Source organism: Pseudoglutamicibacter cumminsii, assembly GCF_003143995.1.
Lineage (GTDB): Bacteria > Actinomycetota > Actinomycetes > Actinomycetales > Micrococcaceae > Pseudoglutamicibacter > Pseudoglutamicibacter cumminsii_B.
In genome coordinates this window covers 1-57,480 of sequence record NZ_QFWG01000012.1, presented here as the reverse complement: position 1 = coordinate 57,480, position 57,480 = coordinate 1, and the positions used below count along the sequence as shown (strand labels likewise).

The window sequence follows — 57,480 nt, the reverse complement described above, 5'->3', positions numbered from 1 at the left end:
GGTCTGCCGTGGTGAAGCGCCCCCGCTTCGGGGCGGGTACGTCCTCAACGTCCAGCGAGAGGAGGTAGTCCAGCGCCCGCTCGTACTCGTCGGAGGTAAGGGCCTTGCCGCCCTGGGCCTTACCGGTCTTTTTAGCCGCACCGAGGTCGATCGACATGCCTGCGAGTGGGTTGGCGACGATCACCTCATCCCGGATGAGCTGTTGCAAGACCCACTTGCTCAACACGTTCCGCGCATTTCGTCCAGACTCCGCTCCCCGCTCCCGCGCGATGTCCTTGAGCACCGTTTCCAGTCGGCGGAACCTCGTCGCGTCGTGGATTGAGTATCCCCTGAACTCCTCTCTGAGGATGTTTAGCAGATGCTCATACTTGGCTTTCGAACGATCCCTGAGCGCGCTTGCCTGCACAGCGGGCATGCTGACCTGCTCGATGTACTGACTCATCTGTGAGGTGGGTTTCCAGGTTCCAGCTGAGCCTGCGGCCCTGAGCGCTTCTTCTGCTGCGGCTATAGCTTTTGTCCTCCACTCACCCACGGTCGGGGCGGTGACTTTGAGCCTGATGGTCTTCCCGTCCATGAGACGCAGTGAGAAGCGTCCGTGGTAACTGCCGTTCGACTGTCGTTCCGGCTTGATCTGCCCTGCCGTATGCTCGCCCGGTTTGAGCGCTACCCGTCCCATAAATGGCCCTTTCCGTCATAGGTTCAAGTCAAGGTTAGCAGAGCATATCAACCCCGGAGTTGCGTCGAGTTGACAGACGCGATAGGATTGGCGCACAAACTTATACAACAAGCGCCAAGGCTGAAGCGGGCCTCAGTTAAAGAATTCCAAGGCTGAGAAACTGCCGGTACAGAGAGCAAGCGACCGGACTCTGAGGATTTCGCCAAGCAGAAGCAGACGAACCAATATGGCGGGCGGGGGCCGTTAGACCGACATGGCGAGGTTCACCCAAGGGGTGAACTATGCCTACTCAGAAGGCGCTCGAAAACACAACTACTCTCTCTGTCGCAGCCAACGAAGCTGCAGTGATGCTGGGCGTGAGCCCGCGAACCCTCGCTAACTGGAGAACTCAAGGGATTGGCCCCGCTTTTGTTCGGGTTGGCCAGGTCCACAGCCGAACTCTCTACCGGCTCGATGACCTCCACGCGTGGCTCGACGCGAACCGCGTTGAAACCGCCGATTCAAAGGCGGTGGCGCGATGAAAACCCGGTTTTTCCCCGCTCAAGAGTTTTGTGCGATTTTCGCTCTAAATGACAACTTAACGCGTGCGCCGCAGGGGCTTGTCAACTGCGGCGCACTTCAAAAAACCGCGAGAACTCGCGGCATTCTGGGCCGTCAGGCCCCCCTCAGCCAGGTCATGAAACCGCGTGATTTCGGTGCGTCATTTAGTGCGTCATTTGTGTATCAGTTAGACGGTTTTCGTCTAAATGATCCCCTTCACGGGGGTGATCTGCGATGACGGCTCGCGTTAACAATCCCCTGCTGATTGCTTACACTCAGCAACTCAAGGCTGACTATTGGAGCTGGGCAACCGATCCGGGTTCGGCCGCGCTCCTCGATAGCAACGCTCAAGAGCTAGGCGCTCACCTAGTGCAGCGCCTAGAGGATATCGGGTGCAAAATCGAATCATCCTACGCGATCATCCACGACCAAGATATGAGAGAGGTCTGGGATGGGGCGTCGCGCGATTATGTACTGGAGCTCAAGCCAAGGCATGTTCATGGACTGGTGAAATTCGTTGACCGTAAGGGCTCAGCCAGCCTGGAGCAAATCGCAATGGCGCTCGGGGTGGAACCGCAGTACGTGGAAAAGGGGAAGTCTGGTCGATATGCCTTCGACAACATGTTGGCCTATCTCATCCACGCGAAATACCCTGCCAAGCATCAATACCAAGCCGAAGAAGTTGCCACGCTCTGCGGCCGCGATTATGTAGAGATCTTCGCAGAAAAGCAGGTCGCATGGCGTAAAGGCGCGGCGCAGGTAAAGAAGCTGGTAGCCAAGATGGAAGTGGAGTACCTCCGCGATCAGATTCTGACTGGCGAAATCTCTCACGAACAAGTAGTGCTCACCGACGAACTTTTCGAAGTGTACTCACGACATAAACGCTTGCTCGATGACGCTTTTGCCGCTTACGGTCAGCGGCGCGCATATAGAGCCGCTGCGAAGCTACGGAACGGAGATTTTCAAACCACCATTCTCTTTATTTATGGCCATGCGGGCACGGGCAAAACTGCCGTGGCGAATAAATTCATCGCTCAGGCGATTACGATGGCTCGCCACGGTGGGGAACGCTGGAGCGTATACCGCGCGGCGACAGCCAACCCGCTCGATAACTGGCAGGGTCAGGAGGTCATTCTCCTTGATGATTTGCGCGGCTCAGCGATGGAAGCCAACGATTGGCTTCTTTTGCTCGACCCGGTGAATGTATCGCCTGCGCGCGCTCGCTATGCCAACAAGGAGGAAGTGGCACCACGACTGATTATCCTGACCGCCACCATCCCACCCGAAGAGTACTTTTACTACACGCGGGCCAAAGGCTCGGTGGACGAAGCGCTCGATCAATTCATCCGCAGGCTATCCGCTCAGGTGCAGGTCCACCATGTCGATGGCGAGCGCCAGTACGAAGTTTCGACTATGGGTCGTCTCGATGACGCCCGCTCGATCACGTTGGGCACGGGTGAGTACCGGAAGACTCTCGATCTTTCTTTTGGTCAGCTCGAGACGGTGACGCATAGCGCAGAGGGCGCAGTTGGCGCGCTCATGGGCCACCTCGCAGATGCCTCAAAAGATGTAAATTTTTCCGACTCCCCTGACTGGGCATCGATGTGCTCGCTCACAGAGACAGAGCGCGATCAGCATCTCGCGTTAGAGGCAGAAAAGCAGAAAGAGCAGGCTGCTCTCCCTGCGCCACCAAGTGCAGAAGAGCTCGAGGCTGAAAGAGCGCGCCGTCAGGAGCGGGAGCAGGCTCGCGCGGCGGAGGCAGAGCGCCAGCGACTGGCAGAAGAGCAACGTCAGCAGGAAGAGGAAAAGGCTCGCGCTGATCGAGAAGCCGCACGTTTTATGCGTAGTGCAGAGCTAGCTCGCGAAGGCCAACTAGACCGGATCTCGATGTTAGAGGTCGTCAGTGTTTCCCCATCAGATGAAATCGTCGATGGGGGTACGGGTCGCGTCGTTACGGTTCCCCGCGCCGGGGGTTTCGTGGCGGTGCTACCGAATGAAGAAAAGAAGAAGTCCACGGTGAAATCACCGTGGAGCTTGTAACAAGAATGAAGGTGAAGACAATGACTAAAACCGCAGCCGAACTTCGGCAAGAACTGGACCGCAAGAACTCCGAAGCTCGTGACCTCCGGCGCAAGCTTAGGAAGGCGGAGAAGCAAGAAATGTTGTCCGCAAAAATCGCCCTCGGGGAGGCACTTTCTGCTCTTGTTTTTGCGGACACGACGGAGGCGCTGCAGGCTCTCGTTCAGACTCTGAACGAACCTGCAATCGCTGATGAAATGCGTCGAATTCTCGGTGTGAATAACACCGAGAGCGACGCCTCGGAGGAGTCGGATGCTGAGGCCCAGTGGGCCTCAGCTGAAGGCTACGACGGACCGGGCAGTAATAACGATGTACATCCATCGTTCTGACCGGTTGTGGGGCTGTGGAAAGAACCGAGCAAGCGCAGGTTCGACCTCAGCCCCCGGCCCTCCGCAGGAGCCCCGTGACACTGGAGCGAAGCGGAAGTGTCTTTACGGGGTTAAAGACACTATGTCTTGCCGGGTAGCGAAGCGAGGGAACCGGGAAGACAGAGGGTCGTTCGCCGGGGCGATGGGGTGGGCAGCGAAGCAGGGTCCCAGCTCATTGTCCCGGCGATGCAGTGGGGCTGCGAGAAGGGGCAGCGAACGCAGTGAGCAGGGGCCCCGGTTGCATCCCTACTGCGCCAACGAACGAGAGAACAAAGTGGACGAGTGAGGAGGAGATGATGAGCAGCCAAGTGGGACGAACAGGGTTCCATGTAACGCACACAAAGGCGGTCGGAGAGCGCGGCGCGATCCTCGATGAAATGATGCGCGAGCTGAGCGAAGAATCTATCGCTCGATGGGCCGCGCGTAACCCAAATATTGTCGTGGAAGATGAGCACCTAAACATCGCCCTAGTGAATGACGGTCAGGGTGATTTAGTTCCGTGTGAAGACCCGAAAGAGGTCATCGCCTACGGAGAGCAACGGCTCGAAAAACTATCCACGCCAGTAAAGGAACCGAAACATGATCCAGCGACAGGAAAGGAGGTCGGTGGTACCTGGACGAGCTCTATGTTTGCTCTCCACCTGCCGAAGAATTTGTGTCGTGAAGTCAAAGATTTTTACCCTGTTCTCGATGACGAGGGCAATGAAGTTGGGCGACGCTCGCGCTGGGTTGCACGCGACCACGATGAGGCGATGCGTTATTTCGAGGACGCAGTGGAGTACCTGGCGAAGGCGGTGATTCCTGGCGGGTGGGATGCGATCCTCGGAGCCGATGTTCAGTTCTCAGAATCTACTCCGCACATCCAGCTACTCGCTGATCCGTTTGCACCTGATCCGAAGCGCCCGGGACAGCTACGTACTGAGTTCTCCCGAGCCTATGGTTCGCATCGTGATGTACGTGATGACAAGGGTCGACAGATGAGCGGCCAGGCCAAGTTCCGCAGGTATCACGACGGTCTCAAAGAGTGGATGATCGAGCGCGGCTGGGAAATTGAGCGTGAGGTCGATCCACTCAGACACGAGACCGGGCACTCGAAGTCTGTGTATGCCGAGATGCAGGACGCGAAACGCGCGCTTCAGCAGCGTCACCGTGACTTCGACAATGACATCTCAAAGCATCGAGGTGAGCTAGCCGAGATGCGCGAAGAAATCGCTGCTGAGCGTGAGAGTCTCGACGATGACATGGTGCGCGTCAATCTCGCTCGCAAGCAGGTCAAAAGAGAACGGGAAACAGCACGGGAGGAAGGTCGCCGTGAGGGCTACGCTGAGGGGCTTCAGGAGGGTCGCGCTCAGGGCATCGCTGAGGCTGAACGCCTCCAGAGGGTGGCGCGAGAACAGCTGGTTCTCGCAGAGGAGCTCTACAACAAGGCCTTGACTGCACCCTCGATCTCCGACGAGCAAGCGAGAGGCTTCGCAACGTTGGGCGCGGGGTATCTTGCGAAGCATCTCGGCCCACACGTGGACGACGCAACTCAGAAAAAGGTCGAGCGCGTGAAGGCTGGTGTCGAGCGGATGTTTGCGCGCTCCTCTGAGATGCTGGCCGAGCAAGTTCGCGAAGTCGAGCGTGTTCACGGGAACCGGCTCGTGAGAGACCGCGCGCGTGTCATGGAGGCGAGCGAGGCTCTGCAGCGTGAGGACGATGGGATGAGCCTGTAAGAAGAATAACTGGCCCTTTTTCTGGCCCCTGGGGCCATTTTGGGCAAAACAAAACCCGGTATCTCAGCGATTTTTCGTTGAGATACCGGGTTTTTCTCGTTGCGGGGATAGGATTTGAACCTATGACCTCCGGGTTATGAGCCCGGCGAGCTACCGAACTGCTCCACCCCGCGGCGTGCTTTCCACTATAGGACAGCCCAACAACAGGAAGCAAATCGAAGGTGAACAATTCAAGCGTGCGTTTCGTCACTCTGCCGATACCAAAACATGCCCGCTAGCAAACTAAGCAAACCGCGTTAACTGGCTGTGGGTGGGAACTCAACCCGAGTTCCCACCCACACGCATCAGATCAACGATGCTGCCGCATCGGACGCTGAACCGCCGGCTTACTCATCAGCTGGCTGCTGATCTGCCTGCTCGTCATCGGCGGCGCCATCAGCTGCATCGTTCGCAGTGCCGTTCAACTCCTCATCAGCCGCAGTCGCGTCCTCCAACGCCTTCTGCAACTCCTGCTGAGCCTTACCGTACGCCGCGAAGTCCTGCTTACCGAGCGCTTCCTCGCCATCCTTGATGGCCTGGTTCGCACGGTTCAAAGCATCCGTAAGTCGCGCGTTCGCGTCCAGCGGAGCGGAATCGCCGCCCTTGCCGTCCTTCGAGCCGCCACCCTTGATAGGACCAGACTCACCGGTCTGAGCGCCAGAGTCGCCGCCGAAGACCTGATCAAGAGCCTCCGACAACGAATCCGCGTAGCCCACCGAGTTTCCATACGAAACCAGGACCTTACGCAGCGACGGATACGACGTCTCACCCGTCGACTGAACATACACAGGCTGGACGTAGAGAATACCGCCACCCACAGGCAGGGAGAGCAAGTTACCCTTGATGACCTTCGTGGAACCGCCCGCGCCCGAAAGCAAGTTCAGATCCTTCGAAATCAACGGGTTCGAGTTGAAGTTCTGCTGAGCCTGACCAGGGCCAGGAACAGTCGTCTGCGTAGGCAACTTCAACAACGTGATCTTGCCGTAATCCTCACTGATCTTGCCCGGCTCGGAGCCGGCATCACCGTTCGCCGCGATGAAGCCATACATCACGTTACGTTGGTTCCGCGAACCCGCCGACTGCTCCGGAATGAAGCTCGACGTCAACGAGAACGACTCCTTATCCTCACCCGGCAGACGAAGCGACATGTAGTACGGCGGCTGCTTAGGCGGGTTCTCCGCGCCAGCGGTCGGATCGTTCGGGACCTGCCAGGCGTCGTTACCCTCGTAGAAGTCATCAGCCTTCTCGACGTGGTACTTACCGAGCAGCTCACGCTGAACCTTGAACATGTCCTCCGGATAACGCACGTGCTCCATGAGCTTCGGCGACATCTCGCTCATCGGCTTGATCGCGTTCGGGAACACACCAGACCACGCCTTCAACAGAGGCTCGTCCGGCTCCCATGCATACAAATCAACCGAACCGTCATACGCATCGACAGTCGCCTTGACCGAGTTACGGATGTAGTTCACGTTGTCAGCAAACTGATCCGCGCCAGCACCTTGGGCGCGAGTGAGCGTGTCACGAACCGCATCGCCCAGCTGCTGCGAGGTCGAGTACGGGTAGTTATTCGTGGTCGTGTACGCATCCACAATCCACTTCACGCGGCCATCAATGATCGCCGGGTACGCCGCCGTATCAACCGTGAGGAACGGAGCAACCTTCTTCACGCGATCCTGCGGGTGACGGTCATACAGAATCTGCGATTCCGCGTTCACATCGCCCGAAAGCAGAATGTCCATCGAACCGAACTTGATCGCATACGACAACTTGTTCAAGAACGAACCAACGTTCGGACCACCATCACCCGAGAACGTATTACGGCGCTCGCCCTTGCCGTCCGAACCTGCCGGACGGTCCAGCTCACGCGGCTCCCATCCCTCAGGGCCGCCCACAATCGAATACTGGGGCGAAGACTTGCCGAAGTAAATACGCGGCTCGTACGTGGAATCGTCACCCAAGACACCCTGCGACGGGATGTTCTCCAACATGAACTGCGGGTCACCCGTCTGGGAAACCTTGTTACCGTACGCCGCAACAACGCCATAACCATGCGTATACGTGATGTGCTGGTTGACCCACGAGTTCGTCACCGTCTGCGAATTCACAGCCAACTCGCGCGCCGCGATCACAGTGTCCTGAGACTTACCGTCCAACGTGTAACGGTCCACCGCCAACGTGTCCGGGAACGTGTAGTAGCCACGCTGCTGCTGCAGCTGCGCAAACGTCGGCGAAACAATAGTCGGATCCAATAAACGAATGTTCGTGGTCGTCGCCGCATCACGCGTCAACGCGTTCTTCTCAGGCTGAGTCTTCGCGTCGTAATTCTGAAGCTTCACATCTTCCAAGCCATAGGCCGCACGCGTCGCATCAATGTTGCGCTGAATGTAAGGACGCTCCATCGACTTCTGCGAAGGCTTGACCTTGAACTGCTCCAGCGCGGCAGGGAAAGCGAAACCAGCCACAAGCGCCACGACAGCCAACATCGCGGTAGCGATCAACGGCAGACGCCACTTGCCACGCACACCCGCGACCACAAACAACACAGCAGCGATCAACGCGGCACCAGCAAGGATGAACTTGGTAGGAATCACCGCATGAACATCCGAATACAAAGCACCCGGGACACGGCCCAACTGGTTCAAAACCGTGCTGTAAGACTCAAGCCAAAAACGCAGACCAAACGCCAACAGAACCAGCGCGCCAGAAATACCCAGCTGCAAGCCCGCCGAACGGGTCACCGAAACCTTGCCCGAATCAGAGAACGCAACCCCACCCGTGAGATAGTGCGCCACCACACCAGCGATACCGCTCACCAGCGTCACCGAAATCAGGAACGCAACCACCATCTCAAAGAACGGCAACGACATCACAAAGAACGAGATGTCCAAACCGAACTCTGGATCCTTCGTACCGAAAGGCTTCCTATGCAACCACAACTGCACAACCTGCCAGCCCGAAGTCAGCGTGACACCCGAGAAAATACCCAACAGGACAGGCACCACAATCAGACCCAGGCGACGGAACATCGGAGTCTCCTCCAACATCCGCATCGTCTGCCCGGCAGCCGAGCTTGGACGCTTAGGACGCTTACGCCACGCATTATTCAGCTGAAGCCAAACAGCCCCGCCCATAACCACCGCACCGATCGCGAACAAAGCGACCTGCGTCAGAGTCTTCGTCCAGAAAACGCTACCGAAACCGAGCTGATCAAACCACAGCACGTCGGTGTAAAAATGCGCGAAAAGAATAAACAACCCTACGAGCGCCGCAACAATAATCAGCGCGGGTAGCAACGCAGGGATCTTAGGGCTCTCACTCCGATTCTGTGAACCGGAACTATTCTTGTCACCCCCGCCAGAATCGCGGGACGGGAAAGGGAACGCGGGGCCTGAGGTCACGACAATCCTTCAATCGAATACGAACAGCACATCAGATGCCCAAGCCATGCTCGGGATCAGACACATATGTTCCTATTCTGCCAAACGGCTCACACCATACACACACCGGACGTTGAGGCTGTGCCCACACGACGTGGCCCGGCTCTACCGAGGAGACATACGAGCTAGGCTCCACGCCGCGACATCTAGATGCCGCGCTGTTCGTTTAAATACCGCACAGTGGTGCGTCAGGTTCCTTGTCTTGCTCGAGCGCTTCGAGGATCTTCACCGCATCATCCAGGGTCTTCATCGAATACGCCTTGATTCCATCCGGAACCCGACCCTTGAGTTGCGCGCAGTTCTGCTCCGGAGTCAGGAACACCTCAGCGCCAGCCTTCCGCGCGCCAACGATCTTCTGGGCAACACCAGCGATCGGGCCGACCTTGCCGTCCACATCGATCGTGCCCGTGCCAGCCACCTGCGTATCCCCCGCCAACGAACCCGGGGTGAGCTTATCGATCAAACCCAACGCCATCATCGTGCCCGCAGACGCGCCACCGATGTTCTCAATCGCATACGAAACCTTGAACGGGAACCGCGGATGCTCAGCGATATAAACACCCAAAGACGGCTTACCCGAAGCAGGCGAAACCCTCGTGGCGGCCGTGACTTTCATCTGCTTGCCATCGCGTACGATGCCCAGCTCAACCGAGCCGCCGTCATCTCCCGCCTTGGAGGCCTGGACCGCTTTCTGGACCTCAGTCACGCTCGAAACGCGCTGACCATCCACGGTGACCACCGCATCGTTGGCTTGCAGCACTCCATTGTTAAAGGACTCCGCGAAATCAACGATGCGCGTCTCCATCGAAAAATCGATCCCTAGGTGCTTGACCGCGGCCACTTCAGCGGTCACCTGGGAACTCGTCATCTGAAGATTGCTCTCACGGCTACGTTGCTCAACCGTGACACCCAGCGGGTAATAAAACTCCTGCGGCTGCATGTCCGCAACCGGATCCACCCAGGCGAGCAGCGCCTCAAGGCCCGTAGGCTGACGGCCCGGCCCACCAATAACTGACACGGTCGTCAACGCGAGCGAAGAATCCGTCTCATACGTCTTGCGGCCCTCGACCGAAATGATGTCCTTGCCATCGAGCGCGCCCACCGTGTCTACTGCCGGCCCCGGCTTCTCAATCATGTACGCGGTAGGCAACGAAAACGGAAGCACCAACAAAACCATCGCCGCCATACCCGACAACCACTGGACGCCCGCGCCATACCGTTGCCGGCCGTCGCGGCGCTGCCGCCGCTGCCGACGTTGCCGACGCGTCGTGGCTTGCGGTTCCCCTTGGTCGCCGCTCAACGACCGTCCCTCCGGGCCCTCCGCGTGCGGGACTTCAGACATGCCAGTGCTCATACAGAAAAGACTACACAGCCCGCCTTCATGCCTGCCGTTCGCCGGAACCAAACGGGCTCTGTGCCAGAAGCGAAACGACCCCACGCTCCCCCGCCCGGCCAGGTACCGTAAGAGTATGGCTGACGATCCACGCTCACACGACGACGACCGCGACAACCACGACAACGCCGAGAACAACGGCGCTGACAATGGTGCAGGAAACGGCGCCGGCAACGGTGGCGCTGACAACGGTAACGGCCCGAGCGACCCGCTAAGTCAGATGTTCAACCAGCTTTTCGGTGGCGCTGGCCCGCAGGGTTTCTCAATGCATATGGGCCCAGGCATGGGTGCTGGCATGGGTTCCGGCGACGACGATGACGATCACCGTCAGCAACCGGACTTCAACGCGATCTTTGGCCAGCTGCAGCACTTGTTTGGGGCGCTGGCTCAGGGCGGCTCTGGGGGCCCCGTGAACTGGAGCATCGCGACCGAGTCGGCTCAGCAGGTTCTGGGCAGCGATGACCCGAAGGTCACCGGAGAGGAACGCCACGACGTCGAAGAAGCCGCACACTTGGCTGACCTGTGGCTCAACGAAGTCACCTCATTCGAGTCGCCTGCCGAGCAGCCGCAGGTTCTGAGCCGTGGCGAATGGATCAAGAAGACGCTCCCGGGCTGGCAGCGCCTCACCGAACCTGTGGCTCACCGTGCTTCTGAAGCCGTGAGCCAGTCACTCAACGACCAGATGCCGGAGGAAGCTCGCGCACTGCTGGGGCAGGCGGGTTCATTCCTGACGTCGATGGGTTCCACGATGTTCGGTGCGCAGCTCGGCCAAGCTGTAGGCACGATGGCGTCGGAGGCTATCGGTGGAACCGACGTTGGCCTTCCGATGGCGGGCCGCGGTTTCACTTTGGTTCCCGCGAACGCGAAGGCTTTCGGCGAGGGCCTGGCGCAGCCATATCTTGAAGTCCTGCTGTATCTTGCGTTGCGTGAAGCGGCGACCGTGCGCCTGTTCAACTCGGTTGAGTGGCTCGAAGACCACGTGGTGGGGCTCGTGAAGGACTTCGCTGAGGGCATCAGCATGAACACTTCGGCGATCCACGAGCAGCTGGACGGGATCGATCCGTTCGATCCGTCCTCGTTCCAGGAGGTTTTGAGCTCCGGGATGTTGGAGCCAACCAAGACTCCTCAGCAAGAAGCGGCGCTCGCGCGGCTCGAGACCACGCTCGCTCTGATTGAAGGCTGGGTTGATGCTGTGGTGACGAAGGCTGCTCAGCGTTTGCCGTCAGCGCCGGCATTGCGTGAAATGATCCGCCGACGCCGCGCAACCGGTGGCCCTAAGGAACTCGCTTTCGCGGGGCTGGTTGGTTTGGAGTTGCGCCCGCGTCGCGCCCGTGATGCATCCGCTGTGTGGGAGTTCATCACGCAGGAGCGCGGCGACCAGGCTCGCGACGAAGCGTGGGCTGACCTCGCGAACCTCCCGACAGCCGAAGATCTCGATGACCCAACCGGCTACTTCGAGCGCCGCGCGCTACTCGACGCGTCCGACGAAGACTTCGAAGCCGCGATGAACGCGTGGCTTGACGGCGGCGGGTCTAGCAGCGGCGGCAGCGATACCGACGGCGACGGACCGAGCGGCGACGAGCCAAACAGCAACGGACCGAGCGGCGACGCATCCGATAAGTAGGGCTTAAACCTGTTCCCCGCCGGGTTCATCTCCGGCGGGTTCATCCCCGTTGGGATCCACCCCGCCGGCTTCGTCCCCGCCAAGCCGGCGGGCCCACACAACACCGTCAAGAAACGCTTTAGCCTCCGCTGCACGCGGAATCTTGCTCTCGAGCGCCTTGAACCGTTTGCCGTGCCCATCTTTGGGCACAATCAGGTGCGCCATTTCGTGCCCAATGACGTAATCGATGACCCACTGCGGCATCTGCTCAAGCAGATGTGAAATTCGCACCGCGCCGGTAGACAACGTCGCCGATCCCCACCGCATCCGTTGATTCGTAACCCAGCGAATCGAGCTCGGGACGCCCCGGCCATCGAACACCTCGTGAGAGATCTCTTCAGCGCGCCGCATCAGCGCCTCATCCGAGCGAGCCGCCGAAGGCTTGCTTCCAAGCCGCTTGCGCATCTTGCGCGCCCACGATTCAACTTGCTTATCACTCAGCGTTGCCGGAACCGCAAGGCACATAACGCCGCCTTCCCACCGCGCACTCACGGTTTTCCAGCGCCGCGACGAGCGGCGCACCAGAACAGGCTGGTCGTCTACGGTGATGCGTTGCTCGCTTTTCACAATGCAACTCCAATGGTCGACGGGGGTTCTCATCCCATTGTTGTCGATGCGCCGCACACGTGCGCTGTGGACATCCGAAATTGTGGATAACAAAGCAGTGACCGCGCTGAAAATGCCACGATAACCACACGACACCTCACTGCAAGAACCCCACATAAGCGGAGGACACATGACCGCGCTACCAGTCGCTGAAACACACGAAGAACAACACGTACTCGCCCCCGGAGCCCGAGTATTCGCATACCCCGACGGCCGCGTCACTTTTGGCGACGGCTGCCACGCAACCCACATCACCGGTGTGCGGCCCGAAGACCTCGCATGGCTCAAACAGCTCCTCACAACGCTCCCCGAGCGTCCCTATGCGCAACTATCTTCGCCAGATGCAGCGACAGCGCAACGGCGCCGCGGAATCCTCACCGACATCGAACACCTCATCCAAACCGATACGAGTGAGCTACCTGTACCAGGGCTGCTCGGTGAACGGATCGCCAACGACGCCCGCTACCACCGCGCCCCGCACCTACCTGACGCGGAGCGGACAGAAAAACCCGGCGCCTATTCGCGTCACCACCGCAGCGTATGGATCGACGGGCTGGACCGGTGCGGAATGAACATCGCGTTCGGGCTCGCCGCCGCTGGGATCGGCCGGATCCTCAGTGGAGACACCCAACGCGTACAGCCCTGGGACCTAGGAACCACACCCCTACGGATCACCGAACTAGGGCTCAACCGCACCACCGCGTTGCAACGGCACATCGAACGCATCCACCCCCACACCGCCGTGATCGGAGCGCTCGAACTCAGTCATGTGACACACTGCCTCGACGCCGTGATTTACGTACGCAACGACGGCCTCAGCCCGGACGAGCTCAGCCAGTTATCGGCCTTCGATGTACCGGTGCTCCCCGTCATCCTCGCCCACGACCACGCACGCATCGGTCCATTCATCCAAAGCCCCGGCATCGACGAACGCTCGCCGCTGACCTGCGGCGAATGCGTCACCACCACGTGGCCACTGCGAGAAGATCGCACCGAACTCAGCAGTCCGCACCTCAGCGCACCAGAAACCGCTCAAGCGTGCGTTGCGGCGGCCATCGCCGTCCAACACGCGCTCCACATCATCGACCGGCGTACACCGCCACCCAGCGCCGACCACAGCATCAGTATCGACACCGAAACCTCAGCCGTGACCTACCAGCCAGCGACGTGCCATTGCGAGGATCAACGGAGCAGTCAGCGGAACTGAGACAAAACCGACAGAATGTCCTCACCGTGACGGCGCATCTTCGCAGCCCCAATACCCGGCACCTTCAACAAATCCTCCGGCCCCGCAGGCATCGACTCGGCGAGCGCAAGCAACGTCGCATCCGTCAACACCACGAACGCCGGCATGCCGATCTCCCGCGCCGTCTCCGTGCGCCACTCACGCAGGGACTCATACAGGCTCTGATCGATCTCTGGGGCGCAGTCATCACACCGACGGAGCTTGCGTTCCGTCGCGGTGGTCAGCAAACCATCGCACTCCCGGCACCGCATGACGCTCACCGGCCTGCGCGGAGCCTGCCGCGACACCGCTTCGGAAGCCGCGGCACCGTGCGAGGACGGAGCGATCCCATCCAAAAATCGTGTACGCCGGCGGCGCCCGCGCCCACCAGCCGTACGGGATAGCGCCCACGAAACAATCAGCCGACGCTGAGCGCGCGTAACGCCCACATACATCAAGCGGCGTTCCTCATCCACGCCGGCCTGGTCCTCGGCGAACGAAATCGGCATGAGCCCTTCAGTCATCCCCGCAAGGAACACCGTGTCCCATTCAAGACCCTTCGAAGAGTGCAAAGAAGCGAGGGTAACGCCCTCAAGCTGCGGAACATGCGCGGTCTGAGCGCGCTCCATCAACTCATCCGCGAACTGCTTCATAGTGATCCGCTCGCCCTCGCCCAACGCGGCGTCCATACCGTCCGCCAACGAAACCAGAGCCGACAACGACTCCCACCGGTCACGCACCGCACCCGTAGCCTGCGGGGCTTTCGCCGTCCATCCCAGCGAGCTCAGAACATCCCGCACCAGCCCCGGCGCCGGATCCTTCGGGGACTGACGCGCCGCCGTACGGATCTGTGCCATCGCCTGCAAGACCTCAGAACGCTTGAAGAAACGCTCCGCACCCCGCAACTGGAAACTAATCCCGCGGGCATTCAGCGCACGTTCGAACGCTTCAGACTGCCCGTTCGTGCGGAACAAAACCGCGATGTCCTTCAGAGCGACCCCATCGGCCTCATGCAACTGGCTGATGCGCTCCGCAATGAACTCAGCTTCCGCATCGTCATCCGCGGCCTCATGGAACTCAGGCTTAGGGCCGGCATCCCGCTGAGCAATCAACTCCAACGGCTCCGGCCACACCGCCCCACGCTGCCCCAAGCCACGCTCAACCCTCCGGTTCGCAAGCAAACGGTTCGCAACCGAAACCACCTGCGGAGTCGAACGATAATCCCGCACCAAACGGACCTCGCGAGCCTCCGGGTACTTCTGCCGGAACTCCAACAAAAACCGCGGCGTAGCGCCCGTAAAAGAATAAATAGTCTGCGAAGGGTCCCCAACAACACACACATCAGCGCGGGAACCCAACCACGCATCCAAAAGCCGCTGCTGAAGCGGCGAAACATCCTGATACTCATCCACCGTGAAATGGCGGTACTGGCTCCGGACCTGCGCCGCGATCCGCTCGTCATCTTCAAGAATGCCCACCGTCAACAGCAGAACATCCTCGAAGTCGATCATCCCGCGGTCAGTCTTGCCCTCCTCATACAGCGCATACAAGCGAGCCAAAGCCTGATGATCGAGGCTCGCAACCGGCGGGCGATTCAAGGCCGGCGACGCATACGCTTCCGGCGTCAACATCGAAACCTTCGCCCACTCAATTTCACCCGCGATGTCCCGCACGGCGGCGCGATCCGCCGAAATCCGCAGACGCCGAGCCGCCTCCATCACCAGCGGAGCCTTATGATCCACCAACGCCGGAGGCTGCCCACCCACAGCCTGCGGCCAGAAATACTGCAACTGCCGCAACGCAGCCGCGTGGAACGTATGCGCCTGCACCCCGTGGGCACCCAAAGCACGCAAACGCGCACGCATCTCCGCCGCAGCACGCGCCGTGAACGTCACCGCCATGACCTGATTCGGAACATACGCACCCGACGCCACCCCATACGCAATCCGGTGCGTAATAGCGCGAGTCTTACCCGTCCCCGCGCCAGCGATCACCGCCATCGGCCCATGGACATTCGAAGCAACCTCGTGTTGCTCCGCATCCAGGCCAGCCAAAATCTCCTCAGGGCTCGGATTACGCACGCCCAACAGCCTCCCTCACAGGCAACGCTCCACCAAACCAATCAGCCAGCAACGCATACGAAATCGAGGACGGACCCGGCAAACGCACCGAGCCATCAGCCACCGCGGCACGCAACTCATCTCGGCTCAACCAGCGCGCCTCATCAATCTCATCGGGCTGAGTCACCACGGCAGTCGAAGCGGCTTTCGCCGTGAAACCCACCATCAGCGAACGAGGAAACGGCCACGGCTGGGAACCCATATACGTGATGTCCGTGAGATCCAGGCCGACCTCTTCACGCATCTCACGCCGCACGGCGCCCTCAAACGACTCCCCCGGTTCAACGAAACCCGCGAAAATCGAGTAACGGCCAGGCTCCCACGCCGCGTTATGCCCCACCAGAACGCGGTCTGCCTCATCCGTGATCCGCACAATTACGGCAGGATCAAGCCTCAGGAACTCCTCATGGCCTTCGTTGCACACTCGCACCCAACCAGCATCGATCGGACGCATCCACTGCCCGCACCGCGCACAAAAAACATTCGCAGCGTTCCAAGCCGTGATCGCCACAGAGGTAGCCGCCAACGCAGCATCTTGCGCCGACATACCCGCCGCAACCTGACGGACATCAGCCCACGCCACACCGTCACGCAGCGCGGCTTCGACGCCGGCCGAAGCCGGCACCGCAACCCACGTTTCGCCATCGACACGACCAAGCCACACGGCATCCGGCCACGCAACAACCGCATCGTCAGCAGGGAGATCACCCACCGTCAGCGGTGCGAGTTCATGCCCTTCGACCAGCACCGAACTGCGGTCAACCACCACAACCCGGGTTGCAGAGTCACTCAAAGCAGATTCAAGCCACGCTTGATCGCGACGGTCCATACCACCGCGATCCCACCCGAAGCCCGAGAACGGAACCGACGCAAAAGACATACAACTACCGTAACCGGTGCACGCCGCGCATCCAGCAAAAACCAGTTGCACCCTCAGGGTGTCTTCAGACAAGCAAACCGAGCCATAACCACGTAACGTTATGAGGGTGAAACGCAGTACCTTCGACCTCGCCGCTATCGCAACAGCCGCCGTCCCCGGGCTTTCCGCCGTGCAGGCCGGGCGCCTCCCGGAAGACTCGGCTGACTTCGACTCCGCGCTCATCGTGGACTCCAAAGGCAAACGGTGGCGCGTCACCAGCCCCCGCCACGTCGACGCGAGCATGAAACTCGAGACCGAACAGAGCGCACTCAACACGCTCACCGCGGCGGCACGCGCAACGTTGCCGTTCTCCGTGCCCACGATCGCGGGAACTGTGGTTCAAGGGCAGCTACGCACTTTCGTGTACCACCACTTGGTTGGGCACGTGCTCGATTTGCAGGAACTCGAAACTGAGCAGGGGCGGGAGCTCGCACGGGAGATCGGGCGGGCGATCGCCGCGATTCACGCGCTCAAGCATGACCTGGTTGAGGCTTCTGGGCTTCCTGTTTTTGAGGCGGAGGATGTTCGCCGCGGCATGTTGTCGCAGCTCGACCACGTCGCGGAGTCGGGTAAGGTCCCGCCGGAGCTTTTGCGCCGGTGGGAAGAGATGATGGAGAACGTTGCGTGGTGGAAGTTCAACACCACTGTGGTTCACGGCGATCTGCACGAGGAACGTTTGTTCATCAATGATGGCCGGCTGCAGGGTGTCACTGGTTGGTCGGCATTGCGGGTTGGTGACCCTGCGGCTGATTTGGCGTGGGTTTTGGGTATTGAGAACCCTGACACTGTGGACGCGATTTTCGATGCGTACGCTGAGGCCCGCGGCCAGCTCGGTGACGATGATTTGCGTAACCGCGCGATGTTGGCTGCTGAGTTTGCGTTGGCGTCGTGGCTTTCTGGTGCGTTGACTCACGCTGATCAGGCTCAGATTGATCAGGCGGAGGCTTCGTTGCAGCAGCTGAACGAGAACATTTTGGCTGTTCAGAGTTACGAGGAGGAGCAGCGGCGTGCCGCTGAGGAAGCCGAGCGTCTGCGTCTTGAGGAGGAGCAACGGCAACGCGAAGAAGAGCAACGGCAGCGCGAAGAGGAAGCCGCACGCGAAGCTGAGGAAGCGGCTGATTCCGAAGACACCGCTGAGTCTGAAGTCGCTGAGTCTGACACCACTGAACCGGATGCCGTCGCTGGTTCAGAGGCCGCGATTGAGGATCTCGATACGACTGCTATCCCCGTCGTTGACTCAGATGAGGACGCAACGGACCCCAAGGAATCTAAAGACACCAAGGATTCCAAGGAACAGTCGTAGTTCCTCCTCCGAGTTCATAGTTCCGGGTTCATAGTTCCGAGTTCACTCCCCCTGGTTCACTACCCCCCTGGTTGACGACATCGTTCAGAGCGGTTTCGAGTTCGGTTTCGGTTGCGAGCTGGTCTTCGTCGGGCCAGATCGTGGTTCCGTGGCCTACGTAGTAGAACGCGGTTTTGATTTTCTCGATTGGTGTTCCGGTGAGGCGTGACCATGCGAGCCTGTAGACAGCGAGCTGTCGGGCTTTCGCGGGTAGTTCTTTACTCGAAGGGACGCGGCCTGTCTTCCAGTCGACGAGTAGCCAGCCGTCTCCGTCTTTGTAGACGGCGTCGATGAATCCGCGGACGCTGACTCCGGCGATCGCTGTTTCGATCGGAGCTTCCACCTGGTATGGGGTGCGGTCTGCCCATTCGGAAGCGAGGAACCCTTCTTTGAGGGCGTCCAGGGTCGCGGAGTCGTCGGCGTCTTCGTAGACGTCGTGGTCAGCTATGAGTTGGTCGTCTAGGCCGAATCCGGATGCCTTGTTGAAGTGTTCTTCGACCCATTCGTGGAACTCGGTCCCCTGTTGGGCCGCGATCCCTGGACGGTGTGGGACGGGCCGGATCAAGTTGCGGACCGCGTCTACTTGGTCTTGTCCCGCTTCAACGAGTAGCGATGCCCGGACGTGGCTTGGTTTCCACGTTTCTTGTTGGTTGGCGGCGGCACGTTCGAGAAGCAACAGGTGCGCTTCGTGAGCCCATTCGCGGCCAGCATCTGTGTGCATATGTTCAGCGAGGGTCTCGCCAATCACACCTTCGGCTTCGAGTCTCGCTGCGGCGGCACGCACTTGGTCGGCAGCCGCTTCAACCGCGGCACGACGCCCGGCCGCCGGCGCGGGGACCACACGCTGAACCTGGCTGGATGCTTCGTGTGGTTCCTCAAGATTCCGCAGATCCTGTTCTGCGGATCCCTGTTCCCCATCGGGCAGGCTGCCGGCGGGAGGTTCGGGTTGGATGTAGCGGATCGTGGGGCCTTCGAGCGGGTCGTAGGGCCACGCGGCTTCGACTACCGTGCTGGATTCTGGGTTCGCTTCAGCGTTTTCCTCTTCTTGGGTGAGGGTTCTAGAAACCACGATGTTGGAGACCGTTGGTTCGCCGACCGCCATCTCGGTGAGTTCTGTCAGGAACTGCGATGGTTCGACGGGCTTCTTATTGGTGCTTTTGAACCGGCTGGTGCTGCACAGAACCAGATCCCGGGCGCGCGTCACACCAACGTAGGCGAGGCGACGTTCTTCGTTGACCGTGTGGTCAATGAGGGCGGCCTTATATTCCGGGAAGCCTTCTTTTTTCTTCCGTCTGGTGGAGGCGATCTCGTTAAGGTCGGTGAGGTCTTGTTGGTTATCCACCCACTGCGATGGGTCTTCTAGCGCAGTGAATTGCGGTAGACCTTCACGGTCGCCTCGCAGTGGCCACGGGAATTCTCCGGCATTTTTCACCCAGTTGGTGAGGCGACCTGTCGGGAAGTCGCCTTCACGCATCCCGGGTAGGGCGACGATGTCCCATTCGAGGCCCTTAGATCCGTGGACGGTCAGGATTTGCACGGTTCCATCGGTTGCGGGTTCGGGTGCTTGCTCGAAGCCGCCTCCGTGTTCGATTGCGATGTTGAGCCATTCGAGGAATGCGGTGAGGTCTGGTGTTTCTTGGGCCTCGTCGAATGTCACGACGATGTCCATGAACGCGTCGACGTGCCGGCGTGCGCTCGCTTCCTGAGCGTACGGACGGGCGAGCAGTTCGATGTCGAGGCCTAGAGCTCGTTCAATTTCGGTCACCAGCGTAGGAAGGTCCTCGTTAGCCATGGACCGCAGATAGGTCAGTTCATCTTTGAGACGGGTGAGGCGCTGGTGGGAGGCTTCGCTGAGTGAGCGGCCAGATTTGGATACCCACCCGGGTTTCGGGAGGTTGTGGAGCGCTTCGATGAGGCTTGCACTTTCAACGATCTCGCCGGTATCGGATGCGTATCCGCGGTCGCTGTCGAGCGTCCCGTCTTCGGATTCGAAGTCGGCTGGGACCTGATTCTGGATCGCGTAGGCACGTCGTTTCGCGCGGTACTCGGCGTAGTCGTTGAGTGCCATGAGGTCGGCGGGGCCGATCCTCCAGCGCGCACCGGCTAGTAGCCGCATGAGGGCGTCTGACCGGCCGGGGTCGTTGATCGCGGTGAGGGTTGCGATGATGTCTTGGATTTCGGGGGTTTCTGTTAGCCCTTTGAGCCCAACGACTTCGACGGGAATCCCGAGTTCGCGCAACGCTTCTGCGTAGGTTTCTTGGTTGGAGCGGACGCGTGTGAGCACTGCGACGCTCGGCCATTCGCCCTTATTCGCGTAATAGTTGTTGCGTTCTTGCTGGATGGTGTGGGCGAGCGCTTCTGCTTCGTCACGTTCCAGGAGGTAGGAAGCGAGGCGAACTTCTGCTTGTTCTGCGTGTTCGTGCGCACGCAGCGGTGAGACGTCGAGGGTCCCCTGCTGCGGCAGGGTGATCTCGTTTGCGGGTTGCCGGGCGCTGGAATGTTTCCCGCGCAGAGGGCTCGAGATGTGGTTCGCGGCGTCGAGGATGCTGTGTCCGTTGCGCCACGCGATGGTGAGCTCCATCTGCGGTGCAGGTATGCGGGATCCGTCATCATCGATTTTGCTGAACCGGTGTTTGAAGGATTCGAGCTGTCCTGCTGAGGCTCCGCGGAATGAGTAAATAGCTTGGTTGGGGTCGCCGACCGCGGTGATGCAGTGGTTGCCGTTGCCGAAGAGTCGGTGGAACAGCCCCATTTGTGCGTGGGAGGTGTCCTGGAATTCGTCGAGGAGCACCACGGGGAAACGTTCTTTGTACGCTGCCGCGATGTCCGGAAAACCTGCCAGCGTTACGGCGTGTTTGATGAGGTCACCGAAGTCGAGCAGCGACTGTTCACGCTTGAGGGTTTGGTAGCGCCCAGCGAGGTCGGCGATGACTGCTTTGACGCGCAGGAGGTCGATGAGTGGGCTCGGCCGTTTTGTTTTCCCTGTGGGGCCGAAGGGTAGTTCCTCGATGCGGTCGGCGTGTTCCATTAGCCAGTCGATGGTTTCGGCTGGTTCGACGAGGTGTTCGGCAGCCTGACTTGAATATTCCAGAGCAGCTTGAACGAGGGTTGCCTTGGCTCCGGTTACTTGGCTCAGGTCGCCGTCGTAGCTGTTAGCGACGCGGTTCATGAGCATCCACTGCTGTGCCTCGTCAATGAGTTTCGCGTCCGGTTCGATCCCGATACGCATCCCGTGATCGCGCACGAGTGATTGCGCGAACGAGTGATAGGTCGAGATTTCTGGGCTCAGTCCGCTTTGGAGGCTTTCGATCTCTTCGCCAGTGGAGCGGCGGAGGTCTTCGAGGCGGCCTCGTACGCGTTCGGCCAGCTCACCGGCGGCTTTGCGAGTGAAAGTGAGCCCTAGGATCCCTTCGGGCTGGACTTTCTGGTTCGCGACAAGCCACAGGACGCGGTCGGTCATGGTTGCTGTTTTGCCTGACCCCGCGCCCGCTACTACGAGCAGTGGCGACATGTCCGCGGCGATGACCTCGGCTTGTTCGCTGGTTGGTTCGAAGGCTCCGAGGATTTCGGCAAGTTGGCTTGGCGTGTATTTTTCGGCGCTCATGGGTGTGTGACCTGCCTTCCAGAGGAGCAGAGTGGGCATGTTCCTGGGTTTGCGCAAGGGAAACCACCGGGCAGGTGCCGGGCAAGGAAGTCTGCGGCGGACATGATGGCTGCGGCTTCGCGGACCCTCTGTTCCGCGTCCTGCACGTGGTTGGTTTCTACGATGCTTTCTTGGCGCCGTAGCGAGTACTTGTCGCCGCTTCCCAGTCCAACGATGAGTCCCGCGGCTGGGGAGTTTCGGTGCTCCTCAGGGATCTGTTCGATGTCGTTGAGCGCTCCGTGGATGACTGCGAGCTGGTAGGTGCGTAGCTGGTCGTTGGTTTTGACAGCTTCGTGGGTTGGCGGATATTTCCCGGTTTTGAGGTCGGTTATGACAGGCCGTCCGTCTTCGGTCATGTCGATGCGGTCGATGGAGCCGCTGATCGAGATTGGATTCCGCTCGCCTTCAGCAGGCGGCAGAGGGACCTTGAATCCGTGTTCTTCTTTCGCGGATGGCCGTGGTTGGTCGGCGACGTACGAGCTGAATTTATGAAGCATCTGCTCTGCTCGTTCGTGTTCACGTTGGCTTTCCCACTCTGATTCGAAGGAGAGCTTTTCCCACTCACTGCTGAGTGCGTGCTTCATGGAGTCGAAGTCGGCTTCTGGGAAGCGTTCTGCGATGGCGTGGATGAGCGTACCGAGTGAGCGCGCGAAATCGGTGGGCTTGACTCCCCCGGAGGCACGCATGAACCAGGTTTGTGGGCGTTCGATGGCGTCTTCCACTTTGGATCCGGAGACTTTGATCTCGTACCCGGGGGCGGTGACGGGGTTTTCCGAGCTGAGTGGTGCTAGCCCCCACCATTCTTCTGGTGCCGCGCCGCGGACGGGTTCTTCGCTGGTGCTGAGGAAACCCAGCACAGTTGCGGCGTCGTCGATGAGCTGTGCGTTGTCCCCTGCTTCTGCGGTGCGGCGCAGCATAGCGACGAGGGAGGCCAGGGTTGCTGGTCGTGGAACCTCGATAGGTTTAAGGCGGTCCGCGTGTGGGCCCCGCATCGCATCGATGAAGGTAGAAGGTGTGATGTCTTGGTCCATGACGGCCGTGACGTAGAGCTGTTCGCGGGCACGAGAGACAGCCGATGCGAGCTGGCGTAGCTCGTCGGCACGTACTGCTTTGAGCTTGTCGGCCACGGTGTTGCTGTGGAGTGTTGCCGGCCCGTATTCCAGCACGGCCGCGAGGTCCTGTGACCGCAACAGTTGTCCGCGAAGCCCAGTGGAAGGCCAAACGCCTTCTTGGAGGCCGGCGATGATGACCGTGTTGTATTCGGTTCCAGCAGCAGCGGCGGGGGTGAGTACTTTGACTCGTCCGCTGGATGCGCCTCGCTGGGCCAGGGAGTCCATGGGGATGTCGTGGTCTTCGAGGCTTTCGATGAACCGTATTACGGAACCTTTCGGGTTCTGTTCCGCGAATCTTTCGGCGGCTTGGAAGAGCGCCATGACGGCGTCGAGGTCTCGGTGTGCCCGGCTTGAACGCAGGCTCGTGCCGGAGAGCGCGGTGTCGCGCCAGGCTTCGGCCATGCGGGCGTTCTCCCATAGCGACCACAGTACGGTTGCTGGCGTTGTTGGGCCCTCAAGGTGTTCCCGGGTTGCGGTGATCATCCCTTTGAGTCGCAACGCTGCATAACCTGCGGAGCCCCAGCGCTGATACTCCTCTTCGGTGTAGTCGGCATCCAACAGGTTTCCGAGTAGCTCGTCGCTCGTCGGCGGTTTGAGGCCAGTGCCGTCTTCCTTGTTGTACAGGTGGGCGTTCACGAGCCGGTCATGGCCGAGCAGGTCTTGGCGGATCCGGCGGATGTCGATGCTCGTCACGGCACCGTAGCGACCCAGCAGGAGCCGTTCCACGGTCGCTGCGCGCGCCGCGTTGACCTTGTTTGCTTCACGGCTTGCATTCCGAGGCCCAACTTCAGCTCGGAGTAATGCCATGCGAACCATTTCAAGGAGCGGCGCTACCGCGGGTTCTTCTTTGAGCGGCCGTGACGCTGGTGGCAGTTCGGTCGCGATGCCGTTGAGTTCGAGCGCACGCGCTAGCCGGGAAACGTGTTCCTGGTTGCGGGCGATGACCGCGATCTCTTCGTGTGGAACGGCTCTGAGCAGGTGGGCGTCGATCACGTGGCGCGCGACCAAACGGTGTTCGTCGGCAACGCTCGAGACTAGTGAAATATCGGCCGTTGCGTCGAAGCTTGCTTCGTGCGATTGCCGTAGGGCGTCGGCGCCGATCGCGGGTAGCCGGTTCACGATGGCACGGTAGACGCTGTGGATGCCGCGGCTCATCCTCGTAGGGGTTTCAAGCACCGTCACGGCATGATCGCCAGTGTGTTGCTTTGCAGCCGCCATGAGTTCGTCGACGAGGTCTGCCCGGGCACCGCGAAAACCTTGAACGACGGTATCGGGGCATGCCAGTGCGATCACGTCTCGCGCACCGGCGTTCGATGGTGTTTGCATCAACAAGTTGATGAGGCGGTGTTGTGATGGGGTCGCTTCTTGGGCATCATCCACAATCACAAGCTCGAGGCCAGCTAAGAACTTCTCGGCGAACTCGGTGTCTGATTCCAGGACTGCGATCGCCTGCATCGTGAGCTCAGCTGGTGCGAACGCTTCTGCGTGCTGCAGGCTCGCGACGTCACGGAACTCTTGGAGGAATTGCGCCGCGGCCTCCCATTCTGGGATATCCAGTTCACGTCCAGCGCCAAGGATTTCTTCCGTGCTTGCACTGAATTCGTCTGCGCGGTCCATGAACTCGCGCAGTTCGCCACGGAAGCCTCGAGTTCGAGGAGCATCCCCTAACGATTCCGGCCAGGCGGGCCCTCCACCATTTTTCTGGTGGCCATCCAGCAGTTCTTCGATGAGTGTGTCTTGCTCGGCGCCGCTCAAGAGTCTCGGTGCCGTTGCTACACCCGGAAGAGCCCCTGCTTCCCAGGCTCGTGAAAGCAGGTCATACGCGAACCCGGAGAAGGTTCGGATCACGGGTGCGGAGAACGTGATGTTGCTCCGTAGCGCTAGCTGATCGCGCAACCTGTTAGCTGCGGCGCGGTTAGGGACCAGGATGATGCCGGCGGTCGCATCCATGCCTTCACGGAGCCTGTGAACCATGAGGCTCAAAGCGAGCTCGGTCTTCCCTGTTCCCGGCTCCCCTAGGACTACGCGGGGCCCACAGCCCGGTTTCTTTACATGCTCCGGGATCTCTACCCATTCCGGAACGTCACGTGGGTCTTGTTCTAGCATCCCGGTTCCTCCGCCACATCACTTGCAACCAAAGCTTCAATCTGAGCGGTCTGAGCCCGCAGTTCGCTCCATTCGCGATCATCCGGAACCCAAAACGCAGCTTTGTTCACCCCGCGTGCACCGTATGGGGTGCCCTCAGTATCCCAGTGTTTCTGAGCCCGCTCTAGTAGTTCAGGGATCAGGCCACCGTCAGTCCGCACGTGTCGCCACCACGGGATGCCTTCGGGCGCGTTGCGCATCGCTGCCGCCGCGCGCCGGGCGTTCGAAAGCCCGAGCCATGCCGCTACTGTTCCATACGCGACCACCTTGCCAGCAGGGCACGCTTCCAGGACCCGGAACACTGCCTCATCCACTACCTCCGGATCGCGACGGCCGGCGGCAGACAACAGAACGCGATAGTCATTCGCGCCGCGCTCATACGAACTGCCTTCATGCGCCTCGCTCATCGCGACCTCCTATCCGCGCTCCGCCTGTATTTACACTGCATCATAGGGGTCTGACAGTTTGAAAATCACCCCTGAAAATCACCCTGGAACTAAGCCCTGAGCCCCTCCCCTGACCCCCGACCAAGACAGCACTCCAGGTAGGTTAGATACATGACCTCACACACCGGCGAGAACGCACCGTACCCATGGCATGAACTTCCGCGGGCGGCATTCGACCTTGAAACGACGTCCGCGAATCCCCGCGAGGCCCGCATCGTGTCCGCGAACATCAGCATTATCAACGGCAAGGCTGAGCTTATGCAGTCGCATAACTGGCTTGTGAACCCGGGCGTGTCTATCCCGCCGGAGACCACGGAGATCCACGGCATCAGCGACGCCGATGTCCAGGCCAACGGCCGCGACCCTCAAGAAGCCACACGTGAGATCTCGGAACTGTTGTCGCAGCTGTTCCAGACCATGCCGGTGATCGCGTTCAACGCTCCCTATGACTTCACGGTTCTCCACGCGGAGGCCCAGCGCCACGGGGTCGAAACCATCAACGCGAGCCCGGTCATCGACCCGCTGGTCCTGGACCGCAAACTGGACCGCTTCCGCCGCGGCAAGCGAACCCTGACCGTCATGAGCGAGTTCTATAACGTCCCGTTGCATAACGCTCACTCGGCCGATGCGGATGCACTCGCCGCCGTGGGTGTGGCCGATGAGATTGCCCGCCGCTACCCTGCCGAAGTTCAGATCGATCCGTTGCTTTTGCATTCGCAGCAGGTTCAATGGCACCAGGAGTGGGCCGCGAACTTCCAGGATTTCTTGCGGCGCAAGAACCCGACGGCCCGCGTTGACGGGAGCTGGCCGCTCACGTTCACGTCGCGGGATTAGTCGGGGCTAGAGGCTGGGTTAGAGGCCGGCCGCTCCTGCGTCCAGTAGCGCTTGCGCGGCACGCCGGCCCAGTTCTTCCGCCTGGGTCAGGGTTCCCACGCCCTGGATTTCGATGCGGCCCGCGGCTCGTTGCCGGAGCGTGCGTGCTCCGTTGGTTACGAGGGCGTTGACGGCCACGCGGACTGCGGTACCTGCACCTGCGGTACCTGCCCCTGTGGCACCGCCAGCCGGCACTTCAGTTCCGGTTGCGAGGCACCCGACGGGTGCCTTCACGTTCCCGTCCAAGCACTCAGCGACGGCGGCTTCGCACGCAAGCAGCACATCGTCGGTTGTGAGTTGGTTGTCATGTTCTCGCTCTCGCGCGCTTTCAATACTCCAACCGGCCGGAGCGGCCTGGAGCGGCGCAGGCATGAGCACGCCAACATCAATAGCCTCAGCGACCAAGCCACCCAGGCCAGCCTCGACAGCATCGTGCAGGCTCATGACAGCCCACTGCACACCTTGCTCACCGCCCGCACGCTTCAAGGCATCCAGCTCGCTTTCGCCTGCATCGGGCACACACAATGCAACCCGCGCATCGGGCCGCGCAATCTGTAGTTGCGCCTGCCGCAAACGCGTGGCGGTGAGGATGCGAACCCCGGTTTCAAGGCCGTCGATGGTCGTAGCGGCTGAGCGCGTGAACTCACCATCAGCTCCCGCACCACCGCCGGTTCCGAGCGAAATGAGCGCGTCTCGGGCGTCGCCGTGACGCTGACGCTCGGTGTCCAGATCCTCGTTTTTCTTCATGGGCTCATGATCCCACGCCGCGAGCACACAAGCCTTGCTGGGCGCTTTCTAATGCAGTTAATACATTCCTCCGGTACATTGGTTGCGACTCATGCAGTACCTGCCCCGGGGCGGAAGGATGTTTCTATGGTGTCTCAGCCTGCGCGCCGAATGCCTCGAGACGAACGCCGTGCACAGTTGATGAGCGTTGCACAACGTACATTCTCTAAGCACGGCTATTTTGCGGCTTCGATGGATCTGATCGCGGAGAACGCGGGGGTTTCCAAACCGGTTTTGTATCAGCACTTCCCGAGCAAGCTGGATCTGTACAGTGCGTTGCTTGAGAATGAGCTCGCTAGCCTCGTGGTCACGGTGCGTGAGGCGTTGAACTCGTCTGATGACCCGTTCACGATGGTTCGCTCAACCGTTGAGGCGTACTTCAATTTCGTGGCGCGCGAGGGTTCTGCGCATGAGCTCGTGTTTGAGTCTGATTTGTCTCATGACACCACGATTTCGCGGCGTTTGAGGAAGTTCCGCGACACGATCGGCCATGAGATTGGTGAGAAGCTCGCGATTTACACGTCGTTGGATTCGTTTGAGGCAACCTATGTGGGCCTCACTGTGACGGCGGCGGCGGAACGTGCCGCAGGTTTGTGGCAGCTCAAGCCTGAGGAGATGACGCGCGAGCGTGCGTGCGAGTTGGTGTGGCGCTTAGCTTGGCGCGGAATTGATGGCTATTTGGAGGACTCCGCGGGCACCGATGCCGTAACGTAGTCAGCAAGTACGCAACCCACTTCAGATGGGGTGGGTTTTACGGCGCTCACGGCCACTTTGGTGTGGCTGTGGGTTTGAGGCGAAAGGTTCTTCTGATGGAAATCCGTATTGGTGTGAAGCATGTGGCTCGCGAGGTTGGCCTGGAAACTGATGCCAGCTATGACGATGTGGTTGCTCAGGTTGAAGAGGCCGTCAAGAACGGTTCGCTGTTGCAGCTGACCGGCGTTAAGGGCCGCAAGATCGCTGTTCCGGGCGACTCGATTGCATATGTTGATTTCGATGGTCGCCGCCCAGGCCCTGTTGGTTTCGCTCACCAGGCCAAGTAGGCGCTAGCAGTTTTAGCTCAGTAGTTTTCGTTTCAGTGGGGTGGAAGGCCGTTGCGGCCTTCCACCCCACTGGCGTTCCCGGCGGCAGCATGTTCCGCATCGTGGCAGCGGCAACCGTTTCGCCGTCGTCATCCCTGTTGTCCCCGCGCTATGCCATAGACTGGAGGGGTACCTGGGACGCCCGGTCGCGTTTGTGTTGTTCAGTACGTTGCTGCGTTGTCAGTATTTTTCTCCACGTTTTCGTGCGATCGGCTATCCCCCGGCCCGCCTCGACCTGCTGTTGAGTGTGGATTGTTTCGCGGGTTCTGCGTGTGGAGCGGAATCGCGTTGGTTCACCGGCAGCCATTGTGTGCGGCCGCTACTGAGGTTGTAGCGCCGCGGTGTGGTTGTAGCTCCGCGATGTTGAGGCTTACGAGAGAGAATTGAATGACTGAAACCACTCAGCAGACTTTTGCTGATTTTGATGTGGATGCTCGCATTGTTGAGGCTCTGGCTTCCAAGGGTATTGAGCATCCGTTCCCTATTCAGGCGATGACGTTGCCTGTTGCTTTGGCTGGCCATGACATTATTGGCCAGGCGCAGACCGGTACGGGTAAGACCCTCGGTTTTGGTATTCCTGCCCTGCAGCGTGTTGTTGCTCCGGGTGAGGATGGTTATGAGGATTTGCCGCATCCGGGTGCCCCGCAGGCTTTGATTGTTGCGCCTACGCGTGAGCTGGCGGTTCAGGTTGCGGATGATCTGACGTTGGCTGCGTCGAAGCGTTCGGTGCGTATCGCCACGATTTATGGTGGCCGCGCGTATGAGCCGCAGATTGAGCAGTTGGCTAAGGGTGTCGACGTGGTGGTTGGCACCCCCGGCCGTTTGATTGACTTGAATCGTCAGCGTCACTTGAATTTGTCTGCGGTGCGGATTGTTGTTTTGGATGAGGCTGACGAGATGCTGGATCTGGGGTTCCTCCCGGATGTTGAGCGTCTGATTGCGGCTGTTCCTGAGGTCCGCCAGACCATGTTGTTCTCTGCGACGATGCCTGGCCCTGTTATTTCGATGGCGCGCCGCTACATGTCGAAGCCGACGCATATCCGCGCGTCGAGCCCGGATGATTCTGAGAACATCACGAAGAAGGACATCCGCCAGTTGGTGTACCGTGCGCACCAGTTGGATAAGGACGAGGTTGTTGCTCGCGTGCTGCAGGCTGAGGGCCGTGGCCGCACGATTATTTTCACGCGGACTAAGCGTCAAGCTGCTCGGATGGCTGAGGAGCTCATGGACCGCGGGTTTGCGGCGGGCGCTCTGCACGGTGATTTGGGGCAGGGTGCTCGTGAGCAGGCGCTGCGTGCGTTCCGTAATAACAAGGTCGATGTGCTGGTTGCGACGGACGTTGCTGCTCGCGGTATCGATGTTGAGGACGTCACGCACGTGATCAACCTGCACTGCCCGGATGATGAGAAGACGTATCTGCACCGCGTGGGCCGTACGGGCCGCGCTGGCCAGAAGGGTACGGCGATCACGTTCGTGGACTGGGAGGATGTTCCTCGCTGGGGTCTCATCAATAAGGCTTTGGGCCTCGATTATGAGGAGCCTCGCGAAACCTATTCGTCCTCGCCTCACTTGTTCGAGGACTTGAACATTCCGAAGGGCACGAAGGGCCGTTTGCCTCGCGATAAGCGCGTTTTGGCTGGCCTGGATGCCGAACGCGTTGAGGACCTCGGTGGCCCTGATTCGCGTAAGTCTCGCGGCGGCCGTTCCGGTGGCCGTGGTGGACGTGGCGGACGTGGCCGTGGTGAGCGAGGCGGCGAGCGCGGTGGCCGTGGCGAGCGTTCCGGTTCTGGACGCGGTGGCCGTCAGCGTCGTCGTACGCGTTCTGGTGACGGCTCGGATGCTTCGCGGCAGGGCTCACAGCAGGGCAAGGGCGCGCAGGCTGATAAGGGTCAGCGTGGTTCAGCGTCCGATGCGGGCTCAGCTGAGTCTGGATCGCAACGTTCGCGTGGCGAGGGCCGTTCGCGCCGCCGTTCGGGTGGCCGCCAGCGTCGCCGGACTCGTTCGGGCGAGGGCGCTGAGTAAGGTTAGGTAGCTCCCCTAGCCGCGCCTACTAACTCAGCGGCTCCTGCTAACTCAGCGTAGCCATTCTGCCGGTAGCCCGGCCGTGTAGGCGCTGCGGTTGTGGGATGCGGCTTGCGCGAGGATTTTTTGTAGCTGTTCCGGCTCGGTGAGGTTTTCACCGAGCCGGTTCGGTTTTCCGGTGCCGTGATAGTCAGAGGAGCCGGTGATGATGAGGTCGCGTTCGCGGGCCACGTCGTGGAGCCATGCGCGGCCAGTTTCGTTGTTGTCGCGGTGATAGATTTCAACGCCAGCAAGCCCGGCGTCGACGCAGTCTTCGAGATCGGCGTGGCGGATCACGCGGCCGCGTGCGGGTGCGGCGGGGTGTGCCATGACCGGTGCTCCCCCGGCGGCGCGGATCATCTCGACCGCAGCAACGGGGCTTGGCGCGGGCTGGTCAACGTAGTAGCGGCTCTTGCTCGAGAGCATGTCAGCGAATGCGGCGCTACGGTCCGGGACGATGTTGGCGGCCACGAGCGCATCGGCGATGTGCGGGCGGCCGATCGTCGCGCCGTCGGATGTTTGCGCGAGGACGTCTTCCCATGTGATCGGGAAGTCTACTCCGAGCCGTTCAACGATCATCTGGGCTCGCACCACGCGGGAATCACGCTGATCAGCCATCGCGGCCACAAGTGCGGCATCCTCAGGGTCCGGCATGTAAGCGAGCATGTGCACCGTGACTCCGGTATCCGGGACTCGGCAGCTGATCTCGATGCCGCCAACCCAGCCCATACCCAGCTCGAGCGCGGCTGAGCGGGCCGCGTCCCAGCCGTCAACCGCATCGTGATCCGTGAGAGCCACGATGTCCAGGCCAGCCTGGTGGGCCTGTTTGATGACGTATTGTGGGGATTCGGTGCCGTCGGAAACCCACGAATGAGTGTGAAGATCGATGCGCATGAACCACAGCTTACGACAGGACACGCACATTTCAGGATGAAACTGTCAGACCCTAATGACACGATAGAGGGGTGACTAACCAGACATCTGATTCGCAGTTCCCTGCCCAGCCTTCCGCCGCAGCCTCTGCGGGCGCGGGTTCTGAGCAGCCTATTGAGGAAAGGGTTAACAACCGTTCCATGCGTCCTAATTCTGAAGCTTTCCGCGAGTTCATGGCGTCGAGCTGGGCAGAGGCGGATCACTCGGTGACCCGCGCGGCCTCGGCTGATTACGCCGCTAAGCGCCGTGCCGCGTTGTCCGCATTGTTCCCGGGTGAGCGCCTGGTTCTTCCGGCGGGCCCACTCAAGGTACGTTCGAATGACACCGATTACCGTTTTCGCCCGCACTCGGGTTTCGCCCACATGACCGGGCTGGGCACGGACCAGGAACCGGATGCGGTCTTGGTCATGGAGCCTGTTGAAGAAGGCAAGGGCGACGACGGCTCGCAACACGTCTCGACCCTGTACTTCCGCCCTATGGCCGGCCGCGATTCCAAGGAGTTCTACTCCAACGCCCGCACGGGTGAGTTCTGGATCGGTGCCCGCCACACGCTCGAAACCATGGCGACCCAGACGGGTCTGCCGACCGAACACATGGATCTCAAGCTCGAGGACGCGATCACTGAGAACGCTGGTCTCCCGGCGCTCGGCGGTGTGAGCGTGCGCGTGGTCCGTAACGTGGACCAGGTTGTGGATGCGCTCATCGACACGTCCCGGATCAACACGGGCTTCACCGACCTCGACGCCGAGGATAAGAAGGACGCCAAGCTCACCGAAGCGCTGTCTGAGCTGCGCCTCATCAAGGATGAGTGGGAAGTCGAACAGATGCGTGAGGCGGTTGCGGCGACCGCGTCTGGCTTTGAGAACATCATCGCGAACCTCTCCCGCGCGGTAGATCACAAGCGCGGCGAGCGCGTCGTTGAGACCTCGTTCTTTGCGCGTGCACGCGAAGAAGGCAACGACCTCGGCTATGACACGATCGCGGCTTCCGGCAACAACGCGACCATCCTGCACTGGATCCGTAACGACGGCCAGGTGAACTCTGGTGAGCTTTTGCTGGTCGACGCGGGTGTTGAGGTTGATTCGCTCTACACGGCTGATGTGACCCGCACTGTGCCGGTGGATGGCACGTTCACGCCGATCCAGCGGAAAATCTATGAAGCGGTTCTGGATGCCGCTGATCAGGCGTTCGCGATCGTCAAGCCGGGCATCACTTTCCGCATGATCCACGACAAGGCTGCCGCTGTTTTGGCTGAGCACCTCGATGAGTGGGGCTTGTTGCCGGTCAGCGCTGAGGAGGCGGTCAAGCCGTCGGGTCAGCAGCATCGCCGCTGGATGCCGCACGGTGTGAGCCACCACCTCGGCTTGGATGTTCACGACTGCGCGCAGGCACGCCAGGAGCTCTACCAGGATGGCATCGTTCAGGAAGGCATGATCTTTACGATCGAACCGGGACTGTACTTCAAGGCTGAAGACCTCGCGGTCCCTGAGGAGTACCGCGGCATCGGTGTGCGTATCGAGGACGACATCCTCGTCACCGCAGACGGCGCCGAGTCCCTCACCAAGGACATCCCACGCACCGTCGACGAAGTTGAGGCCTGGCTCAAGCGCGGCTAGGCAGCGCGGCCTGCGGCGACAGCCGCGAAGCACTGCTGAGCCACAAGAAAGCCGGGCGCAGACCAAGAAATACAGGTCTGCGCCCGGCTTTCTGTTTACCGGCTACTTGGCTTCCGGCTTATCCGTTCCCGAATTGTCGGCCTCGGGTTCTTCGGCTTCGGGTTGCTCCGGTTCCTGTGTAGTTTGCTCGCGCTTGTGAGCCTCAAGGTCCTCACGACGGACACCAAAGCGCGGGCGACCATCCTCAAGATCCGCATAGAACGGATCACGCGAAGCCGTCGGCCCCGCCTCGGACGGCTTCTCCGCCTCGGACGATGCCCCGGCGCTTACGCCACCGTACTGGCCAGCATTCCCGGTAGGCTCCCGTCAGCGTTAGCTCGACCAAAGTCACCCTGGCCGTAACCACCACCCTGATAGCCACCACCCTGGCCGTAACCACCACCCTGGTAACCGCCACCTTGATAACCACCGCCGTGGTAACCGCCGCCCTGGCTGTAGTTTCCAGCTTCGTTGACTGGCAACGAAACCGGACGATCCTGCAACTTACGTAGCAACGCCTGGGCCTGGCCAGCGACCTGCGGGTTCACGATCACGTCCCAGCTCGCCGGCAAAACCTGGCGGGTGGACGCGAAGTCTCGTTTGCCGCGGCGCAACGCGTACTGGATGATTCCGAAAATCATCCACATTACGGCACCGATCAGCAGAGCCGCCAGCACGACCGTCGCGATGTTGACCCCTTGCGGCGAGAACAGCATCATGATGAGTCCGAAGAACAAACCCATCATCGCGCCCTGCATCGCCCCCTGAAGAGCGACCTTAGGGTAGGTCAGCTTGCCGGACACCCGCTCAACCAGTTTGAGGTCGTTTCCGATAATGGAGACGTTTTTGACTGGGAAGTCGTTATCCGCGAGGAAATCGACCACCTTCTGGGCGTCCTGGTAGTCGCTGTAGCGCCCCAAGACCGGCCCCCGAGGAATGGTCATGAACATGTTGCCTAGGCCGTCCGGTGTAGCTGTCATACCCCCAATTTACTCCGCTAGCCCGTGCTTGGCTTTAGTTATCCTGGGAAGTATGCCAACAGCTGAGTTTTCTGACCGTTCGCGCCTTTCCGAGCGTGTGCACCGCGCGCTCTCGTCCGTCCAGGACCCAGAGTTGCGCCGCCCGCTCGCGGACCTCGGGATGCTCAGCGATGTCACCGTAACCGATGACGGCCGCGTGAGCGTCACGGTCAAGCTCACCGTTGAAGGTTGCCCTATGAAGTCGCGCATCGCTGGCGACGTGGAGGCCGCTGCCCGCACGGTTGATGGGGTGTCCGATGTGGATGTCACTTTGGACGTCATGTCGCCTCAGGAGCGGGCCGAACTGGTGGGCTCACTCAAGCGCACGGGCTCGCCTCTCACGAAGCCGGACACGCTCACCCGCATCATCGCGGTTGCGTCCGGCAAGGGCGGGGTCGGGAAGTCGGCCGTCACGGTGAATCTGGCGACGGCGTTGGCTGCTGAGGGCTACAAGGTCGGCGTGATTGACGCGGATGTTTTGGGCTTCTCCGTCCCGGGGCTCATGGGTGTCACAGACAAGCCGACCCGTGTCGACGACCTCATCTTGCCGCCGGTCGCACACGGTGTGAAGGTCATGTCGATCGGCATGTTCTTAGACAGCAATCAGCCTGTCATGTGGCGCGGCCCGATGCTACACCGGGCGCTCGAGCAGTTCGTGAACGAGGTTCATTTCGGCGACCTCGATTTCCTGCTCCTCGATCTGCCTCCAGGCACGGGCGACGTCGCGATCTCTGTGGGTCAATTGCTGCCCCACGCTGGTGTACTCGTGGTCACGACCCCTCAGGCTGCCGCTGCGGAGGTTGCCGAGCGTGCCGGCGCGATGGCGCATCAGGTTGGTCAGAAGGTGCTCGGCGTGGTCGAAAACATGTCTTTCATGCGGATGCCGGACGGCAGCGTGTCCCACATTTTCGGTTCCGGTGGCGGCGAGCTGGTCGCCCAGCATCTAAGCGAGCAGGTGGGCTATCCGGTTGAGGTTCGCGCGCAGATCCCGCTCGAGGAGAAGCTGCGGATCGGCTCGGATGAAGGCACCCCGGTCGTGTTGAGCTCGGAGCCTTCAGAAGCGGCCGATGCGCTGCGGGCCCTGGCACGCGAACTCGCGTCAGCTCCGCGTGGGCTTGCAGGCAAGCCGCTCGGCGTCACGCCGAGGTAAACCACACTGAGGTAACCACCCTGCGGTAAACACCGGCGGTCGGCCCCCGCGTCAACAGGGCTACTCAGGTCGCTTCGTCATCGAACGGCGCCGGTTCATCGGCCGGTAGCAGGTCTTGCGCCGCTACGTTCGGGAGGGCTTGCGGTTTCCACTGCGAAGCCGCAGGCTGTGCGGGAGCTGCTGGCGCGTCGTCGTCTTCAAAGAGAGCATCGCGGATGATCTTGCGGGGATCGTATTGCCGCGGATCAAGTTTGCGCCAGTCGACGTCCTTGACTTCATCGCCCATTTCCTCTTGGAAACGTTCCTTAGCGGTGCTCGCATAATTGCGGACACCCTTGATGAAGTCGGCGAGTTTTCGGGTGTACTCGGGCAGCTTATCCGGCCCGAGGATCACAACGGCAAGAATCCCCAAAATCAGGAACTCTGCACCATTAATTCCAAAAAACTCCACGCCCGAAGTTTACCTGTTCACGCGATGCTTACGAATCTGACACGAATCCGTTGGCCACTCAACGGGGCTCCATGAGGCGAGCGAATCCGCGGCTCAGCCGTTCAAGACCACCAGCGCGCGAGGCGTCGAGGTCGCGGATCTTGTCAGTCGCTTGCGCCCGGACTTGATGCACGAGCAGCTTCTCGTGAATGTATGGCAGATCCGCCGCAATCACGAAACGTGCGCTGTCGGTGCTCAGCTCTGATTTCCACCGTGGCCCCATGCCGTCCCTCAGCTCAAGGATCGCGGGGTTACTCGCGTCTGCGTCTTCCGATTCGATGCGGCTCTGCGTGGATCCGCTACTCGCTTCACGGGATTCAACGATCACGACTGTTCCCGCAGGCGACTGGTACGTCTGCCGCAGTTCATATGTGGTTCCGATGTGCCGGCCCGATGCGCTTTGCCACGTGAATCCGATGGTGCGCAGGTCGGTACACAGCCAGCCCGCGCGTCGAAGGTTCGAGACTTCATCCGAACTGAGCGGCTCGCCGTCTTCAGTGAAGTGGGACGCGGATGTCGAAACCGGTTGAGGTTCCCGGACTCCCCCGGCAATCCACGCCGCTACGACCATGCCCACCATGACGGAGAACGTCACCAAGGCACCAATGAGCGGAACCCAGCGAGTTGCACGTGGGCGTACCGCGCCATCCTGAAAACTGGAGCTGTGTGGAGGGGCTTCCTGGGAGGTATCGCGTTCATTTTCGCTCATATACCTCTATGCCACCTCCTTGTTTGGAACCGGATTTAAGACTGGCGCGCCTACAACTGGCCTCAGAAAATGCGGCCGTGCAGGAGCAGGATTCGCTCCCCATTTTGCCGTGTTCACCTGAGGGAAACCTGATAACAGACTCAAGGGAAACTGCCTAATGATGGCGGTGGGCTTCACGTGCTGGCACGCGTTGAAGTCCAGCCCGAGCTACGGCATAAGATGTCTTAGAAACCCTTGCCGCTAGACCCTTGCCGCTAGACGGCGCTCCCGATTCGATCCCGAAGGAACATCAGTGTCAGTTTCAAAGCACAGCAGCTGGTCTTACACAGAGGCCCTCCCCCGCGAGGATGCTGTGCTGACTGCCGCGCGTAGCCGTGGACAAGAGCTCGGCGTCGAGCCGGTGACTCCGGCCGTTGCGCAACTGATCACCGTGCTCACCGCGAACGCGCGCGTCGAAGCCGCGGTCGAGGTCGGCACGGGTGTGGGTGTGAGCTCGCTGTCGATTCTGCGCGGCATGGCACCGGACGGGGTCCTGACCACGATCGAAAAGGATTACGACCACTTGGACGCCGCCCGCTACGCGTTCAAAGACGAGAAACTCCCGAGCCGCCGCGTCCGGACCATCAACGGCCGTAGCCAGGAAGTCCTTCCTCGCCTCGCGGACGCCTCCTATAACTTGGTTTTGCTCGATGGCGACCCGAACCGGGTAGCGAAAGAATCAGTTGAAGCGCTCCGCCTTCTGGTTCCTGGCGGCCTCTTGGTCGTCAACGACGCGCTCGATTCAGACCGCGTCCCTGCTCCCGCTGTACGCAAGCCGTCGACGATCGCGGCACGTAAAGCTCAACGTTGGCTTCGTGACCACGAGGACGTGTTCTCCGTAACGATCCCATCCGGAACCGGGGTCATGTTGGCAGTCAAGAAACGCTAGCCGCCACGACCTACCGATGCCTCGATCTACCGATGCAAGGTACCGAAGCAACGACTTACCGAAGCGAGAATTAACGAGTGAGAGCGCCCACCACCACGGCGGTGGGCGCGCTCACTCGTTACAGAAAAGATTTGCTCTGTTCGAAAGATTTACTGTTCGAAAATTTTACTCGGTTACGCCGACGAGAGCATCACGCATGGCAACGGCTTCGTCGTCATTGATTTCCAGGACCAGGCGTCCGCCGCCTTCAATCGGAACCCGCATAATGAGGCTCCGGCCCTCTTTAACAACTTCCAGCGGACCGTCGCCGGTACGTGGTTTCATCGCAGCCATACTCGTGCGCTCCTCATGTTCCAATGGGGTACCGCTGACCCCAGTAAGTACGAGCCCCTTCAGGGTTAACAGTATTATCCCAGATAACCTGCGTCACAACCAATCGGAGGATGCTCTGACCTGCCCGTTTCTAGCTTTTGATGCCGGTCGCATCCGCTAGGGATTACTTGCTCGATGCGGCTCTCGAGGCCCCGGAACGCAACTGCTCGTTCTCGGCTTCCAGGGCTTCGATCCGCAAGGCCAACGCGTCGAGCACTTCATCCGTGACATCGCACCGATACCCGCGGAAAGCAACAGGCAAACGCAACGCATCAACGTCGCCGCCACGCGGATTCTCCGGCAACACAACAGGCGGTAGCACCGGATCAGGTTCCGGCAACCCCAGCATCGGAGGCGTGTCATCCAGCGGAGTAGCGTGCCCGGATGACCGCGGGTACACGGCCACAGCGATCGCGGCTGCGGCAATCACCGCAATAAACACCACTAACAAAGGCATCGGATAACCCTCACCTGCAGCTCAAGCTGCCTCGACATCAGGCCTGGCTGCGTACTCGGGCTCAAAGCGCCGAGCTAGCTTTCGCCAGGTTAGTTTTCTCTAGGATATGTCGTTCAGGCTTGCGCGTCTTCACGCGCGCCACCCGGGCGGCGCGCGTGAACCGCCGCGAACTCAACGGCCTCAGCGATGTCGTCAGTGACTAGCGGACGCTGAACATCCGATTCGCCGATGGTTCCGCGCTCAAGCAGAACCTGTTCCATCCATTCAAGGAGCGGGCCCCAAAAATCCTTGCCGATCAGCGCGATCGGATAGCTACGGATCTTCTGCGTCTGGCACAGTGTCATGATCTCGAAAAGCTCGTCGAGCGTACCCACGCCACCAGGCATCACGACGCAGCCGTCGGTGTACTTCACGAACGTCACCTTGCGGCTAAAGAAGTAATGGAAAGGGACGGGGGTGTCTACCCACGCGTTGAAGCCGGTCTCGAACGGCAAGTTGATGCCCAGCCCTACGGAACGTCCGCCGGCTTCCGCGGCACCACGGTTCGCGCCTTCCATGGTTCCTGGCCCGCCGCCCGTCACCACGGCGTATCCAGCCTCAGCGAGTCTGCGGCCGACTTCACGAGCGGCCTCATATTCTTGCGTGCCTTCACCAAGGCGCGCTGAACCGAACACGGCAATCGCCCCGCCGAGTTCATTCAACGTGTCATAAGCCGTGACGAATTCGGACTGCATGCGCAGAACGCGCCACGCCTCACGGCCACGGTCAATCGGAGCAGACCGCTTGAGCATGTCGCGGTCAAAATGATCCGCCTGCCGACGGCCCGGGAGAGGAACCTCGGAGTGCGAAGGATCAAACGGTAGACGGTTAGAGCTGGTCATAGTCCAACCCTAACCAGGCCGAAGACCTCCAGGGCACTCAAACGACATCCCAGCGAGCGAGAAGTTGATGAACTGTGGGTAAATAAGCGTCCGTGCGGTGCCCCCCGGATCCGCCGCATCTCGACGAACGTCCACCGCTCACAGGAAAATCCATACACAATCACTTAAAATCCACACCAAGTTGATACAAGTCACACAAAAACTGCTATTTTGATTTCATGACATCAACAGTTGAGACGGACACCACACCCGTTGTTTCCCTCAAAGGGGTCAACAAACACTACGGCCCACTTCACGTCCTGCGCGACATCAATCTAGATGTCCACCGCGGTGAAGTGGTTGTCGTCCTCGGCCCTTCGGGCTCCGGTAAGTCCACGATGTGCCGGACTATCAACCGCCTCGAAACCATCGACAACGGTGAGATCCTCATCAACGGCAAGAAGCTTCCTCAGGAAGGCAAAGCACTCGCTAAACTGCGTGCCGACGTCGGGATGGTGTTCCAGTCCTTCAACCTCTTCGCCAACAAAACCATTCAGGACAACGTGACCCTTGGCCCCATCAAGGTTCGCGGCGTCAAACCTGCGGATGCGAAGAAGGAAGCCCTCGAACTGCTCAACCGAGTAGGTGTGGGCAACCAGGCCAGCAAGATGCCATCGCAGCTATCCGGCGGCCAGCAGCAGCGCGTCGCAATCGCCCGCGCACTGGCTATGAAACCTGAAGTCATGCTCTTCGACGAACCCACCTCGGCACTCGACCCCGAGATGATCACCGAAGTGCTCGACATCATGGTCCAGCTCGCCAAGTCCGGCATGACGATGATCGTCGTGACCCACGAAATGGGTTTCGCCCGCAAAGCCGCCGACCGCATCGTGTTCATGGCAGACGGCGAAATCGTCGAAGAAGCAACCCCAGAAGAGTTCTTCACCAACCCGCAGACCGACCGGGCAAAAGACTTCCTCTCCAAGCTCATCACTCACTAATTCCCCACCCCGGGGCCTAGAAAGGAAACACCCATGGCTTTCTCACTCACCCGCCGCGGTAAGCGCGCAAGCGCTGTATTCGCGACGCTCGCAGCAGCATCCCTCGCCCTCACCGCATGTGGCGGCGGCGAAGGCGAAGCAGAGCATGTAGAACTCGACACCAAGAAGGACGTCAAGATCGAAGGCTCGAAGACCTTCGACAAGATCTCCAAGGACGGCAAGGTCACCATCGGCGTCAAGGAAGACCAGCCAGGCCTCGGTTACCTCGACGCCGCAAGCGGCGAACGCTCGGGCTTCGACATCGAAATTGCCCGCTGGATGGCCGCTGAGCTCGGCATCGAATCCGACAAGATCGAATACAAGGTCGTTGACTCCGCGAACCGCGAGCAGGCGCTCTCCAACGGTGACGTCGATCTCTACGTCGGCACCTACTCGATCACTGACAAGCGCAAGCAGCAGGTCGGCTTCGTCGGCCCATACTTCGTGACCGGCCAGGGCCTGCTCGTCAAGAAGGACGACGACAGCATCGCATCCGAGAAGGACCTCGCAGGCAAGACCGTGTGCTCGGCAACCGGCTCCACCCCGTTGCAGAACATCGAAGAGAACTTCAAGGACACCAAGGCTGTAGGTATGGACAAGTACTCCGCATGTGTCTCGGCCCTCATGGACGGCACCGTTGACGCCGTAACCACCGACCAGGCGATCCTGCTCGGTTACGCATCCAACGACCCAGACAACCTCAAGGTTGTGGGCGAGCCATTCACCGAGGAACTCTACGGCGTTGGCATCCCTAAGGGTGAAACCTCCCTGTGCACCGCACTCAGCGACGCCATGACGAGCGAGGACGGCAAGAAGACGTGGACCAAGATCTACGACGCGACCCTCGGCAAGTCCGGCACCAAGGTTGACCAGCCTGAGCCAGCTAAGTGCGACTAGTCCTAAGAGACTAATCAAGTGCGACTAGTCTTGTGCGGCTAATCCCACAGGACACGCACACAACGTGACATAGAGAAAGGCGGCTCGGGCGCTGAGAACTCGAGCCGCCTTTCCTATGACAACAGCCTTCCCCTCAACGCAGATCCCACTGGCAGACAAGGAGCGCACATGGACGCGCTAGCCGAGTTCTGGCGAGTACTCACCGACAACAGCGACATATACATCCGCGGCTTCAAGATGACCCTCTTGCTCTTCGCGGTCTCGGGCATCGGATCCCTCATCCTCGGCACGATCGTCGGCGCGATGCGGGTCTCTCCCGTCCCCGTGATGCGGGCGGTCGGTACGTTCTACGTCAACGCGGTCCGTAACACCCCGCTGACGCTGATCCTCATGTTCTTCGCTCTCGGGTATCCGAAGCTCGCTTCAAGCAGCAGCTCGGTCCTACCCAAGCTGGACTTCGTTCAGCTCGCGATGGTCGGCCTGACCCTCTACACCGCGACCTACGTCGCGGAAGCTCTGCGTTCGGGCATCAACACCGTACCGCTGGGGCAAGCGGAAGCAGCGCGCGCCGTCGGGCTCACGTTCGGTCAGTCGATGACGCAGATCATCCTGCCGCAGGCTTTCCGCGCAACCGTGCCACCTATGTTCTCGGTGTTCATCGCGCTGCTCAAGAACACGACGGTCGCCGCAGCATTCGGTGTGGTTGAGGCTGGAACGATCCGCCAGTACCTCTCGGAACGCTCAGAACCTCAGCTACAGGGCCTCATCTGGGTTGCCGTCATCTTCGTGGCACTCGTGATGCTCCTTTCGATGATGCAGCGGTACTTCGAACGTAAGTGGAAGGTGGCATAACCATGGCGGCTTCAGTTCTCTACGACCAGCCTGGCCCGCGCGCCAAAGTCCGCAACCGTATCCTCGCGGTCATCACCATCGTTGTTGTTGCGGCGATCGTGTGGTTCATCATCAGCCAGTTCGCGGCCGCCGGCCAGTTCGCTCCACAGAAGTGGGCGTTCCTGCAGTCCCCTCGCATCATGCAGGGATTCATGCAGGGTGCCATCAACACGCTCACCGCGTTCGGGCTCGCGGCCGTGCTTTCGCTTGCCCTCGGGTTTATCCTCGCGGTCGGGCGGCTTTCGGACCACGCGTGGGTTCGTGCGATCTTCTCGTTCCTCGTTGAGACGTTCCGTGCAATCCCGCTGCTGATCCTGATGATGTTGCTGTACTACGGACTCCCTACGATCGACATCAAGCTGACGCCGTTCACGGCTGTCGTGATCGCTCTGACCGCCTACAACGGTTCGGTTCTGGCGGAAGCGATCCGAGCCGGTGTTGTCTCGTTGCCGAAGGGCCAAGCGGAAGCCGCGTACGCCGTCGGTATGCGTAAGTACCAGGTCATGACCCTGATCTTGCTACCGCAGGCCGTGAAGTCGATGCTGCCGGTCATCATCTCCCAGCTCGTTGTGGCGCTCAAGGACACCGCGCTTGGTTTCGTTATTACGTACCAGGAGCTGCTGTACCAGGTGAAGCTCGTCGGCAACCAGATCTCGTACGGTTACCCGTTGATCCCGGCCGCGATCGTCGGCGCTGTCATGTACATCGGCTTGTGCCTCATCCTTTCCGGTGTTGCACGCTACGCCGAATACCGCATCAACAAGCAGCCAGGTACTAAGAAGGCTCGTGCGAAGATGGAAAGCGTCCAAGTCACATAACTGCGCTGACTCATGCCTATGCGCCACCTAGCTTGGTCATAACAGACCAGCTGGGTGGCGCATCGGCTGTTTAAAGCCGGTTAGTTCGTGTGTGCTCTGTGACATACTTTGTCCGTGGCTACTGATAATCAAGCATTTTCTCCGGTCCAGCGGTATCTGTTGACGGTGACGCTGATTCCGATGTTTATGACGCTTCTGAGCGTCTCGATTGTCAACGTCATCCTCCCGTCGATCAAGACGACCCTGGGCGCCGACGATTCGCAGCTTCAGTGGGTTGTGTCCGGCTATGCGTTGGCTTTCGGTGTCCTGCTGGTTGCGGCGGGTCGCGCAGGCGATGTGTATGGCCGCGGCCGGTTGTTCGTGGCCGGCTTGGCGGTGTTCGGTCTCGGCTCGCTTCTGGCGGGTCTCGCGCCAAACACCGCGGTCCTCAATATTGCCCGCGTGCTCACGGGTTTAGGTTCGGGCGCTTTGGGCCCGCAGATTATCGGCCTGATCCAGCAGTTCTTTAGCGGACCTAAGCGTGGCCGTGCGTTCGGTCTATTCGGTGCCGTGGTGGGTGTCTCGGTTGCGATCGGCCCGGTCCTGGGTGGCCTGCTCATCCAGGTCTTCGGCGCTGACTGGGGTTGGCGCGCCTCGATCCTCATCAACGTTCCGATCGCGGCTTTCGCGATCCTCATGTCTAAGAAATGGTTCCCTGCGGGTGCGTGGGAGCCGGTGCCGGCATCGGATCAGCCTGCAGGTGTTCAGCCGGATGGTGTTGAGGTCTCGCGGGGCCGCGCCAAGGCCGACGTCGACCCCGTCGGCATCATCCTGTTCGGATTGTCCGTGCTGCTTGTGATGTTGCCGTTTATGGAAGCGCGCGCGTCGGCTTGGTTCTGGGCGGCGCTTCCGCTTGGGCTCATCGTGTTGGTCGTGTGGGTCTTTTGGGAGCGCTCTTACGAACGTCGCGGCCGCTCCCCGATGGTTGATATGAACCTGTTCAAGACCCGCTCCTTCGCGAACGGAACCGCGCTGATCTCTGTGCATTTCACGGGTATGCCCGCTATCTGGTTGATCGTGGCTGTCTATATGCAGAACGGGCAAGGCAAGTCCGCTCTAGCAGCGGGCGCGATCGGGTTGCCTGCCGCGATCCTGTCCGCGGCGACGTCCGCGATCGCTGGCCGCCACATCGTGCGTTTGGGGCGCATCCTGGTGGTCACTGCTCAGTTTGTGGTGCTTGCGGGGCTCCTGGGGAGCATCCTGGTGATCTGGATGATCGAGGCCTGGGATATCTCCGTGTGGTGGCTCATGATCCCGCTCGCGTTCGCTGGCGGTGCTCAGGGTGCTGTAATTAGCCCTAACCAGACGCTGACCCTGGCCGATGTGCCGGTTCAGTACGCGGGGTCCGCAGGCGGCGTCATGCAGACGGGGCAGCGTGTCGGTACCGCGATTGGTCTTGCGTTGGTCACGGGCATCGTGTTTGCGAGCGCCGCTGCGACCGGCAACTGGGATCACGCAACGATGATCGGTTTCGCTGCCGTGTTCGCGATTGTTGCGCTCGCTACCGCGCTCGGTGTGTTGGATCTGTTCCAGTCACGCAGGGAACGCCGGGACCGCTACGGCGCATAACTGTAGGGGAGCCAAGGCGCACAACTAGCTCTGCAGATAACGAAAGGGGCGCTACCACGTGAACCGTGGTGGCGCCCCTCTCGTTGAGGCTTTAGCTTACGCGTTTGGGTAGTCGCGCTGCGTGTAGCCGGTGTAGATCTGGCGTGGACGGCCGATCTTACGCTCTGGGTCCTGCATCATTTCACGCCACTGGGCAATCCAGCCTGGGAGGCGGCCGATTGCGAACAGGACGGTGAACATCTTCTCTGGGAAGCCCATCGCCTTGTAGATCAGGCCCGTGTAGAAGTCCACGTTCGGGTAGAGCTTGCGTTCGATGAAGTAGTCGTCGCTGAGCGCCTTCTCTTCCAGGGTCATCGCGATGTCGAGCAGCTCGTTGGAGCCGTGCTTCTCGAGGATGCGGTGCGCGGTTTCCTTGACGATCTTCGCGCGTGGGTCGTAGGACTTGTAGACGCGGTGGCCAAAGCCCATGAGGCGGATGCCGGCTTCCTTGTTCTTGACCTTCTCCATGAAGTCAGCTGGCTCGAGGCCTTCAGCCTGGATCTGCTTGAGCATGTGCAGAACAGCCTCGTTCGCGCCGCCGTGAGCTGGGCCGAACAGGGCGTTGATGCCAGCGGAGACGGAAGCGAACAGGTTCGCGTCAGCGGAGCCGACCATGCGGACGGTGGAGGTCGAGCAGTTCTGTTCGTGGTCTGCGTGCAGGATCAGCAGCTGATCGAGTGCGCGCACCATCTCTGGGTCCAGCTCGTATGGCTCTGCCGGGTTGGCGAAGCACAAGCGGATGAAGTTCTCAACGAGGTTGAGCGAGTTGTCCGGGTAGAGCAGCGCGCGGCCCATCGACTTCTTCAATGCGTATGCGGCGATGACCGGGACCTTACCCATGAGGCGGGTCGTGGACAGTTCGATCTGTTCGTCATCGAACGGATCCAGGGAGTCCTGGTACCAGGTCGAGAGCGCGGACACTGCCGAGGACAGCAGCGGCATCGGGTGTGCGTCGCGTGGGAAGCCGTCAAAGAAGTTGCGCATCTCCTCGTGCAGGAGGGTGCGGCGGCGGATGCTCTGATCCCATTCCTCGAACTGCTCGGCGGTTGGGAGTTCGCCGTTGATGAGCAGGTAGGAGGTCTCCAGGAAGTTCGACTTCTCAGCAAGCTGCTCGATCGGGTAGCCGCGGTAGCGCAGGATTCCCTCTTCACCGTCGATGTAGGTGATGGCCGACTTGGTCGAGGCCGTGTTCATGTACCCCGGGTCGTACGTTACTGCGCCGGTTTCTTTACGCAGCGGAGCGATTGCCAGGCCTTCGTTGCCTTCTGCCGCTTCCACAACGCCGAGGTCGAGCTGCTTCTCGGCATAGCTCAACTGTGCATTCGCATCAGTCATGTGGAGTGCCTCCTGAGTGAGTTAGTTGACGTGCCTCGCGGTGCGCCGGTGACGTCCGGGCACACGGGTGGCTCTCTTATACCGTATCTTGTCCGGGCTTCAGCTGCGACCTGAGTGCAGTATTTTTGCCACGGGCTGAGTGCTTTATGGCGCTGTGTGACGCGCGTTACTTCAAGCGTTCTACCGCTGTTTGGATGCGTTCGTCCGATGCGGTGAGGGCTATGCGCACGTGTTCGGTTCCGTGCGGGCCGTAGAACGCGCCGGGACCAGCAATGATGCCGCGGTCCGCGAGCCACCCGATGGTGTCCCAGCAGTCTTCGCCGCGGGTTGCCCACAGGTAGAGGCCGGCTTCGGAATGGTCGATGGTGAAGCCGGCGGCCTCGAGCGCGGACTTCAGCTGTTCGCGGCGGGCGCGGTAGAGGTTTTTCTGCTGCGCCACGTGTTCGTCGTCTGTGAGGCCGACCGTCATCGCGTGCTGGACTGGGCCGGGGATCATCATGCCCGCGTGTTTGCGGGTGTTGATGAGGTCCGGCATGAGCTCCGGGGCGCCGGTTACGAACGCGGCGCGGTAGCCTGCGAGGTTCGACTGTTTGGACATCGAGTAGATCCCCAGTAGCCCGGTGAGGTCTCCCCCGTTGACTTCCGTGTCCAGGATCGAGGGGACGGATTCTTCCCATTCGCCCCAACCGAGTTCCGCGTAGCACTCATCCGAGGCGATGACCGCGCCGATCTCACGCGCGTCACGCACCCAACGTGCGAGGTCCTCGCGGCTCAGCACGGAGCCGGTCGGGTTGCCGGGCGAGTTCAGGTAGATGAGTTTGACGCGGGAGCGCGTCTGGTCATCCAGCTCGTCCAAAGAGTCAGCTGATACAGCCTCGGCGCCGGCCAGCGTCGCACCTACCGCGTACGTCGGGTACGCGACCCGCGGGCAGACCACCACATCAGTGTTTCCGCCGCCGGCGCCACCCTGGCCACCGTTCCCACCGAGCCCCAAGATGAGCGGCAACCATGCGATGAACTCCTTGGAACCCACTACCGGCATGACCATGTCCGCGGTCACGTCGGCGGCGTTGCGGCGTCGTCGCCACCACTGGGCGATCGCTTCCCGCAGCTCAGCGGTGCCTTGCGTGGTTGGGTAGCCCGGCGAATCCGTGGCCTCAGCCAACGCATCCTGAAGGATCTTCGGGGTCGGATCCACGGGCGTACCGATCGAAACATCAACCGCACCGTCAGGGTGGGCTTGCGCACGCTCGCGGTACGGCGCCAAAAGCTCCCACGGGTAGTCAGGAAGATGCAACCCAAACGCCGCGGCAGGCTGGGTTGAGGATCGGTCAGTTGTGCTCATGGAGTCCTTGTCCTGGGCGGTTTAGTCCTGGTTCTGTGGTGGCAGGGCGTCGATAAATGGGTGGTCGAAGTCGAATGCACCCGAGCGTGCGGCGCCGCCTGGCGAACCGATCTCGTCGAAGAAGTCCACGTTAGCTTTGTAGTATTCGGCCCACTCTTCTGGGACGTCGTCTTCGTAGTAGATCGCTTCCACAGGGCAGACCGGTTCGCATGCGCCGCAATCAACGCACTCATCCGGATGGATGTAGAGCATGCGGTTGCCCTCATAGATGCAGTCGACTGGGCATTCGTCAATGCACGCCTTGTCCTTCAAGTCCACACAGGGCTGCGCAATGATGTAGGTCACGCTGGTCGCCTTACCTTTCCACGGTGCGATAGTGGTTGAAACTGTTGAGCCTCAGTTTAGTAGCCTGCGCGGTCGTTGCCTAAGCAGGCGCGGTACACATGCCGGTCAACGTGACGAGCTACATGAAAGGGCCGAGGCTAGAGGAAAGGATCTGAGCTACAGGAAAGGATCAACGCGACGTAGTGCTTCGAAGCTTTGCCCGTGGGTGCCGACGAGCGCGGCTGGCTTCCCGTTGACCGCGAGGGTTACGCGGTGGTCGAACGGGGTTTTGTGGCGTTGGTCTACCCACGGCAGAACGCCATACGGTTCGGATGAGATCCACGTGATGTTGGGGAACTCGGCGAGCGCTGCGCGGAAGGCTTCGCGGTGTTCTGGGCTGAGGTAGTACAGAACCCAGGTGTGGAAGACCACGATGCGGGCCTCAGGTGGCGCTTGCCGGATGAGTTCCGGGACGGCTTCAACGAGGTCGCCGGCGACGATGCGGGCAGGTTCCTCCAGCGCGATGCGGGCGGCGGCGTGGAGCCGGGCCCTCCGCTCTTGGTGCTCGGGCCAGATGAGGGTTTCGAGCCATGCGAGTTCGTCGGCGTCTGCGAGGTTGAGCGGGTTGAGGTCTGCTCCTGTACGGTAGGCGACTTCTGGGATGTGGTCTGGGACCCAGTCCGCGTCGATCGCGGCCGGGAGGGTCACGGTGGACGGCCCGTCTTTGGGGTGTAGTTCTACAGTTTCCCCTGCGGTTGTCGTGTACGCGTAGGAATAGCGGTCCGGGTAGAGGCACAGGCCAGCGCTCGCGCCGGCTTCAATCAGTGCGAGCGGTGCCCGCTCCCCCGCCGACTGGCCACCCGCGTCGGCGGTTGCCGTACCAAGCCGATCGAGTCGCGAAAGAATCGGCAGCATGACGGCGCATCGGTTCGCTTCATTGGTCTGCGTCGCGCGCTGCAAAACCTCGGGTTTGACCTCGCCCCAGTGTGTCAAGAGCCAGGCGCGGAACTGCTCGTAGTCGCCTACTGGTGCGCCCTTGAGTCGTGCCGCCGCGAATACGAGGTTCGGCTGGATTTTGAGCCCCGGTAGCTCGGAAAGTAAAGCGAGAACTGCGGGGTCTTGGGACACTCCCCGGGCCCATTGGTCGTAGGTTGCAGAGATGCCCCGGGCTTCGGCCTCAGCAAAGTGGCGGTAGGTTGCCGCGATATTGGCATACATGCCCACAAGGCTATGTCCCAGGCCGATGGTCAACCCATCCGAACGCAATATTTGTTCTTCTTGAGACATGCATCTCACCGCCGCCGTGTGAGGGGTCTGTGAAATGATCGCTGTATGGCTGACCTGTTTGATGCGCTCGGTGTTGGCGCGCGTGTTGTGGCGCGGTACCGCTTGCCGGATGAGACGCTCACGGACGCTTTGGGCGACATCGTCTACATCGGTTCAGCTGAGGACTATGTGCCCGATGCGGACAGTCTTCACGCGGAGTCTGAGGCTTCCGCTCCGGTGGGGGCGGGCAGGGTTGTTGTGGTGCGGACGCGACGTGGTGACGTGTTTGTTCCGACGGCGCGGGTCACTCACGCTAAGCCTGTTCCGCCTCCGCCGCAGAGGCGTGCGCCGCGCCGCTCAGCTGAGTAGCGCGGGCCTCGCGTTGACGCCGGCTGAGGATTTTCATGACGGTGAGTGAGGCGAGCACGGTCGCGATGATGACGCCGGCAAAGAGGGTCAACGCCGCGATGTAGGCACCCGGTGCGTTGTTGCGCGTGAACTCGTTGATGGGGGCGATCACGATGTTCGTTGTGGACAGCGAGAGCGCCCCGATGGTTGCGAACGCTATCGCGCCGATGGCGCCCGGGACCCAGAGACGTCCGGTGAAGCTACCCCACCACAGGCCCGCCGCGAGGACGGCGAGCGCCGAGAGCACGGCACCCCATGGGAGCACGATGAGTGTTTCGTTCATCGTGCCCGCCCAGTAGTGGGTGTGCCAGAGCACCCCGGAGATCCCGGACATCAGCCCCAGAAGGATTGTCAGCACGATGCTCAGCGTGGCTGATGGGCCGGCTGGCTCAGCTGGTACTGGGGCCGATGCTCCGAGAGGTGACTCTCCGGGGGTTGATGCTCCGGCGGTTGGGTTAGTTCTTTGCACGCCTGCGAGCCTCGCGCATACGGTCGGCGGAGTTGAGGATGACCTTGCGGATGCGGATCGCTTCCGGGGTCACTTCAACACATTCGTCTTCGGCAGCGAATTCGAGGGACTCTTCGAGCGTGAGTACGCGTGGTGGCGTGAGTCCTTCGAAGGAGTCAGCGGAAGCAGCGCGCATGTTGGTCTGCTTCTTTTCTTTGGTGACGTTGACTTCCATGTCTTCGTTGCGGGCGTTTTCACCCACGACCATGCCTTCGTAGACTTCCTGCGTTGGCTGGACGAAGAACGTCATGCGTTCCTGCAGGTTGATCATCGCGTACGGGGTGGCCACACCTGCGCGGTCGGAGATGATCGAGCCGGTGTTGCGGTATTCGATCGCGCCCGCCCATGGCTCATAGCCGGCGGAGATCGTATTCGCGATGCCTGCGCCGTGGGTCAGGGTCAGGAACGTGCTGCGGAAGCCGATGAGGCCGCGGGCTGGCACGGTGAAGACCATGCGGACCCAGCCGGAGCCGTGGTTGGTCATTTCCTGCATGCGTCCCTTGCGTGCCGCGAGCAGCTGGGTCACGGCGCCGAGGTAGTCCTCTGGGGTGTCGATGGTGATTTCTTCCATCGGTTCGTGGACCTTGCCGTCGATCTCGCGGGTCACAACCTGCGGCTTGCCGACGGTGAGTTCGAAGCCTTCGCGGCGCATCTGCTCCACGAGGATGGACAGCGCGAGCTCGCCGCGGCCCTGGACTTCCCACGCGTCTGGGCGTTCGGTTGGGAGGACCTTGAGCGAAACGTTACCGATGAGCTCACGGTCGAGACGGTCCTTGACCTGGCGGGCGGTGACTTTAGCGCCCTTGACGCGGCCGGCCATCGGCGAGGTGTTGATACCGATGGTCATCGAGATCGCTGGATCATCGATGTGGATGGCAGGTAGCGGGCGCGGGTCGTTGAGGTCGGTGATGGTGTCACCGATCATGATGTTTTCGATGCCGGCGACAGCGACGATCTCGCCCGGGCCGGCTTCTTGCGCTGGGACGCGCTCGAGCCCGCGGGTTTCGAGTAGCTCGGTGATCTTCACGGAGCGCTGGTCGCCGTGGTGGATCCACGCGACGTTCTGCCCCTTCTTAAGGGTTCCGCCGTGGATGCGCAGGAGTGCGAGGCGACCCAGGAATGGGGATGCGTCGAGGTTGGTCACGTGCGCCTGCAGAACGCCGTCGTCTTCGTAGGACGGCGCTGGGACGTGCTTCATGATCGTCTCAAACAGCGGTTCGAGGTCTTCGTTGTTTGGCAGCTCGCCGTCGGCTGGCTGTTCGAGCGATGCGCGGCCGGCCTTACCGGATGCGTACACGACTGGCAGCTCGAGAATCGAGTCGATGTCGAGGTCCGGGACCTCTTCCGCGATATCGGAAGCGAGGCCGAGCAGCAGGTCCATGGTTTCGGAGACCACGCCGTCGATGCGGGCGTCAGGGCGGTCTGTCTTGTTGACGACCAGGATCACTGGCTTGCGAGCCTCGAGCGTCTTGCGGAGCACAAAGCGGGTCTGCGGAAGCGGACCTTCGGAGGAGTCCACGAGCAGGACCACGCCGTCGACCATCGAGAGGCCGCGTTCCACTTCCCCACCGAAGTCGGCGTGGCCTGGGGTGTCGATCACGTTGATCGTGACGTCTTTACCGTCAGAAGCTGGGCCGTTGTAGAACACCGTGGTGTTCTTGGCGAGGATGGTGATCCCCTTTTCGCGTTCGAGTTCGCCGGAGTCCATCACGCGGTCTTCTTGTTCGCCGTGTGCGGCGAATGCTCCAGTGGTGCGGAGCATGGCGTCCACCAGGGTGGTTTTGCCGTGATCAACGTGTGCAACGATCGCAACGTTACGGAGGTCCTCGCGTGAGGCACGTGCCATAAGGGGTTCCTTCAGCTTGTTCGTGGGGCCGCCGTGTTGCGGCCAGCGTGTATTAACAGCGTGATTGCAAGTCTACTCTGCTGTTGGCCGCGCCGTTGCGCGAGGTGCTGTGAAGCGTGCCGTTGCGCGGGGTGATGTTGGCCGCGCCGTTGCGCGGGCTGTCGCGCGCGGTTTTCACGTCGTGCCCGGAGCGCATGGCACGATTATTCCTATGATCGTTTCTCCGTTGACGTTGACCCGTAACTTGTCTGGCTGGATTCTGGGCGTGGTTGTTCTTGGTTTTGGCGCTTTCGCGGCCGTGGATGCGTTTGCGCGTGGTTTTTTCTATGCGGGTGTCGCGACGTCGTTCGGCACGTTGGCGTTGGTGATGCTGGTTGCTTGGACGCTGATTTTGCCGCGGCTCGTGGTGGAGCCGGAGGCGGTCGTTGTGCATAACGCGACGACTGTGGTGCGGATTCCGTGGGCTAGGTTGCGTGAGGCGCAGGATGTTTATTTTGTTGAGTTGACTGATACCGATGGCGTGGTGACTCGCGTGTGGTCGGCGCCTGTTCAGGGCATGGGTCAGCGGCGTAAGGCTTTGCGTGCGAAGGCGGCTGACGCTGATTTGTTGCGTCATGGTGTTGATCCGAGCCAGGTTGAGGATCGCGCCGCTAAGTTGCGTGAGGGGCAGGGTATTTCCGCTCAGGTGATGCGGTATAAGGATGCCCAGTTGAAGGCTGTTGAGGCTGGTGAGCTGGATGCCGATGCTGTGAACGCTGAGGTCACGAAAACGTGGCTTTCGCTTCAGTGGATCATGTTCGGTGTGGTTACAGTGGCCACGGTCGTGCTGTTGGTGATCGCTTAGTTAGTTAACGCTTAACTCGTGAGTTTAAATGTTGCGGGGTGTTGACCGGTGACCGGTCAACACCCCGCAACATTTAAGAGCTAGCTGCCGAATACGAAGTCTCCGCCTGGGATCGCTTCGAGCAGGTCGCGTGTGTACTGTTCCTTCGGGTTGTCGAAGACCTCGTCGGTGGAGGCTTGCTCAACCACTTGGCCGTTCTTCATCACGGTGACTTGGTCGGCGACCATGCGCACGACTGCGAGGTCGTGAGTGATGAACAGGTAGGTCAATCCGAGCTCGGTCTGCAGGTCGGCTAGCAGGTTGAGGACCTGGCCTTGGACCAGCACGTCGAGTGCGGACACGGCTTCGTCGAGAACCAGCACCTCGGGCTTGAGCGAGAGCGCACGTGCGATTGCGATGCGCTGACGCTGACCACCCGAAAGCTCACCTGGGTAGCGGTTTGCTGTCGCTTTCGGAAGCGATACCTGGTTCAGGAGCTCTTCGACCGTCTTGCGGCGGCTGCGGCGGTCGCCGATCTTGTGCGTTTCGAGCGGTTCCGCGATCGAGGCGCCGATCGAACGCATCGGGTCCAGGGTTCCGTACGGGTCCTGGAACACCGGCTGAACGCGGCGACGGAACGCGAGCAGATCCTTGTGCGGCCAGTTCGCAACGTCCTTGCCGTCGAAGGTCATGGTTCCTTCGGTGATGTCCTCGAGTTTGAGGAACATCTTCGCGAGCGTTGACTTACCGGAACCCGATTCGCCGACCACGCCCATCGTGGTTCCCCGTGGGATCTGCAGCGAGACCTTGTCCACGGCCTTGAAGTCGGTGGTTTTGAGGCCCTTTTCGCGGATCTTGTACACCTTGGTGACGTCGGTGAATTCGATGAGCGGGTTCTCATCGACTCGCTTGACGTCCGGGGTTTCCTCGTGGCGGCGCAGCAGCTTCTCGTCTGCGCCCATCGCGACGTCGTCGCCTTCCTGCACGCTTTGGATGCGGCGGGAAGCCAGCGATGGCGCGGCACCGACGAGGCGCTTGGTGTACGGGTGCATCGGGTTGGCGAGGATCTCCTTGGAGTCCCCGTATTCGACGACCTGCCCCTTGTACATCACCACGAGTTTCTCGGCGCGTTCAGCTGCGAGGCCGAGGTCGTGGGTGATGAAGATGACGGAGGTGCCGTGTTCGCGTGTCAGTTCACCGAGGTGGTCGAGGATGCGACGCTGCACGGTGACGTCGAGCGCGGAGGTCGGTTCGTCGGCGACCAGCAGGCGCGGGTTCGCAGACATGCCGATGCCGATCAGTACGCGCTGGCGCATACCGCCGGAGAACTGGTGCGGGTACTGCTTGAGGCGGCCTTCAGGCTTCGGAAGGCCGGCTTCCTTGAGAACCTCGATGACGCGTTCGCGTGCAGCTTTCCCACGCAGCGACGTGTTCGCTTCGATGGTCTCTTGGACCTGGAAGCCGATGTTCCACACCGGGTTGAGGTTGGACATCGGGTCCTGCGGGACGTAGCCGATTTCGCGGCCGCGGATTTCTTCGAGCTTCTTGCGTGGCGCCTTGGTGAGGTCGATGCCGTTGAAGGTCGCCTTACCGCCGGTGATGCTTCCGTTGGAAGCGAGAAGTCCGAGGATCGCGGTCACGGACGTGGATTTACCGGAACCGGATTCACCAACGATCGCGAGGTTTTCGCCCTGGAAGAGCTCGAAGCTCACGCCGCGCACGGCGTGCACTGGGCCCGCTTGCGTTGAGAAGGTGACTTCGAGGTCTTTGACGTCCAGCAGCGGCGTGCGGCCGTCTGCGGCGTCGGTGACTGGCTGGGTGTTCTCGTTCATGTTCTGATCTTTCATCGGCGTGCCCTCGCCTTCGGGTCAAGCGCGTCTCGGACCACGTCGCCTAGCAGCAGGAAGGAAAGAACTGTGATGGCGAGTGCGCCTGCCGGGTAGAACAGCAGGTTCGGCGCGGTGCGGATGACGTTCTGTGCCGTGGAGATGTCGAAGCCCCACGAGATGACCTCTGGCGGCAGACCCACGCCCAGGAAGGACAGGGTTGCTTCCGCGACGATGTAGGTACCCATGGACACGGTCGCGATCACGATGACGGGTGCCAGGGAGTTCGGGATCACGTGGCGGATGAGGTTCTTGCCGCGGGATACGCCGAGTGCGATGCCTGCGGTCACGAAGTCTTGCTGCTTAGCTGTAAGCACGGCGCCGCGCATAATGCGGGCGACTTGCGGCCAGCCGAAGACAGCGAGCGTGAGCGAGAGCATCACCACACCGCGGCCGAATGGCGCGATCTGCATCATGACGATTGCACCGAGCACGGATGGGATCGCGAAGAAGATGTCACCGAGACGGGAGATCACGGCGTCGAGCCAGCCGCCGAAGTAGCCAGCGATCGCGCCGATGGTCGCACCGATGAGGGTTGCGAGCGCAGTGGACAGCAGGCCAACAGTCAGCGATGCGCGGGTTCCGTAGATCACGCGCGTGTAGACGTCGCAGCCTTGCTTGTCGAAGCCGAACGGATGCCCCGGGCTTGGTGCCGCGAGCGAGTTCCGGAGTTCGCACGCTGCACCCGATGGGTCACCTGAGGTGAACAGCTGCGGGAACAGGGCGACGAAAATGATGAGCGCAACGAGCACGAGGCAGATCCACGTGATGACTCGCTTGCGCATGTCGCGCCAGGCGTCTGACCAGACGCTGGTTGGTTTCGCGGAGACGTCGACCTCATCGACGCTCTGCAGCGGGGTCTCTTCAATGGGGGCTACATAACGCTTCATGGAGCATCACTTCCCGTAACGAATGCGCGGGTCAAGCACCGCATAGAGGATATCGACCAGCAGGTTGGCGAGCATGAAGATGATCACCATGACCGCAACGAAGGAGACCACGGTTGGGCCTTCTCCTCGGATGACCGCCTGGTAGACGGTGCCACCAACGCCTGGGATGTTGAAGATACCTTCGGTGACGATCGCGCCAACCATGAGGGAGCCGAGGTCGATACCGAGGTAGGTCACCACGGGGATGAGCGAGTTACGCAGTACGTGGACGCGGATCACTCGGCCGCGTGAGAGGCCCTTGGCGGTTGCGGTGCGAACGAAGTCGGCACCGACGTTTTCGGCGACGGATGCGCGTGTGAGTCGCAGGACGTTCGCGATGGATACGGACGCGAGAACCGCCGCGGGCGCGATCATTTGCGTCCATGGTCCGTTACCGGAGATGGATGGCGGGATGATGTCCCACTTCACGCCGAGGAAGTACTGGACTAGGAAACCCACGACGAAGGTCGGTACCGAGATCAGCAGCAGCGAAAGGACCAGCGCGACGCTGTCGGTGATACCGCCCTTGCGCAGGCCTGCGACGAGGCCGAAGGTGATGCCGATGATCGCCTCGAAGATGAGGGCGAGTACAGCGAGGGTCGCGGTGAGCGGGAACGCTTCCGCCATGACGTCGGAGACTGCGCGGCCTGTATAGGTTGTGCCTAGGTCGCCGGTGAAGACGCCGCCGATCCAGATGAGGTACTGGATCAGGACTGGCTTGTCGAGGTTGTATTGTTCACGAATTTCTTGGATGACAGCCGGGGATGGCGCTTTGCCATCGAACAGGGCCGCGATCGGGTCGCCTGGCAACGCGAAGACCATCAGGTAGATGAGAAGCGTTGCACCAAAGAAGACCGGGATCAGCTGTAGCAGTCGTCGGCCGATGTACCAGAGCATGGGTGCCTCGGTTTCGGGGTTTGGTGTTCGGTTTCGGTTCGGTGTGGCTTAGACACGCTGACACCGCTGCGTGCGTTCCTTGCCCGCTCGCAGCGGTGTCAGACGTGTGTGAAGCCTCGTCACATGGGAGCTAGTTTTACTCGCTCTTGGTGACTTCGGTGTAGATCGGCACGGAGTTCCAGCCGAATTCAACGTTGTCTACCTTGTTGCTCCAGACACCGTTGACGTTGTTGTACCAGAGTGGGATTGCTGGCAGGTCGGTGAGCAGGGTCGACTGTGCCTTTGCGTAGAGCTCGTCTGCCTGCTCTGGGCTGTCAGCGGATCCAGCCTGCTCAAGGTAGCCGTCGAATTCCTTCGAGGTGTAGCGGCCGTAGTTCGAGCCAGCGCCGGTCTTGTAGAGCGGCGAGAGGAAGTTGATCTGCGATGGGTAGTCTGCCTGCCAACCCGAGCGCATTGCGCCGGTCATCTTGTCGTTGTCCTGGTCATCCAGCAGGCCCTTGAAGGCTGGGTAGGACTTACCCTGAGCCTTGATGCCGAGGTTGCGCGAGAGCTGGTTGGAGAGGGCGTCGACCCATTCCTGGTGGCCGCCGTCAGCGTTGTAGGCGATGGTGAAGGTGCCTTCGTACTTGCTGATCTTGTCGGCTTCAGCCCAGCGCTTCTTAGCTTCTTCTGGGTTGAACTTCAGGACGTCGTTACCTTCGGCGTTCTTACCCCAGTTGTCCCAGCCTTCAAGCACTGGGGAGGTGAAGTCGGATGCCGGGGTACGGGTACCGTCGAAGAGGGTCTTGGTGATCTCTTCACGGTCGATGGCCATGGAGATGGCCTGGCGGCGCAGCTTGCCTTCTTCGTCGTTCTTGAAGTGATCGAGGTACTGCGGGATCGTGAAGGACTGGAAGATTGCTGCTGGCTGGTTGACGTTACGGCCGTCGAAGTCTGCCTTGTAGGTCGCGAAGTTCGATGGGTCGATCTGGTCGAGGATGTCGAGGCGATCGGCCTGGGTGTCAGCGTATGCAGTCTTAGGGGACTCGTAGAAGGTGATTTCCACGCCGCCGTTCTTTGGCTCGCGTGGGCCCTGGTAGGAGTCGGACTTGACGAGCTTGACGCCCTGGTTGTGCTTCCATGCGCCTTCGGATTCGAACTTGTATGGGCCGTTACCGATAGGGTTTTCACCGAACTTCTTCATGTCCTTGAACGCGGACTCTGGCAGTGGCACGAATGCGGAGTAGCCGATGCGCTTGAGGAAGTCAGCTTCTGGGTTGATGAGTTCTACGGTGAACTCGGTGTCGGAGACCTTCTTGAGGCCGGTGAGTTCAGCGCCCTTCTTGTCTGCCGAGTAGCCCTTGATGTTATCGAAGAAGTACTGGCCACCCTGGGCGTTAGCGACGTCGGCGCCGTAGTTCCATGCCTTGATGAAGGAATCGGAGGTGACCGGGGTGCCGTCGGAGAACTTGAGGCCTTCCTTGAGCTTGACGGTCCAGACGGTGTTGTCATCGTTTGGTTCGATGGACTCTGCCTGGTCCATGCGTGGGGTGCCGTCAGCTTCGAAGGAGACGAGACCCGCGAAGATGAGGTCGATGATCTTACCGCCGCCAACCTCGGTGGTGTTGGTTGGGATCAGCGGGTTCTGTGGCTCAGTGCCGTTGGTGGTGATGATGGCGTCTGGGTTGGCTTCTCCCCCACCGTTGCCCTTTTCGCCGCCGCCTCCGCCGCCGCACGCTGCGAGTCCGAGTGCGGAAATTGCGAGAACAGAAAGAGCGGAAATCTTCCGGTTGTTCTG

General features: G+C 60.7%; 49 protein-coding genes and 1 tRNA gene (1 of these 50 only partly in view). 21 read left to right on the top strand and 29 right to left on the bottom strand.

What is annotated here, in order from left to right:
* Positions 1-574, bottom strand: the 5' portion of a protein-coding gene (locus CAY35_RS08505) for a tyrosine-type recombinase/integrase (RefSeq protein WP_181377541.1). 521 nt of this gene lie to the left of the window's left edge; 574 of the gene's 1,095 nt are visible here — the first part of the coding sequence; its start codon is at positions 572-574; its stop codon lies beyond the left edge, outside the window.
* A gap of 383 nt (positions 575-957) precedes the next feature.
* Here CAY35_RS08505 and CAY35_RS08500 point away from each other — a divergent pair, with 383 nt between their 5' ends.
* The 4 genes from CAY35_RS08500 to CAY35_RS09640 all read left to right on the top strand — a co-directional run bounded on the left by CAY35_RS08500 (position 958) and on the right by CAY35_RS09640 (position 5,378).
* Positions 958-1,197 (top strand): helix-turn-helix transcriptional regulator, encoded by a 240-nt coding sequence (locus tag CAY35_RS08500; protein ID WP_258265715.1) that lies wholly within the window; start codon positions 958-960, stop codon positions 1,195-1,197.
* 253 nt (positions 1,198-1,450) lie between these two features.
* Positions 1,451-3,256: a Rep family protein gene (locus tag CAY35_RS08495; protein WP_109304186.1), complete on the top strand. Its 1,806-nt coding sequence runs from the start codon at positions 1,451-1,453 to the stop codon at positions 3,254-3,256.
* 20 nt (positions 3,257-3,276) lie between these two features.
* A complete protein-coding gene (locus tag CAY35_RS08490) occupies positions 3,277-3,624 on the top strand; it encodes a hypothetical protein (RefSeq protein ID WP_109304185.1) in 348 nt (115 codons plus the stop codon).
* 665 nt (positions 3,625-4,289) lie between these two features.
* Positions 4,290-5,378: a hypothetical protein gene (locus CAY35_RS09640; RefSeq protein WP_181377540.1), complete on the top strand. Its 1,089-nt coding sequence runs from the start codon at positions 4,290-4,292 to the stop codon at positions 5,376-5,378.
* 99 nt (positions 5,379-5,477) lie between these two features.
* On the opposite strand, the gene CAY35_RS08480 is transcribed toward CAY35_RS09640, so the two are convergent.
* The 3 genes from CAY35_RS08480 to CAY35_RS08470 form a co-directional block, all read right to left on the bottom strand.
* Positions 5,478-5,551, bottom strand: a tRNA-Met gene (locus CAY35_RS08480).
* A 213-nt stretch (positions 5,552-5,764) separates the two neighbouring features.
* Positions 5,765-8,818, bottom strand: a complete 3,054-nt coding sequence (locus CAY35_RS08475) for a UPF0182 family membrane protein (protein WP_258265714.1) — start codon at positions 8,816-8,818, stop codon at positions 5,765-5,767.
* 205 nt (positions 8,819-9,023) lie between these two features.
* Positions 9,024-10,211, bottom strand: a complete 1,188-nt coding sequence (locus CAY35_RS08470) for a YlbL family protein (RefSeq protein ID WP_146191959.1) — start codon at positions 10,209-10,211, stop codon at positions 9,024-9,026.
* A 115-nt stretch (positions 10,212-10,326) separates the two neighbouring features.
* Here CAY35_RS08470 and CAY35_RS08465 point away from each other — a divergent pair, with 115 nt between their 5' ends.
* A complete protein-coding gene (locus tag CAY35_RS08465) occupies positions 10,327-11,874 on the top strand; it encodes a zinc-dependent metalloprotease (RefSeq protein WP_181377539.1) in 1,548 nt (515 codons plus the stop codon).
* A gap of 3 nt (positions 11,875-11,877) precedes the next feature.
* On the opposite strand, the gene CAY35_RS09635 is transcribed toward CAY35_RS08465, so the two are convergent.
* On the bottom strand, positions 11,878-12,480 hold the full coding sequence (locus CAY35_RS09635) for a M48 metallopeptidase family protein (protein ID WP_181377538.1): 603 nt from the start codon (positions 12,478-12,480) through the stop codon (positions 11,878-11,880).
* Between the two features lie 169 nt (positions 12,481-12,649).
* Between CAY35_RS09635 and CAY35_RS08455 the strand changes: the two genes are divergently transcribed.
* On the top strand, positions 12,650-13,726 hold the full coding sequence (locus CAY35_RS08455; protein WP_181377537.1) for a hypothetical protein: 1,077 nt from the start codon (positions 12,650-12,652) through the stop codon (positions 13,724-13,726).
* Here CAY35_RS08455 and CAY35_RS08450 read toward each other — a convergent pair.
* A complete protein-coding gene (locus tag CAY35_RS08450; protein WP_258265713.1) occupies positions 13,714-15,825 on the bottom strand; it encodes an ATP-dependent DNA helicase UvrD2 in 2,112 nt (703 codons plus the stop codon). The two genes, CAY35_RS08455 and CAY35_RS08450, sit on opposite strands and share 13 nt — an antisense overlap.
* Complete coding sequence (nudC, locus tag CAY35_RS08445) at positions 15,818-16,744, bottom strand: NAD(+) diphosphatase (protein ID WP_181377536.1); 927 nt, start codon at positions 16,742-16,744, stop codon at positions 15,818-15,820. The genes CAY35_RS08450 and nudC overlap by 8 nt, the downstream gene beginning before the upstream one ends.
* Before the next feature lie 106 nt (positions 16,745-16,850).
* On the opposite strand from nudC, the gene CAY35_RS08440 reads away from it, so the two are divergent.
* Positions 16,851-18,086: a phosphotransferase gene (locus tag CAY35_RS08440; protein WP_181377535.1), complete on the top strand. Its 1,236-nt coding sequence runs from the start codon at positions 16,851-16,853 to the stop codon at positions 18,084-18,086.
* Positions 18,087-18,114: 28 nt separating this feature from the next.
* On the opposite strand, the gene CAY35_RS08435 is transcribed toward CAY35_RS08440, so the two are convergent.
* Genes CAY35_RS08435 through CAY35_RS08425 form a run of 3 tightly spaced genes read right to left on the bottom strand, consistent with a single transcriptional unit; the run spans position 18,115 to position 25,432 of the window.
* Entirely contained in the window at positions 18,115-21,729 is a 3,615-nt protein-coding gene (locus CAY35_RS08435) for an ATP-dependent DNA helicase (RefSeq protein WP_181377534.1), read from the bottom strand.
* Positions 21,726-24,986: an ATP-dependent DNA helicase gene (locus CAY35_RS08430; protein WP_109304178.1), complete on the bottom strand. Its 3,261-nt coding sequence runs from the start codon at positions 24,984-24,986 to the stop codon at positions 21,726-21,728. The genes CAY35_RS08435 and CAY35_RS08430 overlap by 4 nt, the downstream gene beginning before the upstream one ends.
* Positions 24,980-25,432, bottom strand: a complete 453-nt coding sequence (locus tag CAY35_RS08425) for an MGMT family protein (protein ID WP_109304177.1) — start codon at positions 25,430-25,432, stop codon at positions 24,980-24,982. Before CAY35_RS08425 ends, CAY35_RS08430 begins: the two co-directional genes overlap by 7 nt.
* A 150-nt stretch (positions 25,433-25,582) precedes the next feature.
* On the opposite strand from CAY35_RS08425, the gene CAY35_RS08420 reads away from it, so the two are divergent.
* Positions 25,583-26,305: a 3'-5' exonuclease gene (locus tag CAY35_RS08420; RefSeq protein ID WP_109304176.1), complete on the top strand. Its 723-nt coding sequence runs from the start codon at positions 25,583-25,585 to the stop codon at positions 26,303-26,305.
* A gap of 18 nt (positions 26,306-26,323) precedes the next feature.
* On the opposite strand, the gene CAY35_RS08415 is transcribed toward CAY35_RS08420, so the two are convergent.
* Complete coding sequence (locus CAY35_RS08415) at positions 26,324-27,091, bottom strand: hypothetical protein (RefSeq protein ID WP_109304175.1); 768 nt, start codon at positions 27,089-27,091, stop codon at positions 26,324-26,326.
* 126 nt (positions 27,092-27,217) lie between these two features.
* On the opposite strand from CAY35_RS08415, the gene CAY35_RS08410 reads away from it, so the two are divergent.
* The 3 genes from CAY35_RS08410 to CAY35_RS08400 all read left to right on the top strand — a co-directional run bounded on the left by CAY35_RS08410 (position 27,218) and on the right by CAY35_RS08400 (position 30,231).
* Positions 27,218-27,844 (top strand): TetR/AcrR family transcriptional regulator, encoded by a 627-nt coding sequence (locus CAY35_RS08410; protein ID WP_181377533.1) that lies wholly within the window; start codon positions 27,218-27,220, stop codon positions 27,842-27,844.
* A 95-nt stretch (positions 27,845-27,939) separates the two neighbouring features.
* Positions 27,940-28,170 carry a DUF3107 domain-containing protein gene (locus tag CAY35_RS08405; protein ID WP_109304173.1) on the top strand — a complete coding sequence of 77 codons (231 nt, stop codon included), beginning with the start codon at positions 27,940-27,942 and terminating at the stop codon, positions 28,168-28,170.
* A 426-nt stretch (positions 28,171-28,596) separates the two neighbouring features.
* Positions 28,597-30,231, top strand: a complete 1,635-nt coding sequence (locus CAY35_RS08400) for a DEAD/DEAH box helicase (RefSeq protein WP_109304172.1) — start codon at positions 28,597-28,599, stop codon at positions 30,229-30,231.
* A 51-nt stretch (positions 30,232-30,282) separates the two neighbouring features.
* Here CAY35_RS08400 and CAY35_RS08395 read toward each other — a convergent pair whose 3' ends face one another.
* Positions 30,283-31,164, bottom strand: a complete 882-nt coding sequence (locus CAY35_RS08395; RefSeq protein ID WP_109304193.1) for a PHP domain-containing protein — start codon at positions 31,162-31,164, stop codon at positions 30,283-30,285.
* Between the two features lie 71 nt (positions 31,165-31,235).
* Between CAY35_RS08395 and CAY35_RS08390 the strand changes: the two genes are divergently transcribed.
* Positions 31,236-32,819, top strand: coding sequence for an aminopeptidase P family protein (locus CAY35_RS08390; protein ID WP_375231767.1), 1,584 nt, complete (start codon positions 31,236-31,238; stop codon positions 32,817-32,819).
* 326 nt (positions 32,820-33,145) lie between these two features.
* Here the strand turns inward: CAY35_RS08390 and CAY35_RS08385 are convergent, their stop codons facing one another.
* Positions 33,146-33,838 carry a general stress protein gene (locus tag CAY35_RS08385; protein WP_109304171.1) on the bottom strand — a complete coding sequence of 231 codons (693 nt, stop codon included), beginning with the start codon at positions 33,836-33,838 and terminating at the stop codon, positions 33,146-33,148.
* Between the two features lie 52 nt (positions 33,839-33,890).
* On the opposite strand from CAY35_RS08385, the gene CAY35_RS08380 reads away from it, so the two are divergent.
* Positions 33,891-35,027, top strand: coding sequence for a P-loop NTPase (locus CAY35_RS08380; protein ID WP_109304170.1), 1,137 nt, complete (start codon positions 33,891-33,893; stop codon positions 35,025-35,027).
* Positions 35,028-35,091: 64 nt separating this feature from the next.
* Here the strand turns inward: CAY35_RS08380 and CAY35_RS08375 are convergent, their stop codons facing one another.
* On the bottom strand, positions 35,092-35,478 hold the full coding sequence (locus CAY35_RS08375; protein ID WP_101630650.1) for a twin-arginine translocase TatA/TatE family subunit: 387 nt from the start codon (positions 35,476-35,478) through the stop codon (positions 35,092-35,094).
* A 58-nt stretch (positions 35,479-35,536) separates the two neighbouring features.
* Positions 35,537-36,226 (bottom strand): hypothetical protein, encoded by a 690-nt coding sequence (locus tag CAY35_RS08370; protein WP_109304169.1) that lies wholly within the window; start codon positions 36,224-36,226, stop codon positions 35,537-35,539.
* Positions 36,227-36,518: 292 nt separating this feature from the next.
* On the opposite strand from CAY35_RS08370, the gene CAY35_RS08365 reads away from it, so the two are divergent.
* Positions 36,519-37,154 (top strand): O-methyltransferase, encoded by a 636-nt coding sequence (locus tag CAY35_RS08365; RefSeq protein ID WP_109304168.1) that lies wholly within the window; start codon positions 36,519-36,521, stop codon positions 37,152-37,154.
* A gap of 165 nt (positions 37,155-37,319) precedes the next feature.
* On the opposite strand, the gene CAY35_RS08360 is transcribed toward CAY35_RS08365, so the two are convergent.
* From CAY35_RS08360 to CAY35_RS08350, 3 genes are all read right to left on the bottom strand, one after another.
* The gene (locus CAY35_RS08360) at positions 37,320-37,487 is read right to left on the bottom strand and encodes a DUF3117 domain-containing protein (RefSeq protein ID WP_101630647.1); all 168 of its coding nucleotides are present in this window, start codon (positions 37,485-37,487) and stop codon (positions 37,320-37,322) included.
* A gap of 163 nt (positions 37,488-37,650) precedes the next feature.
* On the bottom strand, positions 37,651-37,983 hold the full coding sequence (locus CAY35_RS08355) for a DivIVA domain-containing protein (RefSeq protein WP_146191956.1): 333 nt from the start codon (positions 37,981-37,983) through the stop codon (positions 37,651-37,653).
* 113 nt (positions 37,984-38,096) lie between these two features.
* Positions 38,097-38,864: an LOG family protein gene (locus CAY35_RS08350; protein WP_109304166.1), complete on the bottom strand. Its 768-nt coding sequence runs from the start codon at positions 38,862-38,864 to the stop codon at positions 38,097-38,099.
* A 218-nt stretch (positions 38,865-39,082) separates the two neighbouring features.
* Between CAY35_RS08350 and CAY35_RS08345 the strand changes: the two genes are divergently transcribed.
* From CAY35_RS08345 to CAY35_RS08325, 5 genes are all read left to right on the top strand, one after another.
* Positions 39,083-39,844 (top strand): amino acid ABC transporter ATP-binding protein, encoded by a 762-nt coding sequence (locus CAY35_RS08345; RefSeq protein ID WP_109304165.1) that lies wholly within the window; start codon positions 39,083-39,085, stop codon positions 39,842-39,844.
* A gap of 33 nt (positions 39,845-39,877) precedes the next feature.
* A complete protein-coding gene (locus CAY35_RS08340) occupies positions 39,878-40,780 on the top strand; it encodes a glutamate ABC transporter substrate-binding protein (RefSeq protein ID WP_109304164.1) in 903 nt (300 codons plus the stop codon).
* Between the two features lie 168 nt (positions 40,781-40,948).
* Entirely contained in the window at positions 40,949-41,632 is a 684-nt protein-coding gene (locus CAY35_RS08335) for an amino acid ABC transporter permease (protein ID WP_109304163.1), read from the top strand.
* Positions 41,633-41,634: 2 nt separating this feature from the next.
* Positions 41,635-42,489, top strand: a complete 855-nt coding sequence (locus CAY35_RS08330; protein ID WP_109304162.1) for an amino acid ABC transporter permease — start codon at positions 41,635-41,637, stop codon at positions 42,487-42,489.
* A gap of 114 nt (positions 42,490-42,603) precedes the next feature.
* Positions 42,604-44,097, top strand: a complete 1,494-nt coding sequence (locus CAY35_RS08325) for an MFS transporter (protein ID WP_258265712.1) — start codon at positions 42,604-42,606, stop codon at positions 44,095-44,097.
* Between the two features lie 96 nt (positions 44,098-44,193).
* Here the strand turns inward: CAY35_RS08325 and CAY35_RS08320 are convergent, their stop codons facing one another.
* The 4 genes from CAY35_RS08320 to CAY35_RS08305 all read right to left on the bottom strand — a co-directional run bounded on the left by CAY35_RS08320 (position 44,194) and on the right by CAY35_RS08305 (position 48,427).
* A complete protein-coding gene (locus CAY35_RS08320; protein WP_109304161.1) occupies positions 44,194-45,471 on the bottom strand; it encodes a citrate synthase in 1,278 nt (425 codons plus the stop codon).
* 166 nt (positions 45,472-45,637) lie between these two features.
* Positions 45,638-46,816, bottom strand: coding sequence for a succinyldiaminopimelate transaminase (gene dapC / locus CAY35_RS08315; protein ID WP_109304160.1), 1,179 nt, complete (start codon positions 46,814-46,816; stop codon positions 45,638-45,640).
* A 21-nt stretch (positions 46,817-46,837) separates the two neighbouring features.
* A complete protein-coding gene (gene fdxA, locus CAY35_RS08310; RefSeq protein ID WP_035755451.1) occupies positions 46,838-47,161 on the bottom strand; it encodes a ferredoxin in 324 nt (107 codons plus the stop codon).
* A 156-nt stretch (positions 47,162-47,317) separates the two neighbouring features.
* The gene (locus tag CAY35_RS08305) at positions 47,318-48,427 is read right to left on the bottom strand and encodes a DUF2332 domain-containing protein (protein WP_258265711.1); all 1,110 of its coding nucleotides are present in this window, start codon (positions 48,425-48,427) and stop codon (positions 47,318-47,320) included.
* A gap of 45 nt (positions 48,428-48,472) precedes the next feature.
* On the opposite strand from CAY35_RS08305, the gene CAY35_RS08300 reads away from it, so the two are divergent.
* The gene (locus CAY35_RS08300) at positions 48,473-48,775 is read left to right on the top strand and encodes a hypothetical protein (RefSeq protein WP_109304159.1); all 303 of its coding nucleotides are present in this window, start codon (positions 48,473-48,475) and stop codon (positions 48,773-48,775) included.
* On the opposite strand, the gene CAY35_RS08295 is transcribed toward CAY35_RS08300, so the two are convergent.
* From CAY35_RS08295 to CAY35_RS09630, 3 genes are read right to left on the bottom strand one after another with little or no spacing between them, the layout of a single operon-like run.
* Positions 48,720-49,283, bottom strand: a complete 564-nt coding sequence (locus tag CAY35_RS08295; protein WP_146191955.1) for a hypothetical protein — start codon at positions 49,281-49,283, stop codon at positions 48,720-48,722. The genes CAY35_RS08300 and CAY35_RS08295 overlap by 56 nt on opposite strands.
* On the bottom strand, positions 49,270-51,168 hold the full coding sequence (gene typA / locus CAY35_RS08290; RefSeq protein ID WP_109304157.1) for a translational GTPase TypA: 1,899 nt from the start codon (positions 51,166-51,168) through the stop codon (positions 49,270-49,272). The genes CAY35_RS08295 and typA overlap by 14 nt, the downstream gene beginning before the upstream one ends.
* A gap of 52 nt (positions 51,169-51,220) precedes the next feature.
* Entirely contained in the window at positions 51,221-51,364 is a 144-nt protein-coding gene (locus CAY35_RS09630) for a hypothetical protein (protein WP_181377532.1), read from the bottom strand.
* A gap of 15 nt (positions 51,365-51,379) precedes the next feature.
* On the opposite strand from CAY35_RS09630, the gene CAY35_RS08285 reads away from it, so the two are divergent.
* Positions 51,380-52,012 (top strand): hypothetical protein, encoded by a 633-nt coding sequence (locus tag CAY35_RS08285; protein ID WP_146191954.1) that lies wholly within the window; start codon positions 51,380-51,382, stop codon positions 52,010-52,012.
* An 80-nt stretch (positions 52,013-52,092) separates the two neighbouring features.
* On the opposite strand, the gene CAY35_RS08280 is transcribed toward CAY35_RS08285, so the two are convergent.
* The 4 genes from CAY35_RS08280 to CAY35_RS08265 form a co-directional block, all read right to left on the bottom strand.
* A complete protein-coding gene (locus CAY35_RS08280) occupies positions 52,093-53,838 on the bottom strand; it encodes a dipeptide ABC transporter ATP-binding protein (RefSeq protein ID WP_375231766.1) in 1,746 nt (581 codons plus the stop codon).
* Entirely contained in the window at positions 53,835-54,767 is a 933-nt protein-coding gene (locus CAY35_RS08275; protein ID WP_109304155.1) for an ABC transporter permease, read from the bottom strand. Before CAY35_RS08275 ends, CAY35_RS08280 begins: the two co-directional genes overlap by 4 nt.
* A gap of 6 nt (positions 54,768-54,773) precedes the next feature.
* Positions 54,774-55,703, bottom strand: a complete 930-nt coding sequence (locus CAY35_RS08270) for an ABC transporter permease (protein WP_101630633.1) — start codon at positions 55,701-55,703, stop codon at positions 54,774-54,776.
* A gap of 136 nt (positions 55,704-55,839) precedes the next feature.
* Positions 55,840-57,480 (bottom strand): peptide ABC transporter substrate-binding protein (locus tag CAY35_RS08265; protein WP_375231765.1); only part of this gene is annotated, 1,641 nt, incomplete at its 5' end.

Excerpts from the sequence above, each read along its gene's own strand:
- CAY35_RS09640 (WP_181377540.1), top strand. The coding sequence starts at position 4,290 with ATGTTTGCTCTCCACCTGCCGAAGAATTTGTGTCGTGAAGTCAAAGAT.
- CAY35_RS08380 (WP_109304170.1), top strand. The coding sequence starts at position 33,891 with ATGCCAACAGCTGAGTTTTCTGACCGTTCGCGCCTTTCCGAGCGTGTG.
- CAY35_RS08320 (WP_109304161.1), bottom strand. The coding sequence starts at position 45,471 with ATGACTGATGCGAATGCACAGTTGAGCTATGCCGAGAAGCAGCTCGAC.
- CAY35_RS08270 (WP_101630633.1), bottom strand. The coding sequence starts at position 55,703 with ATGCTCTGGTACATCGGCCGACGACTGCTACAGCTGATCCCGGTCTTC.
- CAY35_RS08280 (WP_375231766.1), bottom strand. The coding sequence starts at position 53,838 with ATGAAAGATCAGAACATGAACGAGAACACCCAGCCAGTCACCGACGCC.
- CAY35_RS08470 (WP_146191959.1), bottom strand. The coding sequence starts at position 10,211 with ATGAGCACTGGCATGTCTGAAGTCCCGCACGCGGAGGGCCCGGAGGGA.
- CAY35_RS08370 (WP_109304169.1), bottom strand. The coding sequence starts at position 36,226 with ATGAGCGAAAATGAACGCGATACCTCCCAGGAAGCCCCTCCACACAGC.
- CAY35_RS08350 (WP_109304166.1), bottom strand. The coding sequence starts at position 38,864 with ATGACCAGCTCTAACCGTCTACCGTTTGATCCTTCGCACTCCGAGGTT.
- CAY35_RS08500 (WP_258265715.1), top strand. The coding sequence starts at position 958 with ATGCCTACTCAGAAGGCGCTCGAAAACACAACTACTCTCTCTGTCGCA.
- CAY35_RS08495 (WP_109304186.1), top strand. The coding sequence starts at position 1,451 with ATGACGGCTCGCGTTAACAATCCCCTGCTGATTGCTTACACTCAGCAA.
- CAY35_RS08330 (WP_109304162.1), top strand. The coding sequence starts at position 41,635 with ATGGCGGCTTCAGTTCTCTACGACCAGCCTGGCCCGCGCGCCAAAGTC.
- CAY35_RS08340 (WP_109304164.1), top strand. The coding sequence starts at position 39,878 with ATGGCTTTCTCACTCACCCGCCGCGGTAAGCGCGCAAGCGCTGTATTC.
- typA (WP_109304157.1), bottom strand. The coding sequence starts at position 51,168 with ATGGCACGTGCCTCACGCGAGGACCTCCGTAACGTTGCGATCGTTGCA.
- CAY35_RS08420 (WP_109304176.1), top strand. The coding sequence starts at position 25,583 with ATGACCTCACACACCGGCGAGAACGCACCGTACCCATGGCATGAACTT.
- CAY35_RS08425 (WP_109304177.1), bottom strand. The coding sequence starts at position 25,432 with ATGAGCGAGGCGCATGAAGGCAGTTCGTATGAGCGCGGCGCGAATGAC.
- CAY35_RS08285 (WP_146191954.1), top strand. The coding sequence starts at position 51,380 with ATGATCGTTTCTCCGTTGACGTTGACCCGTAACTTGTCTGGCTGGATT.
- CAY35_RS08435 (WP_181377534.1), bottom strand. The coding sequence starts at position 21,729 with ATGAGCGCCGAAAAATACACGCCAAGCCAACTTGCCGAAATCCTCGGA.
- CAY35_RS08410 (WP_181377533.1), top strand. The coding sequence starts at position 27,218 with ATGGTGTCTCAGCCTGCGCGCCGAATGCCTCGAGACGAACGCCGTGCA.
- CAY35_RS08275 (WP_109304155.1), bottom strand. The coding sequence starts at position 54,767 with ATGAAGCGTTATGTAGCCCCCATTGAAGAGACCCCGCTGCAGAGCGTC.
- CAY35_RS08400 (WP_109304172.1), top strand. The coding sequence starts at position 28,597 with ATGACTGAAACCACTCAGCAGACTTTTGCTGATTTTGATGTGGATGCT.
- nudC (WP_181377536.1), bottom strand. The coding sequence starts at position 16,744 with ATGTCTTTTGCGTCGGTTCCGTTCTCGGGCTTCGGGTGGGATCGCGGT.
- CAY35_RS08490 (WP_109304185.1), top strand. The coding sequence starts at position 3,277 with ATGACTAAAACCGCAGCCGAACTTCGGCAAGAACTGGACCGCAAGAAC.
- CAY35_RS08360 (WP_101630647.1), bottom strand. The coding sequence starts at position 37,487 with ATGGCTGCGATGAAACCACGTACCGGCGACGGTCCGCTGGAAGTTGTT.
- CAY35_RS08385 (WP_109304171.1), bottom strand. The coding sequence starts at position 33,838 with ATGACAGCTACACCGGACGGCCTAGGCAACATGTTCATGACCATTCCT.
- CAY35_RS08335 (WP_109304163.1), top strand. The coding sequence starts at position 40,949 with ATGGACGCGCTAGCCGAGTTCTGGCGAGTACTCACCGACAACAGCGAC.
- CAY35_RS09630 (WP_181377532.1), bottom strand. The coding sequence starts at position 51,364 with ATGCGCTCCGGGCACGACGTGAAAACCGCGCGCGACAGCCCGCGCAAC.
- CAY35_RS08455 (WP_181377537.1), top strand. The coding sequence starts at position 12,650 with ATGACCGCGCTACCAGTCGCTGAAACACACGAAGAACAACACGTACTC.
- CAY35_RS08395 (WP_109304193.1), bottom strand. The coding sequence starts at position 31,164 with ATGCGCATCGATCTTCACACTCATTCGTGGGTTTCCGACGGCACCGAA.
- dapC (WP_109304160.1), bottom strand. The coding sequence starts at position 46,816 with ATGAGCACAACTGACCGATCCTCAACCCAGCCTGCCGCGGCGTTTGGG.
- CAY35_RS08430 (WP_109304178.1), bottom strand. The coding sequence starts at position 24,986 with ATGCTAGAACAAGACCCACGTGACGTTCCGGAATGGGTAGAGATCCCG.
- CAY35_RS08345 (WP_109304165.1), top strand. The coding sequence starts at position 39,083 with ATGACATCAACAGTTGAGACGGACACCACACCCGTTGTTTCCCTCAAA.
- CAY35_RS08300 (WP_109304159.1), top strand. The coding sequence starts at position 48,473 with ATGGCTGACCTGTTTGATGCGCTCGGTGTTGGCGCGCGTGTTGTGGCG.
- CAY35_RS08465 (WP_181377539.1), top strand. The coding sequence starts at position 10,327 with ATGGCTGACGATCCACGCTCACACGACGACGACCGCGACAACCACGAC.
- CAY35_RS08415 (WP_109304175.1), bottom strand. The coding sequence starts at position 27,091 with ATGAAGAAAAACGAGGATCTGGACACCGAGCGTCAGCGTCACGGCGAC.
- CAY35_RS08405 (WP_109304173.1), top strand. The coding sequence starts at position 27,940 with ATGGAAATCCGTATTGGTGTGAAGCATGTGGCTCGCGAGGTTGGCCTG.
- CAY35_RS08305 (WP_258265711.1), bottom strand. The coding sequence starts at position 48,427 with ATGTCTCAAGAAGAACAAATATTGCGTTCGGATGGGTTGACCATCGGC.
- CAY35_RS08355 (WP_146191956.1), bottom strand. The coding sequence starts at position 37,983 with ATGCCTTTGTTAGTGGTGTTTATTGCGGTGATTGCCGCAGCCGCGATC.